The organism is Plastoroseomonas hellenica (assembly GCF_018129085.1).
In the GTDB taxonomy this organism is placed as follows: domain Bacteria; phylum Pseudomonadota; class Alphaproteobacteria; order Acetobacterales; family Acetobacteraceae; genus Plastoroseomonas; species Plastoroseomonas hellenica.
Map to the genome: position 1 here is coordinate 1 of NZ_JAAGBB010000028.1, position 53744 is coordinate 53744.

The 53744-nt window shown below is 68.2% G+C and carries 56 protein-coding genes and 1 tRNA gene (1 of these 57 running past the window's edge); 20 read left to right on the forward strand and 37 right to left on the reverse strand.

Going from position 1 to position 53744, the window contains the following annotated elements; all coding sequences use genetic code 11:
- The 3 genes from GXW71_RS21385 to fsa all read right to left on the reverse strand — a co-directional run.
- Positions 1-305, reverse strand: a 305-nt coding sequence (locus GXW71_RS21385; protein WP_211854714.1) for a site-specific integrase, incomplete at its 3' end; no start/stop codon positions are given.
- Positions 302-943, reverse strand: coding sequence for a DUF484 family protein (locus GXW71_RS21390; RefSeq protein ID WP_211854715.1), 642 nt, complete (start codon positions 941-943; stop codon positions 302-304). The genes GXW71_RS21385 and GXW71_RS21390, both read right to left, overlap by 4 nt.
- Positions 943-1599: a fructose-6-phosphate aldolase gene (fsa, locus tag GXW71_RS21395; protein ID WP_211854716.1), complete on the reverse strand. Its 657-nt coding sequence runs from the start codon at positions 1597-1599 to the stop codon at positions 943-945. The genes GXW71_RS21390 and fsa overlap by 1 nt, the downstream gene beginning before the upstream one ends.
- A 93-nt stretch (positions 1600-1692) precedes the next feature.
- On the opposite strand from fsa, the gene GXW71_RS21400 reads away from it, so the two are divergent.
- Complete coding sequence (locus GXW71_RS21400) at positions 1693-3867, forward strand: primosomal protein N' (RefSeq protein WP_211854717.1); 2175 nt, start codon at positions 1693-1695, stop codon at positions 3865-3867.
- A 14-nt stretch (positions 3868-3881) separates the two neighbouring features.
- Here the strand turns inward: GXW71_RS21400 and GXW71_RS21405 are convergent, their stop codons facing one another.
- The 7 genes from GXW71_RS21405 to rsfS form a co-directional block, all read right to left on the reverse strand.
- Positions 3882-4691 (reverse strand): anti-sigma factor family protein, encoded by an 810-nt coding sequence (locus GXW71_RS21405; protein ID WP_211854718.1) that lies wholly within the window; start codon positions 4689-4691, stop codon positions 3882-3884.
- Positions 4691-5242: an RNA polymerase sigma factor gene (locus GXW71_RS21410; protein WP_211854799.1), complete on the reverse strand. Its 552-nt coding sequence runs from the start codon at positions 5240-5242 to the stop codon at positions 4691-4693. The genes GXW71_RS21405 and GXW71_RS21410 overlap by 1 nt, the downstream gene beginning before the upstream one ends.
- The gene (locus GXW71_RS21415) at positions 5242-5607 is read right to left on the reverse strand and encodes a DUF305 domain-containing protein (RefSeq protein WP_211854800.1); all 366 of its coding nucleotides are present in this window, start codon (positions 5605-5607) and stop codon (positions 5242-5244) included. The genes GXW71_RS21410 and GXW71_RS21415 overlap by 1 nt, the downstream gene beginning before the upstream one ends.
- 2 nt (positions 5608-5609) lie before the next feature.
- On the reverse strand, positions 5610-6998 hold the full coding sequence (locus tag GXW71_RS21420) for a YncE family protein (RefSeq protein ID WP_211854719.1): 1389 nt from the start codon (positions 6996-6998) through the stop codon (positions 5610-5612).
- Positions 6999-7123: 125 nt separating this feature from the next.
- Complete coding sequence (locus tag GXW71_RS21425) at positions 7124-7588, reverse strand: DUF2141 domain-containing protein (RefSeq protein ID WP_211854720.1); 465 nt, start codon at positions 7586-7588, stop codon at positions 7124-7126.
- 81 nt (positions 7589-7669) lie between these two features.
- Complete coding sequence (locus GXW71_RS21430) at positions 7670-8134, reverse strand: 23S rRNA (pseudouridine(1915)-N(3))-methyltransferase RlmH (protein WP_211854721.1); 465 nt, start codon at positions 8132-8134, stop codon at positions 7670-7672.
- 70 nt (positions 8135-8204) lie between these two features.
- Positions 8205-8546, reverse strand: a complete 342-nt coding sequence (rsfS, locus tag GXW71_RS21435) for a ribosome silencing factor (protein ID WP_211854801.1) — start codon at positions 8544-8546, stop codon at positions 8205-8207.
- Here rsfS and GXW71_RS21440 point away from each other — a divergent pair.
- A complete protein-coding gene (locus GXW71_RS21440) occupies positions 8500-8934 on the forward strand; it encodes a hypothetical protein (RefSeq protein WP_211854722.1) in 435 nt (144 codons plus the stop codon). The genes rsfS and GXW71_RS21440 overlap by 47 nt on opposite strands.
- A 171-nt stretch (positions 8935-9105) precedes the next feature.
- Here the strand turns inward: GXW71_RS21440 and GXW71_RS21445 are convergent, their stop codons facing one another.
- The 7 genes from GXW71_RS21445 to rplU all read right to left on the reverse strand — a co-directional run bounded on the left by GXW71_RS21445 (position 9106) and on the right by rplU (position 14852).
- Positions 9106-9735 carry a nicotinate-nucleotide adenylyltransferase gene (locus GXW71_RS21445; protein ID WP_211854723.1) on the reverse strand — a complete coding sequence of 210 codons (630 nt, stop codon included), beginning with the start codon at positions 9733-9735 and terminating at the stop codon, positions 9106-9108.
- Complete coding sequence (locus tag GXW71_RS21450) at positions 9735-10595, reverse strand: 2-keto-4-pentenoate hydratase (protein ID WP_211854724.1); 861 nt, start codon at positions 10593-10595, stop codon at positions 9735-9737. The genes GXW71_RS21445 and GXW71_RS21450 overlap by 1 nt, the downstream gene beginning before the upstream one ends.
- Before the next feature lie 83 nt (positions 10596-10678).
- Positions 10679-11944 (reverse strand): glutamate-5-semialdehyde dehydrogenase, encoded by a 1266-nt coding sequence (locus tag GXW71_RS21455; RefSeq protein WP_367617342.1) that lies wholly within the window; start codon positions 11942-11944, stop codon positions 10679-10681.
- 80 nt (positions 11945-12024) lie between these two features.
- On the reverse strand, positions 12025-13152 hold the full coding sequence (gene proB / locus GXW71_RS21460) for a glutamate 5-kinase (protein WP_211854726.1): 1128 nt from the start codon (positions 13150-13152) through the stop codon (positions 12025-12027).
- Positions 13149-14153 carry a GTPase ObgE gene (gene obgE / locus GXW71_RS21465; RefSeq protein ID WP_211854727.1) on the reverse strand — a complete coding sequence of 335 codons (1005 nt, stop codon included), beginning with the start codon at positions 14151-14153 and terminating at the stop codon, positions 13149-13151. The genes proB and obgE overlap by 4 nt, the downstream gene beginning before the upstream one ends.
- Before the next feature lie 95 nt (positions 14154-14248).
- On the reverse strand, positions 14249-14518 hold the full coding sequence (gene rpmA, locus GXW71_RS21470; protein ID WP_211854728.1) for a 50S ribosomal protein L27: 270 nt from the start codon (positions 14516-14518) through the stop codon (positions 14249-14251).
- Between the two features lie 16 nt (positions 14519-14534).
- Entirely contained in the window at positions 14535-14852 is a 318-nt protein-coding gene (gene rplU, locus GXW71_RS21475) for a 50S ribosomal protein L21 (protein WP_211854729.1), read from the reverse strand.
- Positions 14853-15077: 225 nt separating this feature from the next.
- On the opposite strand from rplU, the gene GXW71_RS21480 reads away from it, so the two are divergent.
- Positions 15078-15164: transfer RNA gene (locus GXW71_RS21480), tRNA-Ser, on the forward strand.
- A gap of 59 nt (positions 15165-15223) precedes the next feature.
- A complete protein-coding gene (locus GXW71_RS35505; protein ID WP_367617343.1) occupies positions 15224-16978 on the forward strand; it encodes a DUF6538 domain-containing protein in 1755 nt (584 codons plus the stop codon).
- On the opposite strand, the gene GXW71_RS21490 is transcribed toward GXW71_RS35505, so the two are convergent.
- On the reverse strand, positions 16975-18291 hold the full coding sequence (locus tag GXW71_RS21490; protein ID WP_211854731.1) for a reverse transcriptase domain-containing protein: 1317 nt from the start codon (positions 18289-18291) through the stop codon (positions 16975-16977). The genes GXW71_RS35505 and GXW71_RS21490 overlap by 4 nt on opposite strands.
- A 503-nt stretch (positions 18292-18794) precedes the next feature.
- Between GXW71_RS21490 and GXW71_RS21495 the strand changes: the two genes are divergently transcribed.
- The 3 genes from GXW71_RS21495 (at position 18795) to GXW71_RS21505 (ending at position 20852) form a co-directional block, all read left to right on the forward strand.
- On the forward strand, positions 18795-19334 hold the full coding sequence (locus tag GXW71_RS21495; protein WP_211854732.1) for a hypothetical protein: 540 nt from the start codon (positions 18795-18797) through the stop codon (positions 19332-19334).
- A gap of 124 nt (positions 19335-19458) precedes the next feature.
- Positions 19459-19950 (forward strand): hypothetical protein, encoded by a 492-nt coding sequence (locus GXW71_RS21500; RefSeq protein WP_211854733.1) that lies wholly within the window; start codon positions 19459-19461, stop codon positions 19948-19950.
- 365 nt (positions 19951-20315) lie between these two features.
- A complete protein-coding gene (locus GXW71_RS21505; RefSeq protein ID WP_211854734.1) occupies positions 20316-20852 on the forward strand; it encodes a hypothetical protein in 537 nt (178 codons plus the stop codon).
- 30 nt (positions 20853-20882) lie between these two features.
- Here the strand turns inward: GXW71_RS21505 and GXW71_RS21510 are convergent, their stop codons facing one another.
- Positions 20883-21293, reverse strand: a complete 411-nt coding sequence (locus GXW71_RS21510; protein WP_211854735.1) for a hypothetical protein — start codon at positions 21291-21293, stop codon at positions 20883-20885.
- A 500-nt stretch (positions 21294-21793) separates the two neighbouring features.
- Here GXW71_RS21510 and GXW71_RS21515 point away from each other — a divergent pair, with 500 nt between their 5' ends.
- Complete coding sequence (locus tag GXW71_RS21515; RefSeq protein ID WP_211854802.1) at positions 21794-22354, forward strand: recombinase family protein; 561 nt, start codon at positions 21794-21796, stop codon at positions 22352-22354.
- Between the two features lie 15 nt (positions 22355-22369).
- Here the strand turns inward: GXW71_RS21515 and GXW71_RS21520 are convergent, their stop codons facing one another.
- The 3 genes from GXW71_RS21520 to GXW71_RS21530 all read right to left on the reverse strand — a co-directional run bounded on the left by GXW71_RS21520 (position 22370) and on the right by GXW71_RS21530 (position 25666).
- The gene (locus GXW71_RS21520) at positions 22370-23254 is read right to left on the reverse strand and encodes a DNA adenine methylase (RefSeq protein WP_211854736.1); all 885 of its coding nucleotides are present in this window, start codon (positions 23252-23254) and stop codon (positions 22370-22372) included.
- 66 nt (positions 23255-23320) lie between these two features.
- The gene (locus GXW71_RS21525; RefSeq protein WP_211854737.1) at positions 23321-24586 is read right to left on the reverse strand and encodes a hypothetical protein; all 1266 of its coding nucleotides are present in this window, start codon (positions 24584-24586) and stop codon (positions 23321-23323) included.
- 756 nt (positions 24587-25342) lie between these two features.
- Positions 25343-25666: a hypothetical protein gene (locus tag GXW71_RS21530; protein ID WP_211854738.1), complete on the reverse strand. Its 324-nt coding sequence runs from the start codon at positions 25664-25666 to the stop codon at positions 25343-25345.
- A gap of 180 nt (positions 25667-25846) precedes the next feature.
- Between GXW71_RS21530 and GXW71_RS21535 the strand changes: the two genes are divergently transcribed.
- From GXW71_RS21535 to GXW71_RS21550, 4 genes are read left to right on the forward strand one after another with little or no spacing between them, the layout of a single operon-like run.
- A complete protein-coding gene (locus GXW71_RS21535) occupies positions 25847-26710 on the forward strand; it encodes a substrate-binding periplasmic protein (protein WP_246526770.1) in 864 nt (287 codons plus the stop codon).
- A complete protein-coding gene (locus GXW71_RS21540) occupies positions 26707-27378 on the forward strand; it encodes an amino acid ABC transporter permease (protein WP_211854740.1) in 672 nt (223 codons plus the stop codon). The genes GXW71_RS21535 and GXW71_RS21540 overlap by 4 nt, the downstream gene beginning before the upstream one ends.
- Entirely contained in the window at positions 27378-28067 is a 690-nt protein-coding gene (locus GXW71_RS21545; RefSeq protein WP_211854741.1) for an ABC transporter permease subunit, read from the forward strand. Before GXW71_RS21540 ends, GXW71_RS21545 begins: the two co-directional genes overlap by 1 nt.
- Positions 28068-28093: 26 nt before the next feature.
- Complete coding sequence (locus GXW71_RS21550; RefSeq protein WP_211854742.1) at positions 28094-28870, forward strand: SDR family NAD(P)-dependent oxidoreductase; 777 nt, start codon at positions 28094-28096, stop codon at positions 28868-28870.
- Between the two features lie 12 nt (positions 28871-28882).
- Here GXW71_RS21550 and GXW71_RS21555 read toward each other — a convergent pair whose 3' ends face one another.
- The 4 genes from GXW71_RS21555 to GXW71_RS21570 all read right to left on the reverse strand — a co-directional run bounded on the left by GXW71_RS21555 (position 28883) and on the right by GXW71_RS21570 (position 32669).
- Positions 28883-29833: a Bug family tripartite tricarboxylate transporter substrate binding protein gene (locus tag GXW71_RS21555; protein WP_211854743.1), complete on the reverse strand. Its 951-nt coding sequence runs from the start codon at positions 29831-29833 to the stop codon at positions 28883-28885.
- Positions 29834-29858: 25 nt separating this feature from the next.
- Complete coding sequence (locus GXW71_RS21560; RefSeq protein WP_211854744.1) at positions 29859-30683, reverse strand: amidohydrolase family protein; 825 nt, start codon at positions 30681-30683, stop codon at positions 29859-29861.
- 10 nt (positions 30684-30693) lie between these two features.
- The gene (locus tag GXW71_RS21565; RefSeq protein ID WP_211854745.1) at positions 30694-31545 is read right to left on the reverse strand and encodes an amidohydrolase family protein; all 852 of its coding nucleotides are present in this window, start codon (positions 31543-31545) and stop codon (positions 30694-30696) included.
- A 110-nt stretch (positions 31546-31655) separates the two neighbouring features.
- Complete coding sequence (locus GXW71_RS21570; RefSeq protein WP_211854746.1) at positions 31656-32669, reverse strand: NAD(P)H-quinone oxidoreductase; 1014 nt, start codon at positions 32667-32669, stop codon at positions 31656-31658.
- Positions 32670-32837: 168 nt separating this feature from the next.
- Between GXW71_RS21570 and GXW71_RS21575 the strand changes: the two genes are divergently transcribed.
- The 3 genes from GXW71_RS21575 to GXW71_RS21585 all read left to right on the forward strand — a co-directional run bounded on the left by GXW71_RS21575 (position 32838) and on the right by GXW71_RS21585 (position 35240).
- Positions 32838-33659, forward strand: a complete 822-nt coding sequence (locus tag GXW71_RS21575; RefSeq protein ID WP_211854747.1) for an amidohydrolase family protein — start codon at positions 32838-32840, stop codon at positions 33657-33659.
- A 134-nt stretch (positions 33660-33793) separates the two neighbouring features.
- A complete protein-coding gene (locus GXW71_RS21580; protein ID WP_211854748.1) occupies positions 33794-34777 on the forward strand; it encodes a Bug family tripartite tricarboxylate transporter substrate binding protein in 984 nt (327 codons plus the stop codon).
- Positions 34778-34802: 25 nt separating this feature from the next.
- Positions 34803-35240, forward strand: coding sequence for a nuclear transport factor 2 family protein (locus tag GXW71_RS21585; protein WP_211854749.1), 438 nt, complete (start codon positions 34803-34805; stop codon positions 35238-35240).
- A gap of 16 nt (positions 35241-35256) precedes the next feature.
- Here GXW71_RS21585 and GXW71_RS21590 read toward each other — a convergent pair whose 3' ends face one another.
- Positions 35257-36030 carry an SDR family NAD(P)-dependent oxidoreductase gene (locus GXW71_RS21590; RefSeq protein WP_211854750.1) on the reverse strand — a complete coding sequence of 258 codons (774 nt, stop codon included), beginning with the start codon at positions 36028-36030 and terminating at the stop codon, positions 35257-35259.
- A 300-nt stretch (positions 36031-36330) separates the two neighbouring features.
- Here GXW71_RS21590 and GXW71_RS21595 point away from each other — a divergent pair, with 300 nt between their 5' ends.
- The gene (locus GXW71_RS21595) at positions 36331-36957 is read left to right on the forward strand and encodes an acetyltransferase (protein ID WP_211854751.1); all 627 of its coding nucleotides are present in this window, start codon (positions 36331-36333) and stop codon (positions 36955-36957) included.
- 24 nt (positions 36958-36981) lie between these two features.
- Here GXW71_RS21595 and GXW71_RS21600 read toward each other — a convergent pair whose 3' ends face one another.
- From GXW71_RS21600 to GXW71_RS21620, 5 genes are all read right to left on the reverse strand, one after another.
- Positions 36982-37911: an NAD-dependent epimerase/dehydratase family protein gene (locus GXW71_RS21600; RefSeq protein WP_211854752.1), complete on the reverse strand. Its 930-nt coding sequence runs from the start codon at positions 37909-37911 to the stop codon at positions 36982-36984.
- A complete protein-coding gene (locus GXW71_RS21605; RefSeq protein ID WP_367617344.1) occupies positions 37899-39143 on the reverse strand; it encodes an HAD-IIIA family hydrolase in 1245 nt (414 codons plus the stop codon). Before GXW71_RS21605 ends, GXW71_RS21600 begins: the two co-directional genes overlap by 13 nt.
- Positions 39140-40294, reverse strand: a complete 1155-nt coding sequence (locus GXW71_RS21610; RefSeq protein ID WP_211854754.1) for a glycosyltransferase — start codon at positions 40292-40294, stop codon at positions 39140-39142. The genes GXW71_RS21605 and GXW71_RS21610 overlap by 4 nt, the downstream gene beginning before the upstream one ends.
- Before the next feature lie 138 nt (positions 40295-40432).
- Complete coding sequence (locus GXW71_RS21615) at positions 40433-41842, reverse strand: DegT/DnrJ/EryC1/StrS family aminotransferase (RefSeq protein ID WP_211854755.1); 1410 nt, start codon at positions 41840-41842, stop codon at positions 40433-40435.
- A gap of 11 nt (positions 41843-41853) precedes the next feature.
- Entirely contained in the window at positions 41854-42891 is a 1038-nt protein-coding gene (locus tag GXW71_RS21620; protein ID WP_211854756.1) for a GHMP family kinase ATP-binding protein, read from the reverse strand.
- A 493-nt stretch (positions 42892-43384) separates the two neighbouring features.
- On the opposite strand from GXW71_RS21620, the gene GXW71_RS21625 reads away from it, so the two are divergent.
- Positions 43385-45025, forward strand: a complete 1641-nt coding sequence (locus tag GXW71_RS21625; protein ID WP_211854757.1) for a flavin-containing monooxygenase — start codon at positions 43385-43387, stop codon at positions 45023-45025.
- Between the two features lie 76 nt (positions 45026-45101).
- Here GXW71_RS21625 and GXW71_RS21630 read toward each other — a convergent pair whose 3' ends face one another.
- A complete protein-coding gene (locus GXW71_RS21630; RefSeq protein ID WP_211854758.1) occupies positions 45102-45842 on the reverse strand; it encodes an IclR family transcriptional regulator in 741 nt (246 codons plus the stop codon).
- Positions 45843-45969: 127 nt separating this feature from the next.
- Here GXW71_RS21630 and GXW71_RS21635 point away from each other — a divergent pair, with 127 nt between their 5' ends.
- On the forward strand, positions 45970-46848 hold the full coding sequence (locus tag GXW71_RS21635) for a TauD/TfdA dioxygenase family protein (RefSeq protein ID WP_211854759.1): 879 nt from the start codon (positions 45970-45972) through the stop codon (positions 46846-46848).
- A gap of 55 nt (positions 46849-46903) precedes the next feature.
- The gene (locus tag GXW71_RS21640) at positions 46904-47884 is read left to right on the forward strand and encodes a Bug family tripartite tricarboxylate transporter substrate binding protein (RefSeq protein ID WP_211854760.1); all 981 of its coding nucleotides are present in this window, start codon (positions 46904-46906) and stop codon (positions 47882-47884) included.
- A gap of 13 nt (positions 47885-47897) precedes the next feature.
- Here the strand turns inward: GXW71_RS21640 and GXW71_RS21645 are convergent, their stop codons facing one another.
- The 3 genes from GXW71_RS21645 to GXW71_RS21655 all read right to left on the reverse strand — a co-directional run bounded on the left by GXW71_RS21645 (position 47898) and on the right by GXW71_RS21655 (position 51463).
- Positions 47898-48911, reverse strand: a complete 1014-nt coding sequence (locus tag GXW71_RS21645; protein WP_211854761.1) for a TauD/TfdA dioxygenase family protein — start codon at positions 48909-48911, stop codon at positions 47898-47900.
- Positions 48912-48973: 62 nt separating this feature from the next.
- Positions 48974-50143, reverse strand: coding sequence for an acyl-CoA dehydrogenase family protein (locus GXW71_RS21650; RefSeq protein ID WP_211854762.1), 1170 nt, complete (start codon positions 50141-50143; stop codon positions 48974-48976).
- Positions 50144-50209: 66 nt separating this feature from the next.
- Positions 50210-51463: an acyl-CoA dehydrogenase family protein gene (locus GXW71_RS21655; RefSeq protein ID WP_211854763.1), complete on the reverse strand. Its 1254-nt coding sequence runs from the start codon at positions 51461-51463 to the stop codon at positions 50210-50212.
- 174 nt (positions 51464-51637) lie between these two features.
- On the opposite strand from GXW71_RS21655, the gene GXW71_RS21660 reads away from it, so the two are divergent.
- The gene (locus tag GXW71_RS21660; RefSeq protein WP_211854764.1) at positions 51638-52993 is read left to right on the forward strand and encodes a class-II fumarase/aspartase family protein; all 1356 of its coding nucleotides are present in this window, start codon (positions 51638-51640) and stop codon (positions 52991-52993) included.
- 27 nt (positions 52994-53020) lie between these two features.
- On the opposite strand, the gene GXW71_RS21665 is transcribed toward GXW71_RS21660, so the two are convergent.
- Positions 53021-53744: the 3' portion of a manganese catalase family protein gene (locus GXW71_RS21665; protein WP_211854765.1), read on the reverse strand. Its footprint extends 200 nt past the window's final position; 724 of the gene's 924 nt are visible here — the last part of the coding sequence; the start codon falls outside the window, past its right edge; it ends in the stop codon at positions 53021-53023.

Below are 53744 nucleotides of genomic sequence, written 5' to 3' on the forward strand. Positions count from 1 at the left end.
AGCGGCAGCGCGGCCATGCCGTGCCGCCGCGTCAGGAAGCGCAGGAAGCCGCGCACCGCCGCGAGCGCCCGCGCGCGGGAGGCGGGTGCCAGCCCGTCATTGGCGCGGCTCGCCAGGAAGCCGCGCAGATCGGCCGGCCGTAGCGCGCCGAGCGCCGCGATGCCCGGCGCCTCGCCGAGGTGCTTCATGAGGAAGGCGAGGAATTCGCCGATGTCGCGGCGATAGGCCTCGATAGTGTGCGGGCTCGCGCGCCGCTCCTCGGCCATCCAGGCGAGGAAGGCGACGAGGGCGGCCTCGCCTGTCATCGCGCCAAGGCGACTGCGACGGCGCGGCCGAGGAAAGCGAGCTGCGGCGCCGCATGGCTTTCCGGCAGCACCGCCGCCTCCCGCGCACCGAGCGCGATCAGCATCGGCGCACCGCCCGCGATCGGCACCCGGGCCAGCGCATCGCGCGCGATCAGCGGCGCCGCCTCGGCATGCAGCAGCGCGACCTCCGCCGGTTCGGCGCGCACCAGCGCTTCCCGCCCCGGCCCGATCAGGCGCTGCACGGTGCCGGCGGGCAGCGTGACGACACCGCGGCGCGGCGGCGCTTCCGCCGCAAGCGTGCAGCTCTCGAGCCCGAGCAGGGCCGGCAGCTCCTGCGTGACCGCCTCGATCGCGTCGCGCGCACCCATCAGCGCCAGCACGGCGCGGGCGATGCGCGCGGCGAAGCCGTCACTGGCGCGGCCATGCGCCAGCACCCGCGCCACTTCGGCTTCCAGACCCGCCATGCGGGCGCGCTCGGCGGCCAGCATCGCGGCCATGTGGTCGGCCAGCACCGGGCCGTGCACGCGGCGCGGCGGCGTCAGCGCGGCGTAGAGCTCCGGCCGCTCGCTCAGGAAATCCGGATGCGCCCGGAGCCAGGCCTCGACCGCAGCGGCGCTGTGTTCGAGGCCATCATCCATCAGAGGATGCTCTGCCCGGTCTTCTTCCAGTCCGCCAGGAAGGCATCCAGGCCCTTGTCGGTCAGCGGATGCTTCATCAGCGACCGGATCACCGCCGGCGGCAGGGTCGCGACGTGAGCGCCGAGCTTGGCCGACTGCACCAGATGCACGGGATGGCGGATCGAGGCGACCAGCACCTCGGTCGTGAGCGCGGGATAGTTGCGGTAGATCTGCACGATGTCCGCGATCAGCAGCATGCCGTCCTGGGCGATGTCATCGAGCCGGCCGACGAAGGGCGAGATGAAGGTCGCCCCCGCCTTGGCCGCCAGCAGCGCCTGCGCCGCCGAGAAGCAGAGCGTCACGTTCACCGGCGTGCCTTCGGCCGACAGCGCCTTGCAGGTCTTCAGACCGGCTTCGGTCAGCGGCACCTTCACGCAGACATTCGCCGCGATCTTCCGGAGGTATCGGCCTTCGGCCAGCATGCCCTCGAAGTCCGTCGCGGTGACCTCGGCCGAGACCGGGCCCGGCGTGATGTCGCAGATCTCCGCGATCACTTCCTTCATGTCGCGACCGGATTTGGCGATCAGGCTCGGGTTGGTGGTCACGCCGTCGAGCAGCCCGGTATCCGCGAGCGAGCGGATCTCGGCTACATCGGCGGTATCGACGAAGAACTTCATGCGCAGAATCCTCGGGGGGCGGCGCGGCACTGTTGCGCCTTTGTTCGCGAAGCAGCATAGCCGATCGCAGATGCCCGGCGGAAGTCGCGAGAGATGAATGCCAGACCACGGGTGCGCGTGCTGCTGCCGCTGCCCCTCGCCGATGCCTATGACTACCGCGTGCCGGCCGGCCTCGAGGTCGTGCCGGGCGATATCGTGCTGGTGCCGCTCGGCAAGCGGGAGGAGCTCGGCGTCGTCTGGGACGGGGCGGCCGATCCGGCCCTGCCGGAGCGCAAGCTGCGCGACATCGTGGGCCGCCTCGACGCCCCCGCAATGACCGGGAGCCTGCGCCGCTTCGTCGATTGGGTGGCGCAATATACGCTGAGCCCGCCGGGCGCCGTGCTGCGTATGGCGCTCAGCAGCCCCTCCGCGCTGGAGCCGCAGCCCCTCCAGCCCGGCTGGACCCTGGCGGAGCCACCTGAAGCCGCCCGGCTGACCGAGTCGCGGCGGCGCGTCCTGGCGTTGCTGGCACCCGGGGCGGTGGTGGCCGGGACCGCGCTGGCGGAAGCCGCCGGCGTCTCCGCCGGCGTGGTGCGCGGCCTCGCCGATGCCGGCTTCCTGCGGCCGGCGCCGCTGCCCCGCGGCCGCGCCTTCGCCTACCCCGCCCCTGATCATCCCGGCCCGGCGCTGGCAGAAGACCAGCGCGCGGCGGCCGAAACGCTCCGCGCCAGCGTCGCGGCGCGGGGCTTCGCGGTAACCTTGCTGACGGGCGTCACCGGCTCCGGCAAGACCGAGGTCTATTTCGAGGCGGTGGCCGAGGCGCTGCGCGCCGGCCGCCAGGCGCTGGTGCTGCTGCCGGAGATCGCGCTCTCCGCGCAATGGCTCGACCGCTTCCGCGCCCGTTTCGGCGTCGCGCCGGCGCTCTGGCATTCCGAGCTCACCTCCCGCACCCGCCGCGTCACCTGGCGTGCCGTGGCGGAAGGGGAAGCGAAGGTGCTGGTGGGCGCGCGCTCCGCGCTGTTCCTGCCCTTTCCGGATCTCGGCCTGATCGTCGTCGACGAGGAGCACGAGACCGCCTTCAAGCAGGAGGAGGGCGTCGTCTACCACGCGCGCGACATGGCCGTGGTGCGCGCCCGCCTGGCAGCGGCGTCCTGCATCCTGGTCTCCGCGACGCCCTCGCTCGAGACGCTGACCAATGCGGAGACCGGGCGTTATGCGCATGTCCATCTGGCGCAACGCCATGGCGGCGCCGCGATGCCTGATGTCGCGGCGCTCGACCTGCGCCGCCACCCGCCGGAGCGCGGCCGCTTCCTCTCGCCGCCCTTGATCGAGGCGGTGGCCGCGACCTTCGCGCGCGGCGAACAGGCGATGCTGTTCCTCAACCGCCGCGGCTATGCGCCGATGACGCTCTGTCGCACCTGCGGCCATCGCATGCAGTGTCCGAACTGTTCCACCTGGCTGGTGGAGCACCGCGCGCAGCGCCGCCTGCAATGCCACCATTGCGGCCACAGCGAAGCGCCGCCGGAGACTTGCCCGAAATGCGACGCGCCGCATTCCCTGGTGCCGATCGGCCCGGGCGTGGAGCGCGTGCTGGAGGAGGCGATCGCGCTTTGGCCCGATGCGCGGCGGCTGGTGATGGCGTCCGACACCATCCCCGGCCCGGCCGCGGCGGCGGAGGCGGCACGCGCGATCTCGGCGCGGGAGGTCGACCTGCTGATCGGCACCCAGATCATGGCCAAGGGCTGGCACTTCCCGCATTTGACGCTGGTCGGCGTGGTCGATGCCGATCTCGGGCTCGCCGGTGGCGACCTGCGCGCCGCCGAGCGCACCATCCAGCTCCTGCACCAGGTCGCCGGGCGGGCGGGGCGGGAGAGTGCCCGCGGCAGCGTGCTGTTGCAGAGCTTCAGCCCCGAGCATCCGGTGATGCAGGCGCTGGTCTCGGGCGACCTCGATGGCTTCATGCGGGCCGAATCCGCGCAGCGCCGGCCCGGGCATTGGCCACCCTTCGGCCGTCTCGCGGCGCTGATCGTGAGCAGCGAGGAGGAACGCGCCGCCGACCGCACCGCGCGCGATCTCGGCGCCGCGGCGCCGCATGGCGATGGCGTGCAGGTGCTGGGCCCCGCACCGGCGCCGCTGGCGCTGCTGCGCGGCCGGCACCGGCGCCGCCTGCTGCTGAAGACGCGGCGCGACATCGCGGTGCAGCCGCTGCTGCGCGAATGGCTGGCGCGCGTCACCGTGCCGAACGCGGTGCGCGTGCAGGTGGACGTGGACCCGGTCGGCTTCCTCTGAACCTGAGCGGGCGTTCAGAGCCCGGGATCGGGGCGCGGTGCGCCAGCCACCTGCCGGTGCACGGCTTCTGCCAGGTGCAGCAGTGCCGCACGATTGAGGCCTTCGGCCGCGACGGCGTAGCCGAAGCCGCGATCGACCCACCAAAAGGCCGTGACGCTGTTCGTCGTGCCCTCCGCATAGCGGAATTCCGCGCCGGCACCGCCGGCGCGGTCGGCGCGGAGATAGAGCGTCAGGCGCGCACCGCGCGGACCTTCGTACATGAGCTGTGCGGCCGGATCTCCGGTGGCGCCGGCCAGCAGCCGCCCGCCCATCAGGCGATAGCCGGCCGGCCCGAGCTCGGGCACCACCAGCGGCCGGCCGAGGCGGTCCGACAGCCAGCGCAGCATCTGCGCCTCCTGCGCCACCGAGATCTCGACCGGACGCCCGGCATCGGCGGCGAAGACGGCATGGGCGGCCAGCGCTTCCGTCACCATCGGCCGCTCGCGCTGCGGCAGCAGGGCATTGCCCGCCCAGCCCAGAACGCCGCCCAGGACCAGCCAGGCCGCCGCCGCGGCGATGCGGCGTTGCCCGCGTCCCTGCGCCTCGCGCCGTGCCGCCAGCAGATTGGCCACGCGCAGCCGCGCCGGCATTGGCGCGTCGTGGTGCGGGCGCAGCGCGTCGCGCAGCATCTCCCGCTGCGCCGCCATGGCGCGGAAGCGTGCCGCCGCCACCGGGTTCGCGGCCAGCCAGGCATCGACCGCCGTCCGCCGTTCCGGGGGCAGGCGTCCATCGACCCAGGCCTGCAGGTCATCCTCGCCGACCGGCATGGCATCGCCCGCGGCCATCACTTCACCCTCCTGAGCATGGCCCTGCCGGCGTCCGCAGCCTCCTCCCCGTCGAGCAGGCGACGCAAGCGTTCCCTGCCGCGAGAAAGACGCGACATCACCGTGCCGATCGGCACGTCCAACAGCCGTGCCGCGGCTTCATAGGAGAAATCCTCGACGCCGATCAGCAGCAGCACCACACGCTGCTCTTCTGACAAGGAATCGAGTGCGGCCAATGCGTCGCGCCAGATCAGGCGCTGCTCGGCCGCATCCGCCGCCGCCGGATCGGCGACGGCATCCGCGAGCCCGCGCTCATCCAGCGACAGCATGGCGCCACGGCGGGCCGCGCTGCGGCGCCCGCTGCGATGGAGGTTGTGCAGGATCGCGAACAGCCAGGGCTTCGCATCCCGCTCCGGCCGGCGCAGATGCCAGCGCGAGATCGCCCGCTCCAGACAATCCTGCACCAGGTCATCGGCCGCGGCGGTGTCGCGCAGCAGCGCCCAGGCGAAGCGGCGGAGCGCCGGGATATGCGGCTCGATCAGTGCCGCCAGCGCGCGCTCCCGCCCGCGCATCACGGCGGCGCCGCTCCGCGTGTGCCGCCGAGCATTGGATATTCCTCTGCCCCGGTGCTGAGCGCCGCGAGCCGCGCCTGCATCGCCTGCACCTCGATCGTCTGGCCGGCGATGATCTCCTCCGCCAATTGTCGCGTCAGCGGGTCGCGGCCGTGCAGCAGCAGCAGGCGCGCCATCTCGATCGCACCCTGATGGTGCGGCGCCATCATGGCGAGGAAATCCTTGTCCGGATCGCCGCTCGGCGGCGCCCCATGCATGGCGGCCATCATCCGTGCCATCGCTTCCGCCATGGCGCGCGCGAAGGGATCGCCGCTTGCCGTCCAGGCAGCGACGCTGGTCTCCGCGTCGTGATGGGCATGATCCATCGTCACGCAGTGACGCTCCGCGCACCAGGGCGGATGAAGACCAGGTTGATCCCCTTCTTGTTGCGGAGCCCGCCGGAGGGCAGCGCCAGATCGCCGAAGGCGATGCGGTCGATGAAGCGCGGCCGGAAAGGGTCCGCCACGTCGAGCACGGTGCAGAGCGTCTGCCCGGCATCCGGCGTCCCCGGCAGCTCGTCCTGCTCATGCGCGACGAAGAGGCGCGTCCCGGCCGGATCGACCCAGAGCCCATGCGCCTCCCGCCCGCCGGTCGCGACTTCGGCGACGACGCGGCGCTGCCCGGGCGGCGCCGCACGGTCGATGATCGCGAGCTTCGACGACGCGACGCCGCCCGGACCGGCGCCGTCATCGACGCGCGCCAGACTGACATAGGCGGCGCGGCCCTGCGCGTTCTCCACGAATTCGACATGGTTCGGCCGCGCCTGCTGCCCGAGTGCGATCGTCTCCGTGATCGCCTGGCCCTCGGCCGGCAGCACAGAGACCGCATCGGCGAGCTTGTGGCTGATCCAGAACTCCCGCCCGTCGGGCGTCAGCTTCAGAAAGGGGCTGAAGCCGAAGCGATCCTGGGCGCGGATGTCGAGGCGCGCGACGCGGCGCGCGGTGCTGAAACCGTCTGCGTCATAGGCGACGTCGAAGAGGTCGATCAGCGGCGCTTTCTGGCTGATCACCGCGGCGCGGCGCCCATCGGCGGAAAACCAGGCATGCGCCGGGCCCGGCAATGTATCGACGAAGCCACGAATGGCATGGCCCGGCCGGGCGCCGGCGGCTTCCTCCCCGGCCTTGCCCAGATCGAGGACGGCGATGCGGTCCTCGCCGCGCACCGTCACCCAGAGCTCGCGTCCGTTGCGGGTGAAGGTCGGCTCATGCGGCTCCCGGCCGAGGAAGATGCCGCTGGTCAGCCGTTCCGCGCTGGTCTGGTCCGAGGCCTGCGGGTTCGGCCGATTGCCGACCACGCGGCGGGTCGCGGTGTCCACCAGGTAGAGGTTGCTGGTGCCGCGCCCCGTGGTCGCGACCAGGGTCGAATCCGGGCTTGGGACCGCACCGTGGATGGAGATGGCACCATGATAGAGCGGCTTCTGCACCATGGCGCCATGCGTCGGCACGATGCCGCCGGTGACGAAGCGGAAGGGCGGGCGCGGATCCTCGTCGAAGGAGGTCAGGTTGACGGTGGTCGCGACCGTGAGCCGGGCCGGATCGACGACCACCAGCGTGTTGCTGTCCTCGCAGCAGATCCAGACGCCGTCGCCGAGGCCCGGCCCGCTGGCCGTCGCCGGCGCTTGCGCTGCGGCCGGCCGGACCGCGAGGTTCGCGCCGGCGGCGGCTGCCAGGCCGAGCAGGTCGCGCCGCGACGGTGAAGGAATGGGGCCTTGGGTCATCAGCGCTCCTGCCGGGCATCGCCCGGCCGGGAATTGCCGGGCAAGGAGTAAGATGCCGGCAGCGCCGATTTATTCCGGGAGGCCGAAAAAAAGCCGCGCGTCGCTGCGTCCGCGCGTGCGGCGGCTCAGAAGTACCGCAGCCTGATGGCGATCCCGCCTCCGCTCGGAGGGACGGCGACGCGTGCGGCACGGAAGGATGGCGGGCCCAGCCGCACCGGCGCGTCGTTGGAGAAGCCGAAGCCCTCCTCAGGCAGCCCGAGCAAAGTGCGGTTGAGGATGTGGTCGTTGTTCTCGTCGTGAAACACCGAGACCGCATAGTCTCCCGGCGTCGAGAGCGCGAAGCAGACCTGCGCCGCATTGCCCTGGATCGGTACCTCCGCGAGCGCGATGCGCTGTTCCAGGAAGGCTCGCGGGTCGGCGCCGTAGAGCGTGACAACGACCTCGCCCATGGCATTGCGCGCATTGGTGATGGTGATCGCGAGCCGAGGGCCGGCCGGGGCATCCGCGGCCGAGCAGAGCGTCGCGCGCTGCTCGACGGTGGCCGCCGGCTGCGCGCCGGTCGGCATCGCGGCCGCCAGCAAAAATGTCATCGCGACAGCCAGGCAGTGGGGGCGGATCATCCGGACGACAGTGTCTGCACGCGGCAAGTTCGGATCTTTCTTCTTTCTGCGTCACGGCCGCCAGGCGCGGTGGTAGGGATGGCCATCCCGAATCGCCTGGGCGCGGTAGAGCTGCTCGGCCAGCATGCCGCGCACCAGGAAATGCGGCCAGGTCATCGGGCCGAGCGCCAGCTTCGCCTCGGCGCTGGCCAGCACGGCGGGGTCCAGCCCCTCGGCGCCGCCGATGAGGAAGGCCAGCGGGCGCCCGCTCTCCTGCCAGCGGGTCAGCAGCCGGGCGAAGCCTTCGCTGTCCGGCGCCGCGCCGCCGAGATCGAGCGCCACCGCCAGCGTGGCTTCGGGCAGCGCGGCGAGGATCGCCTCGCCCTCTCGCCGGCGGACTTCCGCGGCGCTGCCGCGGGCCTCGGGGATCTCGGTGACCGCGAGCGGCGGCCGCAGCCGGGCATTGTACTGGGCGAAGAGCTCGGCTTCGGGTCCGGCACGCAGCCGGCCGACCGCGATCAGGCGGGCCGGTTTCATGCGAGCGGGCCACCGGATGTCCGGCGAACCAACCGGCCGGAGGCCGCGCCCGGCGCCTGAGGGCGCTCGATCAGCTTCCCGCTTCGGGCGAGGGGCTGTCCGGGCCCCACATCCGCTCCAGCCCATAGAGGGCCCGCGCCTCCGGCTTGAACAGGTGGATCACGAGGTCGAGCGCGTCGATCAGCACCCAGTCGGGCGAGGCCTGAACGGCGTCGCGGCGCAGCGGCAGCCCGGCCAATTCCAGCGCCTCGACCACATGGGTCGCCATGGCCTGGATCTGGCGGTCGACGAGGCCGGTCGCGATAATCAGCCGGTCCGCGTAGTCGGCGCGGCCGGTGACGTCGAGGACCAGGACATCCTCAGCCTTGTCGTCCTCCAGGCTCTTGCGGGCGGCTTCGACCAGTTGCGCCAGCCGGTCCGGCGTGACCTTGGGTGGGCGGGTGCGGCGGGTCGGGCGCGGCGCTGCCGGGGCCTTGGCGGCGGCAGGGGCCTTCGCGGCAGCCGTCTTCCCGGCCGGGGCCTTCGCCGCCGCGGTGCCGCGCGTCTTCGGCGTCGCGGTGACCCGCGTCGAGGGCCGCGGCGCCGCTGACTTCTTCTCGGCCGCGGTCGGCGCCTTGGGCGTTGCAGCCTTGCGCGTCGCGGCGGGCTTCGCGGCTTTGGCCGTTGCCGGCTTCTTCGTCGCCGCTTCCGCCTTCGGGGCGCGCTTCGGCGCCGGCTTCGGGCGCGGGATCTCCGCGTCGCCGGTCGTGGGCGGGCTGGCCTTGGGCGTGCGGGCTATGGAAGCCTCCTGTCGATCATGACGGTCTATTCGAGAATGGGGTGGCGGAAGGCTGGCGAGGAGGTGTTCGTCCCCGGCGTGGCGGCCGATGTAGCCGATGCTGGCCGCATCGGCGAGGAGGCCGGCGCGGCAGGGGCGGAAAAGACCCGAGAGGCCGACCCGCGGCCTCGCTCAAACAGGCTCTCAAGGCTTCTCATGCCGCAGCGCGCGGCAGGATGCCACCCCCAAGACCCGATTGCCGGATCGCGGTGGCGCTCAGCGCCATCTCGCGGGCCGGAATCAGGCACCAGGGGGCATGGCCCTTGGCGCCCCCGGCCAGCAGGGCGCGCGGATGCCGCCGGTGCCGCGCCAGCACCGCCGCCGCCTGCCCGTGCAGCGCCTTGCGGGTGAAGCCCGGGCGCGGCAGCACCGCGATCGGGGTGTCCTGCGCGATCTGCCGCCAGCGCCCCCAGCGCGGGAACTGCACCAGGTTGTCGGCGCCGAGGATCAGCACGAATTCCGCGCGCGGGAAGCGCCGGTGCAGCGCTTCCAGGGTGTCGGCGGTGTAGCGGGTGCCGAGCGGCCGCTCGATGTCGGTCGCGACCAGCCGCGCCCCGCACGCGATGGCGCGGGCGGAGGCCAGCCGGTCGGCCAGCGGCGCCATGCCGGTGCGCGGCTTCAACGGGTTCCCCGGCGAGACCATCAGCCAGACCTGGTCCAGCCCGAGCGCCGCCAGCGCCCGCCCCGCCACATGCGCGTGCCCGGCATGAGCCGGGTTGAAGCTGCCGCCAAGCAGGCCGATCCGCGCCCGCCGGCGGTCGCCCCAGGCCCCGGGTCTCCCCATCAGCGCAGCCGCACCGTGACCGCGGGCGCCGCGCCGTCCAGCAGCCCGTGATAGGCAAGCTGCCATTCCTGCCCAGCCCGCGCCGGCTGCGGCGCCGAGAGGCTGCCGAGGGAGATATACTCCCCGGCGCGCAGCGGCCGCCCCTCCCGCGCCAGGTCGCGTGCCAGCCAGGCGACGGCATTCAAGGGATGCCCCAGGATCGCGCTGCCCGGCGCCCGCGACACCTCCCGCCCGCCTTCGCTCAGCGCCACCTGCATGGCGCCGAGCCGGGCGGCGAAGCCGGGGCTCGCCTCGACCGGGATCGGCTGGCCCACGACGCCGAGCCGGGCGCCGACATTGATCGCGAGCAGGTCGCCGATGCTCGGCCGGTGATCGGGCGCATAAACCAGGTCCGCCAGCTCGATGAAGGGGATCACCTGGTCGATGTGACGCAGGATCGCGACATGGTCGTCGCCCGCGCTCTCCACCCCTTCGCGGCCGATGCGGACCACGAGGTCGGCTTCCACCACCGGCACGGCGCCGAAGCCGGCATCGATCTCGCTGCCGGACGGGGCGCGCAAGGTGCCGAAGAAGATCGCGCCGCGCAGCGGCCGGTCGATGCCGAAGCGCTGCTGGATGGCGGGGCTGGTGAGCCCGAGCTTCCAGCCGACCACATCGCCCATCGGCTGCGCGAAGGTCGCGACGAGCTGCTGCTGCACGCAGGCGCCGTCCTCCGGCGTCAGGTTGGCGAAGGGCGGCGGCGAGCGACGTTCCAGGATCGCCTGGGCGAAGCGGGCGATGGCGGCGAGATCCGGACAGGCGGCGTGCGCCGGCGCCGTCGCCAGCGCCGCCAGCATCGCCAAGATCACGATCCGCCGCATGGTCCTGGACCTTTTCCCAGAGCAGATCGCCACAGGGCGGAGGCCCGGAGGCGTGAATCTGCTCGCTCACAAACTGCCAGCTGTCAGGGCCTGATCTGGCCGGTGCCGATCACCTGGTAGCGATAGGTGCAGAGCTGCTCCAGCCCGACCGGGCCACGCGCATGCATGCGGCCGGTGGCGATGCCGATCTCCGCGCCGAAGCCGAACTCGCCGCCATCGCAGAACTGCGTCGACGCGTTCCAGAGCCCGACCGCGGAGGAGAGGCCGTTCAGGAAGCGCGCCGCGGCCTCCGCATCCTCGGTCACGATCGCCTCGGTATGCTCGGAGCCGTGGCGACGGGTATGGGCCAGCGCGGCATCGACGCCGTCGACGACGGCGATCGAGAGCACGGAATCCAGCCACTCCGTCGAGAAATCCTCGTCATTCGCGGCCGGCAGCTCGGGCCGGATCGCGCGTGCGCGGGCATCGGCACGGAAGCGGCAGCCGAGGGCAGTGAGGTCGTCGACCAGCGCCGGCAGCAGCGTGGGCGCGATCGCGGCATCGATCAGCAGCGTCTCCGTCGCGCCGCAGACGCCGGTGCGGCGCATCTTGGCATTGGCCAGGATTGCGCGCGCCATCGCGTGGTCGGCGGCGGCGTGGATGTAGGTGTGGCAAAGCCCTTCGGCGTGGGCCAGCACCGGCACGCGGGATTCATCCTGCACCCGAGTCACCAGCGATTTGCCGCCGCGCGGGATGATCAGGTCGATCAGCCCTGCCGCGCGCAGCATGGCGCCGACGAAGGCGCGGTCGGAAGTCGGCGCGATCTGCACCGCGGCCTCCGACAGGCCGGCCTCGCGGAGGCCGGCGACCATGGCGGCGTTGATGGCGGCCGAGCTGCGCGCGCTGTCGGAGCCGCCGCGCAGGATCACCGCATTGCCGGATTTCAGGCAGAGCCCCGCGGCATCGGCGCCGACATTGGGGCGGCTTTCGAACACCATGCCGATGACGCCGATCGGCTGCGCGACGCGGCGGATCACGAGGCCGTTCGGCCGCGTCCATTCGGCGAGCGTGCGGCCGACCGGATCGGGCAGGGCCGCGATCTCCTCCAGCCCCTGGGCCATTGCCTCGACGCGGGCGGGCGTCAGGGTCAGCCGGTCCTGGAAGGCGGCGGAGAGGCCGGTCGCGGCGGCAAGGTCCTCGCCATTCGCGGCCAGGATATCGGGGGCAGAAGCGCGCAGCGCGGCGGCGGCGGCGAGGAGGGCGCGGTCCTTCAGGGGGCGCGGGGCGGCGGCGAGCTGGGCGGATGCCGCGCGCGCATCCCGCGCGGCAACATTCAAGCTGGCGGCGACATCCCCATCGACGATCGTCACGGCACTTCTCCTGCGCCCCATATGGCCCTTCGAGGCGGCCTATCCACTACTCCGGCGGGACCCACGCCGGAAGGCCGGGCTCAGCCCGGGCGCACCACCAGATCGTCACGGTGCACCATCTCGTCGCGGCCGCGCCAGCCGAGGATCGCTTCCAGCGCCTCGCTGCGGTGCCCGGCGATGCGGGCGGCATCGGCCGCATCATAGGCGACCAGGCCGCGCGCCAGCTCCGCCCCCGTCTCGTCTCGGATCGAGACCGGGTCCCCGCGGTGGAAGGCGCCGTCCACGCGCCGGACGCCGGCCGGCAGCAGGGAGGATCCGCGTGCCAGCGCCCGCGCGGCGCCGGCATCGACCACCAGCACGCCGAGCGGCGCCATGCTGCCGCCGATCCAGCGCTTGCGGGCGGAACGGCCTTCCTCGGCGCCCAGGAACCAGGTGCAGCGCGCGCCCTGTTCCAACGCCTGCAGCGGCCGCTCGGGCTTGCCGAGCGCGATCGCCATCGCGCAGCCGGCCGCCGTCGCGACCTCGGCCGCGATCAGCTTGGTGCGCATGCCGCCGGAGGAATAGCCGGGCGGCGGTTCGCCACCCATGGCCGTGATCTCGGGCGTCAGCCGCTCCACCACCGGCAGATGGCGGGCCTCCGGATCGCGGCGGGGATCGGCGGTGTAGAGGCCGTCAATGTCGGACAGCAGCACCAGCGCATCGGCCGAGATCATGGCAGCGACCCGCGCCGCCAGCCGGTCATTGTCGCCGAAGCGGATCTCGGTCGTCGCGACCGTGTCGTTCTCGTTGATCACGGGGATGCAGCCGAGCGCGAGCAAGGTGCCGATCGTCTCCCGCGCATTCAGGTAGCGGCGGCGATCCTCGCTGTCCTCCAAGGTGAGCAAAAGCTGCGCGGCGTTGAGGCCATGGGCGGCCAGCGCCTCCGCCCAGGCGCCGGCGAGGCGGATCTGCCCGACCGCCGCGGCGGCCTGCTTCTCCTCGAGCTTCAGCTTCTGGCGCGTGAGGCCGAGCACCCGGCGGGCAAGCGCGATGGCGCCGGAGGAGACCAGCACCACCTCCACCCCGCGGGCGCGGAGTGCCGCGACATCCGCCGCGACGCCGGCGAGCCAGGCGGCGCGGGGCGCGGCGGTCGCTTCGTCCACCAGCAGCGCGGAACCGATCTTGATGACGATGCGCCGGGCGGTGGCGAGCGAGGGCAGGGTGGTCATGCGGCCGCCCTCGCGGCGGCCACCTTGTCGGCCAGGGCGCGCAACGCGGCCGGTACGCCCTCGCCGGTCACGCCGCTGATCAGCAGCACCGGGCCGCCGACCGCGCGTTCCAGCGCCTTCACCCGCGACGCCTTGGCCTGCGGCGTCATGGCGTCGAGCTTGTTCAACGCCACGATCTCGGGCTTGTCGGACAGGCCGCCGCCATAGGCCTCCAGCTCCTCCCGCACCGTGCGGTAGGCATCGGCGGGGTCGGCTGCGGTGCCGTCGATCAGGTGCAGCAGCACCGCGCAACGCTCGACATGGCCGAGGAAGCGGGTGCCGAGGCCGGCACCCTCCGCCGCACCCTCGATCAGGCCGGGGATGTCGGCGAGGACGAATTCCTCCGCATGGCTCAGGCGCACGACGCCGAGCTGCGGATGCAGCGTGGTGAAGGGGTAGTCGGCGATCTTCGGGCGCGCGGCGGAGGCGGCGGCGAGGAAGGTCGATTTGCCGGCATTGGGCAGGCCGACCAGGCCGGCATCGGCGATCAGCTTCAGCCGCAGCCAGATCCAGCGTTCCTCGCCCGGCCAGCCCTTGTCCGCGCGGCGGGGCGCGCGATTGGTGCTGGTCTTGAAATGGGCGTTGCCATGGCCGCCGTCGCCGCCGGTCACGATCACCGTGCGCTTGCCGGGGGCGTCGAGGTCGGCCAGCAGCGTCTCCTTGTCCTCGCCCAGGATCTGGGTGCCGACGGGAACCTTGAGGATGACGTCATCGGACGCCGCGCCGGTACGGTCCGACCCCGCGCCATTGCCGCCCTTGCGGGCCTTGAAATGCTGGGCGTAGCGGTAGTCGATGAGGGTGTTGAGGCCTTCGACCGCTTCGATGATGACATCGCCGCCGCGGCCGCCATTGCCGCCATCCGGCCCGCCGAACTCGATGTATTTCTCGCGCCGGAAGGCGACGACGCCGTCGCCGCCGTCACCGGCTTTCACAAAGACCTTGGCTTCGTCGAGAAACTTCATCGGGGTGGGTTCCACGCCGCGCGGAAGGTGGGGCGGCGAAATGCAAACGGGGGCCGAAAGGCCCCCGTGCGAAAGCTCGGTCCGGGGGCGCGCGCTTACTCGGCGGCCTGCGGCACCGGCTCCACCGTCACGTGCACGCGGCCTTCGGCGCGGCGGATGAACTTCACCCTTCCGTCGACGGAGGCGTGCAGGCTGTGCTGGCGGCCGGCATAGACGTTGGTGCCCGGGATCATCTTGGTGCCGCGTTGGGTCACGATGATGTTGCCGGCCTTCACGACCTGGCCGCCGAACAGCTTCACGCCAAGGCGCTTGCCTTCGGAGTCGCGGCCGTTGCGGGACGAACCGCCTGCCTTCTTGTGTGCCATGGCTGCGCTCCTTGCCTCAGGCCGCGGTGATGGCGGCGATCTTCAGCACCGTCTGGTGCTGGCGATGGCCGTTCTTGCGCCGGCTGTTCTGGCGGCGGCGCTTCTTGAAGATGATCACCTTGTCGCCGCGGTCGTGCTCGACGACGGTCGCGGTGACGGTGGCACCCGGCACGGTCGGCGCGCCGATGGTCAGCCCGGCCTCGCCGCCGATGGCGAGGACGTCGTGGAAGGTGATGGTGCTGCCGGGCTCAGCCTCCAGACGTTCCACGATGAACGTGGCGTCGGGGGTGACGCGGTACTGCTTCCCGCCGGTGCGGATCACTGCGTAGGTCATGCGGCCCTTCGTCGGACTGTGCTGGGCTCCGGCTCGCGCCGGGTGGTCTTGGAATCGGGTTCCGGGGAGCATCGTGCGCACGGCGGCCATGAACGGCCGCCGGCGACGCCGAGGCGCCGCCGGGAGGAGGGGCGTATAGCGGCGTCCGGCCGCCTGCGTCAATATCCGGCCTGCGGGTGGTTGCACGGGCCGCGCGGCTTGCCTATACGGCGGCTCCCACGCTGCGGAGAGGTGGCAGAGTGGTCGATCGCGTCGGTCTCGAAAACCGAAGTAGGTGCAAGCCTACCGTGGGTTCGAATCCCACCCTCTCCGTGCCCCACTTGGCAACCACCTGAGTGGACTAGAAAAGCAGGAAAATCAGAGCCTTTCAGATGCCGCCGCCCCGTAGGACTGCTACACAACGGGGGCCGGAAGCAGTGGCTAAAGTGCCATGCCTTACGAAGGGCAAGGATCGGAACTGGGGGCTTCGACGGAGGGTCCCGGACGACCTCCGGCCGGTGATCGGCAAGCGCGAAATCTGGATCAGCTACGGACCTGTCAGCTACGCCAAGGCCAAGGCGATGCACCCTGCCGAGATGGCCAAAATCGAGCGCCTGTTTGCGACTGCCCGGAAGCGGATCGCGAGCGCAACTTTGCGACCGGTCGCAACGCTGACCCCTGCCACCCTGGAAGATGCCCGCGCCTGCGTCCTGCGCTGGTTCCATGGCCAGGAGGCGGAGCGTCTTGCCCGCCCCACTCCAGATGATCCCATAGAACTAGACGACGCTCTCGGCCACCTGAACGGGGATGTCGCCGATCTAGCTGGCGAGGAAGGTCGGAGGATCGCGGAGCGCCTGTTGCCCGGCATCCTGGAGACCTACGGCTTCGCTGTGCCGCAGGGTGACGTGAGGCGGGTTTCCGTGGCCCTGGCACAGCGCGCGCTGGTCGAGGGCGCGGAGCGCCAGCGGGACCGGCTCTCCGGACGTCCAGAGCGGGTGCACGACGCGGCCCTGCCCGTGACCATCGGCAATCCGCCCCCAGCGCCGCAGGCGCCCGGCCTGACCCTCGGGGCGCTGTTCCAAGCCTACATGGGCGCCCCTGAGCGCGCCGGCATGGCACCTAAGACCAAGCTGAAATACGACGGATTCATACGGGTCCTGATGCAAGTTCTAGGCGAGGACACCCCCGCCGCCAGGGTCACCCGGCAAGACAGCCGCAAGGCGCAGGCCGTTCTCCAGGCGCTTCCACCCAATGCAGGGAAGCGGTGGCCCAAGCTGAAGGCGCCAGAGGCAGCCGAGAAGGCGAAGCGCGAGGGCATTGCGCCGATGCATCCCAACAGCGTGATCAATCATCTGGAGTTTCTGTCCAGTGCCTTCGCATACGGGGTTCGCGAGCAACTGGTGCCCACCAATCCTGCCAGCGGCTTGAACGGTGTCACGACGAAGGGGGTGGCGGCATCTCCGGGTGTGGAGCGTCGTCGCCGTCCTTTCACCGAGGATGAATTGCGCCTGATCTTCTCCGCGCCGCTCTACGCGGGCTGCCAGGACGACGGGAATGGCTACGCCAACCCGGGGCCGAACCATCCTCGACGGGGCCGCTTTTGGGCGCCGTTGCTGGCGCTATTTGGTGGGCTCCGCCTAGGCGAGGCGTGTCAGCTTGCCGTTGCCGACGTAGTGACCGATGGGGTTCCGCGCCTGCTGATCCAGGCCGACGCCGAAGGCTCCCGGCTGAAGACGGTTACGTCGCAGCGTGTCGTGCCGGTCCACAGTTCCCTGGTAGACCTCGGCTTCCTTGCGCACGTCGAGAAGATGCGCGCGGCGGGAGAGCAGAAGCTGTTCCCTGAACTGCCAGTCTCCGCGTCGGGCAACTACGCGGATGTCTTCAGCAAGTGGTTCGGGCGTTTCCTGACGAAGGCCAGCGTGACGTCGCCCAGGGCCGTGTTCCACTCGTTCCGACACGGATGGCGCGACCGGCTGCGGGAGGCGGGGGTGCCGCGTGAAGTTGTCGATGCCCTCGGTGGCTGGGCTACACCTGGACAGAGCGCGGACTATGGCTCCGGCTTCAGCGTCGCGACACTCGCTCGGCACCTCAACAAGATCAGCTATCCCGGGCTGGACCTGGATCACCTTCGCCCGCAAGCTGACTAGCTGCGGCTGCCGGCATGTTGCTCCGTGCCTGCCGCTCTGGTCGCACACGCCATGATGTCCCGAAGTCGGTCGACCGCTGCCCGGCCGAGCAGCATCGCTCCACGGAACAGCGCGCCTCGGATGTTCTCGACCACACGCGACCACATGGAGAACGCGGCGGCCCAACCCCGGCAGAATGATCGGAGACGCCGAAGGGCGCGCGGCTTTCCTCGAACCACATCGCGCATGCGCTTCATGATCGTCTTGGCGCAGTCCTCCATGGCTGCGCGGGACGGTTCCACATGAGCCTTGCCCCGGTAGCTGTGTATGCGATGCCCAAGATAGTCGAAGCCCCAATCCACCCGGCGCACCTTCCCCCGCTTCAACGCAAACCGGCCGGCCGAGCCCCGCAAAGCGGCAGAGCCCAGGGTATCCGCTAGCCGCTCCAGTTCTCGCCGCGTCGGCGCCATCAGCAGGACGTTGTCGGCATACACGACCACCTGGTCGGTGATCTGTAGCGCGGACAAGATGTCGCTGATGGCGATTTCCGCGATGAGACTGGAGCAGGCCGCGCCCTGTGGCACACCCGACCGAGCTTGTGAGCGTAAGGTCAATGGTCCTGGTAGAGAGAGATAACGATCACTCCATAGCCAATCCGAACTCGTAGGCGTCCGGACGTAGTTATCATCAGGGAACGCAGTCGCCCTGGTGACCTGTTCCGGCACACCCAGACCGCGCAGGCGGTTGACCGCCCATTCCCGGTCTATGGTGCCGAAGCAGTTGGTGAAATCAACCTCCACCGCCCAACGGGCATTGTGGTGGTTGATTTGATCTTTCGCCGCCGCGATGGCCGCAGGCACGCCACCCTGTAGGGCGAACTGGCGCGGGTCCAGTTGGACTCTCGGCTGGATCATCCATCCAAGGATGATCTGGCGGGCATGGTTCTGGACGCCGTAGACGTGGATCGGGCGCCACCCGCCCTTGTCCTTCGGTTGCGCGTAGAGGCGCACCGGTTCGTCCGGCACCTGACGCATGTCCAAGCTGAACGCGGCCTCGACCACGTCGCGCGGCTTCATCTTCTCCGGCAGTCGGTGGCACTGCTTCTTGGCCGCTTCGTCCGTCGCCGCGATTTTCACGCCGAACGAGAATCCGAGGATGCGCTGATAAGTGCGGGCGGCTCGTCGCTGCCCCGCCGAGACGGCGTCCTGGTATTTCCGCTGAAGCTCGTCCGCATCTTGCGCGCCCCACCGCTGCGCCCGGCGAGGCGCCATCAGGGCACGATCCCCGCCGGTCAGCGGAGGCTTCTCGGCCGGCATGTCGGCGGCGATTGTCACGGGAGGGCAGCCCCTGGGGTGATGCAGGCGCAAGCAGCCGATTTGCCGCCGGCAAGGATAATCCTGGAGGATATGTAGCATCATGGGTGGCAGATGGCTAGATCGACGAGACGGACTTCTTGCAACCTGTTGCAAACTCCCGCCCTGATCTCCTCTCACTGATTCTTTGTCAAATAATTCTAGGCCTTATATCGTCGTTGATACTGCATAAAAATATTCTTATACTAATGGGGAACGCACACCAAAGGAGCCATCCCATGGCCGAGCATGTCCAACTCGCAGTTATCGTCCCGGCTGCGGCCCGGGCGGAACTCGTTGCCCTCTCCCACCGCCGGAGCCTTGAGGAGGGCCGGACGATTTCGGTCGGGCATCTGGTCCGCGAGGCCCTTGCGGCACACACCGGGGTGCAGATCCCGCCGACGCCGCGTCGGGGCCGTCCTGCCCCGCAGGGCTACCGCCACCGCCACCGCCACCGTCCCGCTGCCGTGCTGGAGGGTTGAACGATGCCTCGCACCACGAACGGCGCGACCTCCTTCACCGCCGGCATTGTCGCCGCTGAGGCCGACGCGCGGCAGAAGAACGAGACCACCGACGCCCAGCGGCTCGCGTCGCTGAAGCCGCAGGTTCAGGGCTGGTCCGGGCGCCTCGCGCTTGGTGACCTCGAAGCCATGAACGTCATCGCCCGGCGGTATGAATCGGAGGCGCTGGTCCCGGTGCAGATGACGAGCGGCGAAATCGCGGCGTCTCTTAGGATCGCCAAGCAGGACGCTGATGGGCGCCTCTCCCGTCTGATCACGGCGGGCGCGGTCGAGGAGGTGCATCCGCTGGGAGCGCCGACGCGTCTTCGTCCGACTGCCCGGGCCGCCGCCCAGGCTGACCGGGTGGCAAAGGCTGCTGAGATGGGCCGCCGCATCGGGCAGGCCGTCACGCGCCTGCCGGCCGAGAGGCCTGCTGATGCACCGATCACCAAGAGTGATGAAGCGGGCGCTCTGCCGATCGAACTCGCGCGAGGCCTGTTTGGTCTTCGCGGTCGCATCGCCTGAACGAGATGCGCGAGCCGGGGTCACCGACCCGGCACGCGTGCGGCGTCCAGGAAAGGTTAGCCTCCTTCCCCGTGGACGCCGCCGCCCGTCCCACCCCCGGCATCATCACCAGAGGAAGGCCGTCATGCTCTCCACCCCAGCACCCCAGATTGACCCTGTCGCCGTCAATCCATTCGGCGAAGACGCTCTCGCCATGGCCGTGCTGGTCGCGCGCCGGGCCGCAGGCGAGACCTACGAGACCATCGCCGACACCATCGGGATCACGCCGGAAGGCGCAGAGGCGATGGTCGCGGTCTTCGCGCGCATGTTGCGCGACGCGCTCGAAGCCGAAGGGCGATTTGATCGGGCCGAAGCCGAAGAACTCGCTGCGGGTTCCCCCGTGGCAGGCGGTGATCCGGAGTTCTTCATGGCCGTCATCGAGGCATGGCTGACTGGCAAGTCCTACACGGAACTCGATGCCGGTATGGGCTGGGAGCCCGGCACGTTCGCTGGGCGGATGGCCTACTTCGTCGTGACCATTGAACGCGATCTTCGCGCCCACGGCTGCCCAGTCAACCCGGAAGCGGCGCTGTCGCGCGCATACGCCGCCGAGCAGCAGCGTCAGCGCCCGAACTAAGTTCCCCGCCACTCGATCACCTGCCGGCGCCCTGCATGGGCTCGCGCGGTGGTCGAGTGGCACCGTTTGTCACCTCCCAGGAACACATCTCCATGTCAGCCGCCCAGGACCGTCCCAGCCCCTCCGCGCAGCGCCGTAGGAGCCGCCCGGCCGGTGACCGCACTGCCAACCCCCGCATTGCGGCACTGGCGGCTTCCGCGCCTCCGCGTGACGACTTGGACGTCGAGATCAATCGAGCGGTGGCGGAGAGGCGGCCTCTCGATCTGGCCGTCGCCTTTCCGGCTCCTCCTCCACCTCCTGATGGCCCCGCCAGAGAGCCAGTCCCCACGACCGCAGCCGAGGCCGCCAAGGAGCATCGGCTGACCATGCTGCATCGACTCATGTTGCGCGGCCTGAGCGTCGAGCAGTGCGCCGATGCCATGGGCCTGTCGGGCCGAACCGTCATCCGCATGCGGGGGGAACTCGCTGCCAGGATGCGCGCAGCGGGGAAGTTCTCCGACCCGCTTTTGCTTCGCGGGAAGACCGACGAGTTTTTCGACCGGTTGATCGAGGAAGCGCTGGGGCCGACGCTAGGCGCACACATCCCGTTCAGGGAGCGTCTAGACGCCCTGAAGACTGCGCTTGCAATCGAGGAGTCGAGGCAGCGATTCCTGAGCGCGGCTGGCGTCTATCGTGCGTACCCCACCGAGATTGATCCGGCGGCTGTTCGCAGCATGAACCCTGATGCCCAGCGCCAGGTGAACGAGGGCATGGGCCGGCTCTCGCACTTCCTCGACCTGATCGTCCGGGGCAGTCCTGAGTTGGACGCCGAGATCGCGGCCGACATCGAGTGCGGGAAGGCTATGTCCTCGAAGGACATGCTGGAGGCGGAGGGGGAGCGCTCCTCCACCCAGGACGGATAGCACCAGTGATGTTCTAGCGATGCGGCGCGATCAGTTCTGGGGAGCCGACGTGCCCGGCTGATCGGTGGCAAGACGCTCCAGGAGAAGCCTGAGGTGTTCCGCCGGTAGGCTAATCGTCACCTCCAACGTCTGGCCAAAGACCTTGAAGTCGAGCCCTCTGCCCTCCGCACCGCGTCTGATGGCAGCCTCGTCGAGCGCTACTCGCACCGACTCCAGGTAGGTGCACCGCCGGCCGCCAGAACAATTCACGTCGTTGAAAATCCGGGCCAGCGGGAGGATTTGTGCTGCCGCGTCGCGGGCCTCAGTGAAGTTTGCCCATATCAGCGAAGAATGGGTGACGATGACGAAGGAGGAGTATTGGACCTCACCCGACGCTCTCGTTCGGGTGGCGCCGATACTGGCTGACGAGAACGGGCTACGGCCCGCCACGGCATCGTCCATCGTGCCGATGTCGGCAGAAGGCCTCACCGCGTAGGACACGGTCGGGCGGAATGGGTCATCCGTTACCCGTACCGACGGGCTCTCAATCGGAGGACTGCTTTGCGGCGGCGCCGGCTGAGCAGGCGCACCGCGCCGGGCAGCAGGGGGGCGCTGTGGTGACGCTGACTGGGCCAATGCGTCATGTGGTCCCAAGTGCACGGCTGGGCCGACGACCAGCGAGATCGCGCCCGCGATCAAGGGTAGCCTTCTCTGGGCCAACGCTTCGCTCCGCTCTCGATGTCGTGAGCCTGCCAAGCGCCGCCCTACGTGTCCAGAGATACGCGACCCCCGAATGGTCGCGGGCAGAGGTTCGCCACGAGGGCTGTCTCATTGGACCTTGCCCTAGTGAGTCACCCTTGGACCCCAATCAAAACGTCTCACATAAATAGGGTATTGTCTTTTGGGTCATTCGCCTCTCATACTTAAAGAGTCTAATGAGACAAATGGGGGCTCGGATGGGCATGCAGATCGGGTACGCGCGGACTTCCACGGTCGAGCAAGAGGCCGGGCTGGAGGCGCAGGAACGAGACCTTCGGGCCGCCGGCTGCACCAAGACCTTCGCCGAGCGCGTCTCCTCGGTCGCCAAGCGGGCGCAGCTTGAGGCGGCCCTGGACTACGTCCGGGAGGGTGACACCCTGGTTGTGACGAAGCCCGATCGGCTGGCCCGCAGCGTCGCGGACCTCCTGTCCATCGTGGCCCGCCTGGAGGCCAAGGACGTGGCCCTCCGCGTCATCTCGATGGGCGGCCAGGAAGTCGATACACGGACCCCGACCGGGAAGCTCATGCTGACCATGCTGGGGGCAGTGGCCGAGTTTGAACGCGGCCTCATGCTGGAGCGCCAGCGGGAAGGGGTCGCGAAGGCGAAGGCGGAGGGGAAGTATCAGGGCCGCGCCCCTACGGCTCGGCGGCAGGCGGCGGACGTCCTGAAGCTCAAGGCCGAGGGTGTCCGGCCGACTGACATTGCCAAGCGCCTCGGCATCGGGCGCGCTTCCGTCTATCGCATCCTCGAAGGAACGGAGTAGGCGCGCGCCTGCGGCCTAAGCCGCCGCCCGGTACTGCGGCTTCTGAACGAGGCGCTGTCTCAGGCTCTCCGGCACCTTCATGCCTTTGGAGGCGATGAACAACTCGGTTCCAACTCGCTTCTCTTGAACGGAGTAGCTGATGTCGAAGCTGTATTGTCGATAGCCGCGATAAATCGAACGAATTTCCGGGATATCATCATAAGTTACGACCCAAGGGAGTTCCAGACCGGTAATGGAGCTTGCTACCTTCTCGTGGTCCTGCGCTTTGTAGAAGCTTGTGTAGAGAGCTGCGCCTTTGTGAAAATAGGGAGGGTCAGCAAACAGCAACGATTTTTCTGGTAGGGTCTTTTGGCAGCGACTCAGGAATTTGCGGGCATCCAACCCCGTAAGGTGAATTCGATCCGAATAAGATTCTATCCGCTTCAGCCTGCGTGCGAGGTCTTCTCGGTTGAAGCGGCAATCGATCTTATAGGGACCATCCTGTTCCAGGCCTCCTATAACGCCACCGCTCTTAACCACGCCGGATCGATTTGTCCGATTGAGGAAGAATGTCGAAAAACCAAGCGTGAGGGTATTTGACATGTCGGCGGCGCGATTTATCTCGCGCTGTTTTCGCCATTCCTCAATGGTGACGGGCGTGTTCGAAACTAATTCCCGAAACTCTTTTCCGTTATTGAGGACGCTGTGCCAGAACGACCAGATTGCAGGGTCCACGTCGTTGATGTGGATGTCGGTAACATGGCCGCCGAACAGGAGTGATAGGGCAAGGCCAGCGCCTCCTGCGTAAGGCTCGGCATAGTGACCCTGCTCCAGCCTGTTGAGCCGGATTAGCTCGACCGTAAGTTCAAGCAGGCAGGATTTGCCGCCAGGGTAGCGCAATGGTGAGTTCGTCCTGGCCATGCGTTCTTCCGGTAAGCCTATGATTCCGCTCGCTTGTTAACACGTGACGGCTCGCCCGCCCAGCGCCTAGGTCGCCCCCTTCACGGCCTCCGCAATGCACGCGAGAATCACTTCCCGAAGCACTTCCATGTCGTTGATAAGTTGCTCTCCATTGAACGAGGCTGCTAGGTGGTGGTGTTTGGTGCTATTACCGTGCTCATTTATGCGCCGCAGCGCAGCCAACGGCGACTTTGTGTCTGAAATCCCAAGTTGGCTGAGCTTGCCCTTGCTCAAGAAAGCGTCAAAACTTATGGTATTACTTCGGCCGGCACAGGCAGTTAATGTCTCGAAGAAAGACCACGCTCCCACAGAAATCAGTAAAGTGTGATCATCCAGATCGATTGTGCAGATAGAGTGATACAGCTTTTCCAGTTTATAGTTTCCGTAACCCTGTAGCGCCTTGTATATATCATTATCGAACGCGACGTGAGTGCGCTTCTGTGGCCTGCGGGGCTTTGGATCTTTAGCCTTCCTTTCCTTCTTCTGAGAATTTTCTACGGCCAAGGGTTCGGCGCTGATTCTTGTCGCAGTTACACCTCCGAGGTCGCTAAGTGGCCGCGCGTACTCTATAATTTCAGTCTTGTTCATCCGGGAACTCACGGCGCGTTCAGATACCGGTTTCTCAGAGGTGAGGTCCGCAATGTACCGTCGAAGCATAATGTCGAAATCTGGCTTAGGTCGGGTCCTAAGCAACTCATCAGGCGAGGCTTGAATGCCTAAGGTTTCTCGGAAAGTATCGTTGTTAAGAAAGCGCTGAACAGTCGTTATTTTTCCGTGTCGTTGCTCAGCAGTTAACATGCCGGCGCTCTCGGCATAGTCCAAGAGTGCTTGAGCGAACTTATTCTTGTTATCGCCGTCAAACCTAGCTTTCTGTTCTGCGTCCCAGCGGCGCCTACCTATTCCATTCATCTCCCCGGCGTGGATACGATCCAGCCAAATTCGAACCTCGTCCGAATTCTGAAAGACGACGGCGTTCACGGTTTTGATGGGGGACCAATCCTGGCTTAGCTTCTCAAATGTCTTTCGCAGTTCGGCAGGCGCAAGCTCTGGATCGAGAAGCAGCTTCAGGGCACACACCCTTCTGTTCCCCTCCTCGACACGGTAGTTGCGCGCCGTGCCACGTGCTGCCTTTTGCTCGATCGGCACTAAGCCAATCCGGTCGAGTGGGTTTAAGCCGTTCTTCACGATGTCCCTGGCCAGGGCGACGATGCTCTCCTTTTTGCAGAGATATTCGATAGCCTTGGCTTCGCTGTCATATTCAGCGTGCCTAGGATTATCCAGAGCCAGGAACATTCTGCTGACCGGTACGGGCTCGGAGACGGGTCCCTTTGTAGCCATGAGACTATGGGCAAAGGCGAGCGGATCGCCTCCAGATGCCCCCTCCCTATCGATTCGCTGAAAGAATAGCGCGGCAGTAGAACTTCCCCAAGCTTGCAATCGAAACGTTAGCGAATGCCGAATCCGACCCGGTTCCACCATCGCCGCTGGCTCGCGGAGTGCCCAGGGCTCCCTTAGACTTCGAGATGCAAGCTAGGAGCTATCCGATGATCGAGGTTCGACACGAATTCGAAATCGTGGTCAGCCGTGTCAACGAAGGGCCGCATGACCACTCGGAAGAACGTTACATGGCACAGAGCATCAGCGTCAGCCCGGACGGGCGCCTCATGATCAACTGGAAGGACGGGGCGCGAAGCTTGGACGGAGGAGGCTGGGATAGGTTGGAGGTCCGACGTATTACGACGGTGCATCCCGGAATGGCCGCATAGCACCGCCGGCTTTCCGGTTGCCGACTGCTACACAATCTGCCTACGATTCGGATGGAGCGGCGGCCATAAGGCGCTGATTGTTCTGTCTTTCCGGAGTGGATGGGCGTGTCCCACCCTCTCCGTTCCCGCTTCCTGAGCCTCGGACAGGAAGGGCAGGAAAATCAAGGGCTTCCAGGTGCCGCGGCTCCGTTGAACCGCCATATGGCGGGAATGGAGCCGGCCTGGCTCCGGCTCCGCCTCGCCTCCATAATGACGGGGAGGGTTGCCCCTCCCCGCACCACGGTCATTTCACGTCGATCGAAAGGGTACCCTGCGGCGGGTACACCGGCTGCGGCTGGACCGTCATCGCCGGCGGCGCCTGATACACAGGCGGGGCCTGGTACTGGTACTGATAGGTCACCTGGGGCGGCGGCGGGGCCGGCGCGGGTGTCGGCTCGACCCGGTAGGTATAGGTGGTCTGCGGCGGGTAATTGTAGGTCACGCTCGGCGGATCCGGCACGTCCCAGCACACGAATGGACGGTATGGATCGCAGTAGCGTGCGGCCTGGGCGGCGCCGCCTCCCACTATCAGGGCGGCAGCAGCCGTAGCGGCGAACATCAAGCGCATCGGGGCCTCCTTCTGCGTCACGTACGGGGCAACGCTCCGGCAGCGCCCGGGATGCGCCCCTGCAGTCACGAGGGGGCGAGCGCGCGGCGCTCAGATCTCCGTCGTGATCTTGGGCGCGGCTTGACAGGTGCGGGAGGCGGAGCAGAGCCTGCAGCACCTTTCCGCCCGGAGAATAGCGTGATGCCGCCCGTCCTGCGCCGCCTGCTGCCTGCCTTGGGGCTCGCCATCTGCATGGCCGGCGCGGCCTTCGCGCAGGATGCCGATCACCCCGCCGACCGGCCGATGGTGGTGGGCTCCGATTTCGGGGTCGCGCCCTGGATGGTGCGCGGGCCCAACGGGCCCGAGGGCTTCGGCGTGGACCTGATGCACGAGATCGCGCGCCGGCTGGGGCGGCCGGGCGTCGAGATCGTCGACGTCAATTTCTCCGGCCTATTCGCCGCGCTCTTCGCCAAGCGTTTCGAATTCACGGCGAACCCGCTCAACATCACGGAGGAGCGGGCGCAGCGGATGCTCTACACCGAACCCTTCTTCGCCACCGGCAACGGCTTCATCACCCGCCGCGGCGTGACGATGGAGGGCCTCCAGGCGCTGCGTGGCCAAGCGGTGGCGGTCAACCGCGGCACCATCAGCGACACCTGGGCAACCGCCAATGCCGAGCGCCATGGCTTCGAGGTGCAGCGCTACGACACCTTTCCCGACAGCGTGCAGGCGGTGCTGACCCGGCGCGCCTTCGCCGCCATCAACGAGATCCCGACCACGATCTACGCGGCCAGCCAGAACCGCAACATCACGGTCGCCTTCCGCGACTATACCGGCCGCAATTTCGGCATCGCCTTCCGCCCCGACGACCGCGCCTACCGCAACCGGGTGGAGGAAGTGCTGGAATGCATGAAGCAGGACGGCTTCCTGGCCCGGCTGCATGAGCGCTGGTATGGCAGCCCGCCGCAGCCCGGCACCTCCATGACCGAGGTCTATCCGGGCTACGGCCCGCCCGGCCTGCCGGGCTTCGAGGACACGCCGCATACGCCGCGCTGCGGTGGATGAGCGGCTTCGCCGAGCACTACCTCAACCTCGAGGTTCTCGCGCAATACGGGCCCGGCATCCTGGGCGGGCTGTGGGTGACGATCGGCGTCGCCGCCACGACCGTGGTGTTGGGCATCGGCTTCGGCCTGCTGCTGGCGGTGCTGGTGGCGGCGCGCATCCGGCTCCTGCGCTGGCCGATCCTCGCCTGGATCGAGACCTTCCGCACCCTGCCGCAGCTCGCGGTCATCATCTTCGTTTATTTCGGCCTGCCCTATGCGGGGCTGACCATCTCGCCTTTCTGGGCGACCGCCGGCGCGCTGGGGGCGGTGCTGTCTGCCTTCGCGGCGGAGATCTTCCGCAGCGCGATCCAGGCGCTGCCCTCGGGACAATGGGATGCGGCGGCAGCGCTGGGTCTCCGGTTCCGGACCACCTTCTTCCTGGTGATCCTGCCGCAGGCGGTACGGCTCGCGATCCCGCTGCTGACCAATCGCGCGATCGCCATCATCAAGGGCACGGCGCTGGGCACGGCGGTGTCACTGCCTGAGATCCTGGGCCGCGCGCAGAGCGCGATGGCGATCGCGGCCAATCCTTCGCCGCTGACGCTGGCCGCGGCGCTCTACCTCGTCCTGTTCCTGCCGCTGGTGATCGCAAGCCGCTGGCTGGAGGCGAGCCGGGTGGTGCCGCGCTGATGCCGGAAGGGCTGCAGATCCTCATCGAGAATTTCTTCGACTGGGAGAGCGCGCTGCGCGCCTGGCCGCTGCTGGTGCAGGGGCTGGCGCTGACGGCAGCACTCGCCGCGACGGCGCTGCCGCTGGGCCTGCTGCTCGGCCTGCTCATCGGGCTGGGCTGCGCACTCGGGGGGCGGCTCGCGCGAGTGGCGCTGATCGTCTGGATCGATCTGTTCCGCGCCTTCCCCGTGCTGGTGTTGCTGATCCTGATCTATTACGGCCTGCCCTTCCTCGGCCTCAGCCTGCCTGCCTTCGCCGCGGCGGTGCTGGCCTTGGTGCTGAACAATTCCGGCTACTACGGCGAGATCTTCCGCGCGGGCCTTGCCAGCGTGCCGCACGGGCAGCGCGAGGCGGCGGCGGCGCTCGGGCTGACGCCGCTGCGCGCCGCCTGGCTGGTGGTGCTGCCACAGGCGCTGCGCGCCGTGGCGGCGCCGCTCGCCTCCAACTCGCTGGAGCTCGTCAAGGCGACCTCGGTCGCCGCGCTGGCGGCGCTGCCGGAGCTGCTGCGCAGCGCGCGCGTCGCGCAGGAGCAGACCTACAACCCGACGCCGCTGATGATGGCGGCGCTGCTCTACTTCGTGCTGCTCTGGCCTTTCGCGCATCTGGTGGCGCGGCTGGAGCGGCGGATGCTCGCGCGGGAGGCGCGGTAAACTATGATGCGGGAGGCGCGGTGAGGATGGCAGGACGGCTGGCGGGCAAGGTGGCGCTGGTGACCGGCGGTGCTTCGGGCATCGGGCGTGCCATCGCGCTGCGCTTCGCGCGGGAGGGCGCGGTGGTGCTGATCGCCGATGTCACCACGGATGTGCTGGAAGGCGGCGTGCCGACCCAGGATCTGCTGACGGCCGAGGGGCTGCGCGGCGAGGCGCTGCATTGCGACGTCTCGCGGGAAGAGGATTGCGAGGCCGCGGTGGCGCACGCCGTCGCCGCGCACGGCCGGCTCGATGTGCTGGTCAACAATGCCGCGGTGCGTCTGGGCAAGCCGCTGCTGGACTGCACGCGGGAGGAATGGGACCGGCTGATGGCGGTGAACCTGACCGGCGTGTTCCTGATGGCGCGCGCTGCGGTGCGCGCCATGCGTGCGCAACCGCCGCAGGGCGAGGTGCGCGGGCGCATCGTCAACATCTCCTCCCAGCACGGCATGGTCGCCTCGCCGGAGGACATCGCCTACGGCACGTCCAAAGCGGGGGTCGTGTACATGACGCGGCAGATCGCCGTGGATTACGCGCGCGACGGCATCGTCTGCAACGCGGTGGCGCCGGGCAAGATCCTGACCGGCAAGGGCGGCCGCGCGGTAGAGCCGCGCTGGCTCGACTACAGCCATGCCCGCACGCCCTGGCCGCGGCTGGGGCGGCCCGAGGATGTGGCGGGGGCTGCGCTGTTCCTCGCATCCGAGGATGCGAGCTACGTCACCGGGCACAATCTGCTGGTGGATGGCGGCTGGATGGCGTTCTGAGGGCGCGCCGGCTCAGCGCAGGTCCAGCTCGCGCAGCAGCCGCGCCGTCGCCGCGTCCTCCGCGGCCAGGAAGGCAGCGAAGCGATCGCGGTCCAGCAGCTCCACTTCGTTGAAGGCGCGCCGCATCGCCGCGCCATAGTCCGGGTCGGCACCGCCTTCCAGCACCAGGCGCTCCCAGCGGTCGAGCACCCCTGCCTCCGTGCCTTTCGGTGCGAAGAAGCCGAAGCGGGTGACGAGTTCCACATCCAGGCCGGCCTCGCGGAGCGTCGGCAGATCCGGCAGCGCCGCCATGCGCCGCGCCCCGGTCTGTGCCAGGGGCACCACGCCGCGCTCGACCAGCGGCATGATGTTGCCGGGCGCGCCCATCACCAGATCGATGTCGCCGGCGAGCAGCGCCACCGCGGCGGTCGCGATTCCGGAATAAGGCACATGCAGCAGCCTGATGCCGGCCGCCCTGGCCATGGCCTCCGCCACCAGGTGCGGCGTGCTGCCGACGCCGGGCGTGCCGTAGCTCAGCCCTTCGGGCCGCGACCGCGCCCCGCGCAGGAAGCCGGCGAAGTCGGCGAAATCAGCGTTGCGCCGCCCCGCCAGCAGATAGGGGATGGCAATGAGGCTGGCGATCGGCGCGAAGTCGGCGATAGCGTAGGGCAGGTTCTGCAGCCGCGGCACGGCCGTCAGCGCGCCGGTGCCGGCGAAGAGCAGCGTATGGCCGTCCGGCGCCGCGCTGCGCACGCGGCTCGCGCCGACCGCACCGCCACCGCCGGCGACGGCGTCGATGACCATGGCCTGGCCGAGCGCCTGGCCGATGCGGCTCTGCAGCGGGCGGATGTATTGATCGGCGCCGCCCGCGGCATAGGGGACGATCACGCGGATCGCGCGGTTCGGATAGGGCTGCGCCCGGGCGGTCAGCGGCGCCAGTATTAGGCCCGTGCCCGCAAGGGCACTGCGCCGCGTGATCCGCATCGCCTTCCCCTCCCTGCCCATCCGGTCACGCATGCATGCGGAAGAGCCGCGCGGGATTGGCCCAGAGCACCTTCTCGCGCTCCGCCGAATCGGGGATCACGCGATGCAGCGCCGCCAGCAGCGGGCCGTAATCCGTCCGTGCCTTCGCGCGCAGGAACGGCCAGTCGGAGCCCCAGATGCAGCGGTCGATGCCGAAGGCGCCGATCAGCGCGGCGAGATAGGGGTCCGTGTCCTCATAGGGTGAACCCGTCTGGCTGAAGCGGAAGACGCCGGAGAGCTTGATGACGGCATCGCTGCTGCGGCCGAGCTCCAGCAGGGCCTGGAAGCCCTTCTGCTGCAACCCGCCTTCCAGTTCCGGCCGCCCTGCATGATCGATGATGATCGGCAGCTTCGCCGCACGCAGCGCGGGCAGCGCCTGGATGACGGATGCGCCGTGGTGATAGTGGATCTGCGCGAACCATCCGACCTCCCGGGCACGGGCCAGCGCGCGCTCACCGACGGGGCCGAGCAGCGGCGGGCTGGTCGGGAAGTCCAGGTTGAAACGGATGCCGACGATGCCGCCTTCGACCATGCGGCGGATCTCGGCTTCCGGCGTCCCGTCCGGCAGCAGGGCGACGCCCTTCAGCCGGCCGCCCGCGTCCCTGATTGCCTCCAGCATATAGGTGTTGTCGGCGCCGTAGCCGCCGAGCGGGTTGATCAGCACCCCATGGGTGAAGCCGTGGCAGGCGAGCACATGCAGGAACTGCCGTGCGGTGCCGAGCTCGTTCGGCTGGATGTCGAAGCCGCGGTCGCCGCCCCAGCCCTGCCGCGTGAGGTCGAAGGCATGCGCATGGGAATCGACGGCGGGCATCGGTGTCCTTTCAGAAACCGTAGAGCGCGGCGGGGTTGTCGACGAGCAGGTGCTGCCGGTCCTCGGGCTCCGGCGCGAAGGCGGGGATGAGGTTCAGCAGCTCCATCTCGTCGACCGGCGTCGCGAGGTTGGGGTGAGGGAAGTCGGTGCCCCAGAGGACACGCCGCGGTGCGGCCTGCAGCAGGGCGCGCGCGAAGGGCAGTGCCGCGTCGAAGGGGCTCTGCGTCATGCGCTCCGCGCCGCTCAGCTTCACCCAGATCCGTTCGTCGCGCAGCAGGTCGAGCAGCGTGCGGAAGGCAGGACCATCCACGCCCAGCGACGGTTCGACGCGGCCCATATGGTCGATCACCACGGGCATGTTCAGCCCGCGGATCACGGCTTCCATCTCCCGCACGCCGTCGCCTTGCAGATGGAGCACCATGTGCCAGCCGAGCGGCCGCACGCGGTCCGCGGCGCGGTGCAGGACGGCCATCTCCGGCCCGCCGCCGAGCGCCTTGATGAAGTTGAAGCGGATGCCGCGCACTCCGGCTTCATGCATCTCCCGCAGCGCCGCATCAGGCGTCGCGTCGTCGATCATCGCGACGCCGCGGCGACGCGCGGGATCGGAGCGCAGCGCATCGACCATGGCGCGGTTGTCCGTGCCATGGCAGCTCGCCTGAACGATCACCGCGCGCCCGAGGCCGAGGCGTCGGTGGAGCGCGGCCAGCACTTCCTTCGGCCGGTCCTCCGGCGTGTAGCTGCGGCCGGGCGCGTAGGGAAAGCGCGCCGCCGGACCGAAGACATGGCAATGGGCATCGCAGGACAGCGCCGGCACCGCGAAACGCGCCGTGCGCGGCGCCGCATCCTGGCCTTCGGCCTGCATGTCGCTTCCTCACCCTCTCGCCGGCAGGCTAGTGGGGCAGCGGGGTGCGCCAGAAGGACGATCTGACTCCATTCCGCGATCCGGAATGCGCAGCCGTGACCTCCACCGCGTCAGGTCCTTGGCTCCGGCACCGTCTCCGCCAGGTCGGAGACGATCAGGACCAGCTTGCCGATCTGCGCATTGGCATCCAGCACCGCCTGCGCGGCCGCGGCGTCCTCCAGCCTGTGGATGCCGCAGATATGGCTGCGGATGCGGCCATCCTCGAGCAGCGGCCAGACCTGCTGCACCAGTTCACGGGCGATGCGGCCCTTGTACTCGGCAGGTCGGGACCGCAGGGTGGACCCGGTCAAGGTCAACCGGCGGATGTAGATGTCGCGCGTGCTGATCTCCGCCTTCGGTGCGCGGTGGCTGGCGATCAGCACGAGCCTTCCGTCCATCGCCAGCAGGCTCATGTGCAGCGGCGTGTAGTCGCCGCCTTGCCCGTCGAGGATGACATCCACGCCGTCGGCCGCCAGGGCGCGCACCTGCTCCGGCCAGTCGGTCTCACGGTAGTCCACCGCGTGATGCGCGCCATACTCCAGGCAGACGGCGCGCTTCTCCGCCGAGCTGGCGGTGGCGATGACCGTGGCGCCGCGCAGCGCCCGCGCCATCTGGATGGCGGCGAGGCCGACGCCACTGGTGCCACCCTGCACTAGGAGCGTCTCGCCTTCCGCGATGCGGCCGAGCCAGAAGACGTTGTTCCAGGCCGTGAAGAAGACTTCCGGCAGGGTCGCCGCCTCAGTGAAGCTGAAGCCGCGCGGGATCGGCATGCATTGCGCCGCCGGCACCGCGCAGAATTCGGCATAGCCGCCGCCCGAGACGAGCGCGCAGACCGCGTCGCCCGGCCGCGGCCAGGCGATGTCCGGCGCCGCGGCCTCGACGATGCCGGCGATGTCGAGGCCAGGAATATCGGTGACGCCAGGCGGTGGGGGATAGAGGCCCTTGCGCTGCTGCACGTCGGGTCGATTGACGCCGGCGGCGGCCACGCGGACCAGCACCTCGCCCGCGCCGCAGGCCGGCACCGGCCGGTCAGCCAGCGCCAGCACCTCCGGGCCGCCCTTGCCCCTGATCTCGATCGCCCGCATCGCGCCGCTTCCTCCGCTTGCTGTCCACCTAACATCGCATTGCCGGACCGATGAGTGGTGCAGCGCGCCGTTCCGCACCACGGAATGTTGCGACGGAGCGCTGGAGGGACCTGCCCGGACCGCTAGGCTCCACCGCAATGGCGTGTCCATACGCCGTGGAGGAAATGCATGCCGCCCGTCTCAGCGCCGGCTGACGCGCCGCTCGTGGATGCGCATTTCCATGTCTACACCACGGACATGCCGATCATGCCCTGGGCGTGGCACCGCCCGCCGCAGGATGCCTCGGCGGAGCAGTTCGTCGCGCTGATGGACCGGCACGGCGTCGGCTATGGCGTGATCGCCGCCGCGAGCTTGCATGGTCAGTACAACGACTACGTCATCCGCGCGCTCCGGCGATATCCGCGGCTCAGGGGCACGGCCTTCGTGCGGCCCGAGACGGACATGTACACGCTGGAGCGCATGAAGGCCGACGGCATCGTCGGCATCCGGCTGTTCTTCCGGCGCGTGCCCGATCCGCCGGACCTTTCCTCTCCGGAATACCGGCTGTTGCTGCGCCGCGTGCGCGACCTGGACTGGCATGTGCATACGCTGGTCGGCGGCCCGGCCCTGGCGGATGTGATCGGGGCCGTCGAGGCCGCCGGCGTGAAACTGGTGATCGACCATTTCGGCAGGCCCGATGAGCGGCTCGGCACGGACTGTCCCGGCTTCCGCGCGCTGCTGGCGGCGGTGGAGCGTGGCCGCACCTGGGTGAAGCTGTCCGGCGGCTTCCGCATGGCCTCGCGCGAGGCGGCGCGCCTCTACGCGCGGGCGCTGCTCAGCGTCTCCGGCGGCGAGCGGCTGCTGTGGGGCAGCGACTGGCCCTTCGCCGCCTTCGAGGAGCAGGTCACCTACGGGCAGACGATCGCGGATTTGCATGACTGGGTACCGGATGCGGCGACGCGCCGGCTGATCACCGGCGACACGCCGATGCGCCTCTATTTCGGCGCCTAGAGCATGATCCGTTCGCAAGCGCTCACGGACCACGCTCTAGCCCTTTGCTTGATCGCGCGATTCAGACTTTTCGGCCGAGGAGGCCTCAAGTCATCACGCTCTGACGGCAACCGGACACGCAGGGGAGGGAAGCCATGTCCAGCATGACCCGACGGCAGCTCGGCGGCCTCGCGCTCGGTGCCGGCTTCGCCGCCGCGTCGCCTTCGGCATCGGCGCAGGCCTGGCCCGCACGTCCCGTCGCCGTCGTCGTGCCCTGGCCCGCCGGCGGCGCTGCCGACGCGCTGGCACGCTCCGTCGCGCAGGACTTCACCGGGCGCTTCGGCCAGTCCTTCGTGGTGGACAACCGCTCCGGCGCCAACGGCAATATCGGCGCGGCGGCTGTCGCACGCGCGGCGCCGGACGGCCATACGCTGATGATCACCACCAACGGGCCGATCACCAACAACACGCTGCTCTACAGGTCGATGCCGTTCAACCCGGTGACCGATCTGACGCCGATCGTCCTTCTGGCTGAGCTGCCGCTCGTCATCGCTGCGCGCAGCCAGATGCCCTACCGCAGCCTGCAGGCGCTGATCGTCCATGCGCAGGCGAATCCGGGCCGGGTGAATTGCGGCACGCCGCCGCCGGGCTCGGCGGCGCATCTGGCGGTGGAACTGCTGATGCATCGTGCGGGCATCCGGCTCAATCTGATTCCCTATCGCGGCTCCGCGCCACTGACCAATGACCTGCTGGCGGGGGCGGTCGACATGGCGATCGACCTGGTGACGACCCACTTGCCGCATATCCAGGCCGGCACGCTGCGCGCGCTTGGCGTCACCTCGACCGCGCCGATCGCGCAACTGCCGGGGGTATTGCCGGTGCAGGCGCAGGGCGTGCCGAATTACCAGGCGACCGGCTGGATCTCGTTGCTCGGCCCCGCGCGCATGCCGGAGGAGGTGATCGGTCGGTTGAACGCTGCGGGCAATGCCTATCTCGCCATCGACGGGACCGAGGCGCTGTTGCCCCGGCTCGGCCTTACGCCGCTGGGCGGGACGCCGACCGACCTGACGCGCCGGATGGCTGCCGAGGTCGCGCAGTGGCGGCCGATTATCCAGGCGGCGAACATCTCCATTGATTAGCTCTCCAAACGAAGGAAGCGACACCATGGCCATCGACGAGCTGCGCATCCGGCAGGAGCTGGAGGTCCTGAACATCGCCTTCTGGCGCGATGTCGATTCCAATTGGGGCCGCAACGCGCATGACTTCTTCACCGCGGACGGCGTCTACACCACCAGCCACAAGGCCCGGAAAGGGCGCGATGCGATCCGCGGCTTCTACGCGGAGCGGCAATCGCGCGGGGAGCGCGTGTCGCGGCATCTGATCCACAACTTCCACGTCACCGTGCAGGACGAGATGCATGCGACGGCGGAGTGGACCATGTGCCTCTATGCCGATGACGGTGTCGCGCCGTTGCTGTCGGAGCCGCCGATCCTGATCGGGGCGGTGACGGACGAATGCGTGCGCGGCTCCGATGGCCGCTGGCGCTATGCCTCTCGCACCACCAGGCCGCTGTTCAAGGGCAGCCGGCCGACATCGGGCTGAGCCCCGCCGGCAGGGCTCAGAGGTGCCGCCCGGCATCCACCAGCAGCGTCGATCCGGTGGTCAGGCGCAGATGCGTGACCGCCGCGGCCACCGCCAGCGCCACGTCATCGGCCTGGCAGACAGTCTGCAGCGGCGACAGCGCCGCCTGCTTCAACAGCGCGTCCCGGCTGCGGCCGGGAACGAAGCCGGTATCCACGCCCGCGGGCGCGACGCCGACGATGCGGATCTCCGGTCCGAGCACCCGCGCCAGCGCCATGGCCATGGTGTCCAGCCCCGCTTTCGCCGCGCAATAGGCGATGCTGCTGCCGAGGCCGGTCTGGGCGGCGAGGGAGGAGATGTTCACCACCACGGCGTCGCCGCTCCGCCGCAGCAGCGGCAGGAAGGCACGGATGACGGAGAAGGGGCCGCGGAGATTGGTGACGAGGATGCGGTCGAAGGTCTCGTCGTCCATGGCCTCCAGATCGGCATGCGGAACCGCGCGCGTGGTGCCGGCGGAGTTCACCAGCACGTCGGCGCGGCCGAAGCTGGCTTCCACCTCGGCCGCCGCCGCACGGATCACCGCGCTGTCCGTCAGCGGCAGATGGATCGGTCTATGGCCACTGCCCGGCAGTTGCGCGGCCAGTGCCTCCGCCCGGTCGCGCCCGCTGTTGTAGCCGATGGCGATCCGTGCGCCGAGCTCGGCGAGCCGCTGCGCGGATGCGGCGCCGATGCCGCTGCTGCCGCCCGTCACGACAGCCACACGGCCCTCCAGAGCGTAGGGCCCCAGATTGCCGTTTCTCAGCTCGCTCATGGCGTCCTTGCTCCTTCCCCCGCCGGCCGTATCAGGCATGCGCATCCTGCCGCAGGTGGTACGGCGACCGGTGGCGAGTTTGCGAGGATTCCGCATCGCGGAACGGAAGGGCAGCAGCCGCGAACCCCTGCTCAGGACCGCTGGCGAAGCTTGTCAGGCATGTTCATCTCCAGCACGGTGTGGGCGAATGGCGGTATCGGCGAATGCATGCCAGCGCTCGGCAGCGCCGCCGGTGCCTCGCAGGCCCGCTCCGCGCCGGGACGGATCGCGACCGCAGGTGATTGGCCGGGAAGAATGTCCATGCGAGCGATCATCGTCGGCGCAGGCGGCCACTCGAAAGTGGTGCTCGAAGTGATCAGGGCAATGGGCGGCCACGAGGTGCTTGGCTTCGTGGCGCCGGCTGCACCAGGCGCCTCGGTGCTCGGCCTGCCCGTTCTCGGCGGCGACGAGATCCTGCCACGCCTGCTCGCCGAGGGCGTGCAGACCGCCTTCGTGGCCATGGGGAACAATCAGTTGCGCCAGGAGGTGGCTGGGAAGCTGAGGAAGATGGGATACAGCCTGCCGGCGGCCATCCATCCCTCGGCTCTCGTGTCGCCATCAGCCTGCATCGGACAGGGCGTCGTCGTCATGGCGCGCGCGGCCCTCGGCACAGAAGCACTGCTGCAGGACTTCGCCATTATCAACACCGGGGCTGTCATCGACCATGACAACCATATCGGCGCGGCGGCGCATGTCGCCCCCGGCTGTGCTTTGGCCGGCAATGTGACCGTCGGTGAGCGTGCGCTGATCGGCGTCGGTGCCGCCGTGCGGCCGGGGATCCGAATCGGGGCGGACGCGGTGATCGGTGCCGGCTCGGCCGTCGTGCGGGATGTCGCGGCTGGGGCGATCGTCGGCGGCGCGCCGGCCAGGCCGCTCCGTCGCTCCTGAGGCGCCGACTTCAACAAGCGACGATTACACGTTGGCGTAGCGGGAGTTCCGGAGTGTTCGGTATCCACGGATCAGCTCGGCAATGCCGCGCTCGATGCTCCAATCCGGTGCCCAGCCGGTGCGTTCGAGCTTTTCGTTGGAGACGATATAGTTGCGCTTGTCGGGGTCCTCACCGATCGGCGCCTCCAGGTAAGTGAAGCCAGGCACCTGCTCGGCAATCTTCGCGCAGAGTTCCAGCTTCGACAGGTTGGCCGAGGAAAGGCCGAGGTTGAAGGCGTTCGCCCGCATCGTCTCGTAATTCGTCAACGCGTGCTCAAATCCTTTCACCACGTCGCGGACATGGATGTAGTTCCGCTTGAAGTGGCCTTCAAAAATCACCACGGCACGATCGGTCACCGCGCGCCAGGTAAAGTCGTTCACCAGCAGGTCGAGGCGCATTCGGGGCGACATGCCGAATACGGTGGCGAGCCGCAGGGATATGCCGCCGCGTTCGAGCACCGCGTTCTCGGCGGCCATCTTGGTGGTGCCGTAGAGCGAAATCGGATTGAGCGGGGTCTCCTCCGTGCAAGCGATACCTTCCGCGCCGACGCCATACCCGGAGTTGGTGGTCGGGTAGAGGATCCGCTGTGCCGGAGACAGACGCTCCACAGCGGCGATGACGGCATCCTGGTTGAGGCTGATTGCCGCGATCGGATCTTCCTTGCAGAGGGGGGCGCCGACCAAAGCCGCCAGCGGGATCACGACATCCGCCTTCGGCACGAGCGCATCGAGCAGCCGAGTGTCACGGGCATCACCGCGTACGGGCTCGAAGGTCTCCCACTGGCAGCATGCGGCGAGCTCCGTCGTCCCGCGCGCGAAGGTGTCCAGCACCGTCACCGCGTGACCACGCTCCAGCAGGGCCGGTACCAGCACGGAGCCGATGTAGCCGGCGCCGCCGGTGATCAGGATGCGCATGTCAGTTCCCCTCCCAGCTTCGGCCTTGGCCCCGCGCATGCGGCCCAGGCCTGGTTGACAGTCATCCGCAAGGAGCCGCCGCGGTACAGATAGCCAGGCAGTCCCGCCCGCGAGGCGGCTTCGATGTCAGTGTCGCGATCGCCGATCAGGAAGCTCCCCGCCGGCCGCACCGGCCAATCCCGTAGGGCGCGCAGGATCATGCCGGGATTGGGCTTGCGATCGGCATGCGCCGGCGTCTTGAGCCGCGCGACGCTGGCCTCAGGGTGGTACGGGCAATGGTAGAAGGCATCAACGTGCGCGCCCACATCGGCAAGCTGCCTGGCCATCTCCGCGTGAAAGTCATCCATGGCCGCTTCGGTGTAGAAGCCGTGCGCGATACCGGCCTGATTGGTGACGACGAAGACGAAGTAGCCGGCGTCGTTCAGGTCCCGTACCGCCTCTCTCGCCTCCGGTATCCAGGTGAGATCCTCAGGACGATGCGTATAGCCATGATCGACGTTGAGAATACCGTCGCGGTCCAGGAACGCGGCGGGGCGCGTCATGAGCTGGGGCAGGCAGCGCCTCGCCTGGTCGAGTGATTCCGGCAGGCCGATGTCGATGAAATAGCCGGACTGTTCGATGCCCAGCAGCAGCCCCTCTCGCGCGAGCGACGGGAAGACCTGACCCTCCAGCGATCCGATCGCAGGAAGTCGATCCTGGATCTCCCGGCTGAGGCAATAGAGCCCGCCGTTGATCAGCCCTGGTCCCCGCTCGCCGCGCTTCTCGCTGAAATCGACGATTCTGTCTCCCTCGAGGGTGACGCCACCGAACCGCGAGGTGTCTTGCACGTGCCTCAGCGCGAGACAGCCGAGCGCGGAGCCTCTCGGGACCGAAGCCAGACGTCGCAGGTTGATGTCGAAGAAGCTGTCGCCATTCGCGAGCAGGAACCAGGGATCGAGCTCGGCCGATACGCGCCGGAGGGCGCCGGCCGTCCCCGCGGGCTCCTCCTCGCGCAGCACGCGCAGCCGCGAATCGCGAACACGGCGCCCGTGATAGCGTTGCTCCACCTGCCCACCGAGATACCCGGACAGGAGCAGGATATCGGTGAAGCCGTGACGGGCGGCTTCGTCGATCAGCAAGTCAAGAAAGGCTGTCCCTGGTGCGAGCTCGAGCAGGGGCTTCGGCGTCGACCGCGTGATGCTGCCGAGCCGCGTCCCGGCCCCACCGACCAGGAAGATCGCCTGCTTGATCACGCGGCCGGTTCCACCATGCCGATGTGCTCCTCGGGGTCGGAAGCGGCCCAGCCATCGGTGCCCTCGAAGGCGTCGTTGCGTCGCAGCACCTTGTGCCATCCGGCGATGAAGCGCGCGTAGGACAGCACCCGGCCGCGATGCGCGGCTCGGCGGAGAAGCTCCTCCCGCTCGGGCTGCGCCATGTCGACGACGCGCAGCATGCCCTGCATGATGCTGTCCACGGATGTCGGATCGACCAGAACACCGGCGCCGCCGATCGCCTCCTCCTGCGCGCCGCCCGCGCTCACCACGGGCACCAGGCCGCGCTGCGCTGCTTCGATCGGCGGCAGGCCAAAGCCCTCCAGCAGGCTTGGAAGCACGAAGCCGCAGCCATTCTCATAGAGCCAGCGCAATTGCGGCTCGGTGACGTAGCCGAGCGCCTTTGCTCCGGGCGTGCGCGCTGCCTTTTCCAGGATGGCCTCGGCGCCGAGATGGCGAGAGCCGCAGAAGACGTAGCTGACGCCGCGGCCATGAAGGCCGGACTGCGCATAGGCTTCGAGCACGCGAAGATGATTCTTGCGGGTCTCGAGGGCGCCGACCGTCAGCAGGAAGGGCGGCTTCACCCCGGGGACCGGTTCGGTGCTGCCCGTCAGCACGCCGGGGCGGACATATTGCGCGACGGTCTGCATGAAGCGGAATCCGTCGCCATAGCGATCCCGGAAGGCGCGCTGGGAGGCATCGCTGACGAAGACCATGCCGGGGCCGATGCGGCGGATTTTCTCATAGGCCTCTTCGTAGAGGCTGCGGCCGCCGAAGAGCTCGGGGTGTGAGACCGGTCCGATATCATGGCACTGCACGATATCGTCGGGGTCCAGACGTGAGCGCAGCACATAGAGCGGATCCAGGATCAATCGGCGTCGGTTCGGCACCCTTCGGCCGTCTGGCCACATGAGCAAACTCCGGTTCTTCAGGAGCGAAAGCTCATGGAGCATCAGTCGCCCGGCGATCCGCCGAAACAGGCCCGCTGGCGGCTCTCGACGGATGAGCCGCCAGTACCGCACCTCCGGGAAGTACTCCGGCATCTCGCGCAGGATATCGCGGCAGATGATGTAGGCCCCTGTCCGGTTGATCAGACCCAGCGAGAAGTCCATCAGGTACTGCTGCCGTTTCATCCAGACCACTCCGCCTTGTTGAGGGAGATCGGCTTCCGCGTTCGCTTCCCCCGATGGAAAGGTCGCCGGACGTGTCCCGGGAAGGGCTTTGGTGGTTCGGTACGGCTCCAAGGCCGTTTCCGGAGCGTCAGCACACCGCTATGCCAGAACCGAGCGGAAGGCCGCTTCCATGCTGGCAAGCAGACGCGCGTCGGGCATCCGGGACGTCGGCAGGTGCAAGCCAGTCCTCGATACGTGACCGCTGATCGGGCATTTCCGCGCGAACCGCCGATAGGCCGGCATCGACGACAGGCTGTTGACGAACGGGCGGAGATCGATCCGTCGTTCGGCGCAAGCTTTGATGATGGCGGGCCGCGCCTCGCTTGGGACGGTCACGCAGGAAAACCAGATGACGGGCTCCGACCGGGTATCCATCGCCGGGGGGAAGCCGACGCCTGGAATATTCTGCAGGATTGCGACATAGCGCTGGTGGATCTCACGCCTTTCCCCGATCAGCGCGTCCATGCGATCGAGTTGCGCGCAGCCGATGGATGCTTGCAAGTTCGTCATCCGGTAATTGAAGCCGGCTTCCTCGAACCAATACCGCCGCTCCGGCCGCATGCCGTGGTCGCGCAGCATCCGCAGACGTTGCGCCATATCGGGATCGTTGGTGACGCAGATTCCGCCTTCACCCGTCGTGATGATCTTGTTGGCGAAGAAGGAGCAACTGGCGATATCGGAGAAGGCGCCGATCGGCCTGCCGTCGTAGCGGGCACCGGGCGCTTCCGCGCAATCCTCTATGAGGAAAAGGCCATGAGCATCCGCGAGCGCGCGGATCTCGGTCATGGGCGCTGGCCTGCCAAACAGGTGGACAGGCATGATGGCGCGCGTGCGCGGCGTGATGGCCCGCTCGACCGTGTCGGGGGACAGGCACCAGGTCACGGGGTCGATATCCACCAGGACCGGCCGCGCGCCCAATTGCATGACGGTGTTCGCGCAGGCAGCAAAGGTGAGGTCAGGGACGATCACTTCATCCCCTTCTCCGATTCCGAGGGTCGCCATCGCAAGATGCAGCGAGACAGTGCCGTTGCTGGTGGCGACGCCATATGCGGCGCCGCAGCGATTGGCGAAGCGTTCTTCGAAGCTGCGCAGATACTCCCCGCCCGAGGAGATCCAGGTGGACAGAAAGGCATCGAGCAGATTGCGGAACTCCGAATGCGAGAGATTTGGCTCAGCGATGGCCAGCCCGCGACGATCACCCCGCTCGACCACGCCGGTCAGTCGGCCTGATGGATCGAGCACCGGCTCGAGCGACGACACAGTGTCGGTCGATGCCGCGAGTTCGCCGAGTGTGATCGCATGCAGATGAGCCCCTTTCTGAATGGCGGCCCGCATGGCATCGAGCGTGACCTGTCCGAGCAGAATGCCGGCATCATCGGTGATGAAGAGTATGCCGGTCCGGTTGTCGAGCGCGCGTTCCAATCCTGCCCAGAGCGAGTCCTTCGCCGTGGCGTGAAAGGGCAGATGGCTGACGACGTCGCGTTCGGGCGTGTGCAGATCGTCGGGCATGATCGCCTCCCTCAGCACACGCGCGCTTCGGCGGCGAGGTAGTTGGAAGCGAGCTCCGGATTGTAGAGCACGACGGAAGCCCCCTCGCGCTCCATGCGGAACGGGACATGAGTAAGCGAGCGTAGCGCCTCCTTGACGGCTGCCTGACGCTCCGGCGGTACGAGCATCATGAGGAAGCCGCCGCCTCCTGCGCCGAGGAGTTTCCCGCCGCGCGCGCCGTAGGCGCGGGCTGTGTCGTAGGCTTCGTCGATGACGCTGTTGGAAACCGAAGGATCGATCGACCGCTTGGCCATCCAGGCTTCGTGCAACAGGTCTCCGAACTCGGAAATCTCGCGCCTGGGGTCGGAGAGGATACGCTCTCCTTCACCAACCATCGCATGCATTGTCCGAAGATTCTGAACCCGCTCCTCATAGCGAGCGACCTTCATTTTCTCGATTTCGGGTGCCGAACGAGCAAATCCGGTGAAGAACAACATCAGGCTGTTCTGCAGCTCGTTTCGGCGCTCTGCTGGAACGTGCAGAGTGGATACTGTGAAATCGCCGCCAGGCAGGAAGTCGATTCGGTTCAAGCCGCCATAGGCGGCAGCCACCTGATCCTGCGAACCCACCGTCTCCTTCAGAAGGTCCTGTTCGAGGAAGATGGCCTGTTGCGCGAGGAAACGCTTGGAGCACAGGCGCTCGTGATTCCCGAACCACGCGTTCAGCAGCGCCACGGTAAAGGCGGAGCTGGACCCGAGCCCGGTTCTGGACGGCAGGTCGGCATTATAGATTATCTCGTATCCGGATTCACCATCCTGATCGTAATATTCCAGGAGGGCGCGAACGACAGGATGCTTTATTTCTCGTACGGTCTTTACCTCCTCAAGCATGCCCCATGCAATTCTGTAATTGAAATCGAAAACTGCAGGAAGTCGACGCAACTGTACATAGACGTATTTGTTGATCGTAGTGGAAAGGACTGCCGCTCGCTCCGGGCGATTGAACCACGCGGGAAGATCCGTTCCGCCGCCAAAGAAGGAGACCCGAAGCGGCGCGCGCACGATAATCATGTTCTCTCCCCGAAAACGCCACGTGTCGCGCGAGTGGCCATGCCTCATCCATTGACCGGTTTTTTCTTTGCGAGCTTGCTGGGGCGCCATCTGTGGAGGCGGTCTCCACTTCCTGCGCGTGTCAGCGGGACTCGATTAAACTTCCGTAAGGTTGAGAATGTCATATCCGCAACAGAAGTAAATGGCCAGAGACAAATGTGGCGATATTCGGTTCGTGAAGTCGAATGTCCCCTCATCAACCGCCAATTGAGCTGCGAATTATACTCGCATTGGTTGCATGCTTGCGGGCACTACAATCATTCAGAAGCTGATGGGACCGGGGGGTCGCAAGCCTCGCGCCGCCGCGGTGATCAGCGTCGGTCAGCAGGACTGCAAGCGCGGTCGGCGCCGGATGCAGGAACATCGAGCCCTGGCGCGAGCCATGCTCCCGACCTGTGCCAGGGGTTGACCGTCCCTTGGCCCGCACCCGACCATGGCCAGGAGAAGGATCGCGATGACCCCCGCCACCCTGCAGACCTCACCTGTCACCGGAGCGGCCTCCGCTACCTGGGATGCCATCATCATCGGCGCCGGCATGTCGGGCCTGTACCAGCAGATCCGGCTGCGCGAGCTCGGTATGAAGGTGCGGGTGTTCGAGGCCGGTACTGGCGTCGGCGGCACCTGGTACTGGAACCGATATCCCGGCTGCCGCTTCGATTCCGAGAGTTATTCCTATGGCTTCTCCTTCGACAAGGAGCTGCTGCAGGAATGGAGCTGGAGCGAGCATTTCGCCCCGCAGCCGGAGACCGAGCGCTACCTGAACCTGGTCGCCGACAAATACGACCTCCGGCGGGACATCCAGTTCAGCGCCCGGGTGAAAGCCGCCCGCTGGGACGAGGTGGACCGCCTTTGGACCGTCACGCTAGACAGCGGCAGTCGCCACCGGTCCCGCTTCCTCATCACCGCCATCGGCGCGCTGTCGGCACCCACCATGCCGGATTTTCCCGGCATGGATGCGTTCGAGGGTGAGGCCTACCACACCGGCCTCTGGCCGAAGGCGCCGGTGGATTTCACCGGCAAGCGCGTCGCCGTCATCGGCACCGGCGCCTCCGGCGTGCAGACCATCCAGGAGGTCGCGAAGACCGCCGCCCAGCTCACCGTCTTTCAGCGCACGCCCAACTGGTGCGCGCCGCTGCACAACGGCAGGATCCCGCCCGAGGAGATGGCGGCGATCCGCGCCCGGTATGACGAGATCTTCCGGCGCTGCGACGAGACCTTCTCCTGCTTCCTGCACACACCGGACCCGCGCAACACCTTCGACGTCTCGGCCGAAGAGCGGGAGGCTTTCCTGGAGAAGCTGTACTCGGAGCGAGGCTTCGGCATCTGGGTCGGGAACTTCAAGGACATCCTGACCAACCGCGCCGCGAATGAGGAGATCTCCCGTTTCGTCGCCGACAAGATCCGCCAGCGCGTGAAGGATCCGAAGGTGGCGGAGCTGCTGATCCCGAAGAACCACGGCTTCGGCACCCGCCGCGTGCCGCTCGAGACCCGCTATTACGAATGCTACAACCAGCCGAACGTGGCGCTGGTCGACACCAGGGCGACGCCGATCGAGCGGATCACGCCGACCGGCATCAGGACCTCGGACGCCGAATACGGTTTCGACATCATCGTCTACGCCACCGGCTTCGATGCGCTGCGCGGCGCCTTCGACCGCATCGACTTCACCGGCAGGGAGGGGGCGACGCTGAAGGAGAAGTGGCAGGACGGCGCCACCTCCCTGGTCGGCATGCTGCAGGACGGCTTCCCCAACATGTTCATGCTGCTCGGCCCGCACACCGCCCTCGGCAATATCCCGCGCTCGATCGAGTTCAACGTGGACTGGGTGACCCGGCTGCTGCGCCATCTCCAGGAGAACAGCCTCACCTATGTCGAGGCACGGCCCGAGGCGGTCGCCCGATGGATGGACCACGTCATGGAAGTGGCCCAGGGCCTGCTTTCCATGGAGGTGGATAGCTGGATGACCGGGGTGAACCGCAACGTTGCCGGCCGGCAGACCCGCGTCGTCGCCCGCTACACCGGCAGCGCGCCGACCTACCGCGCCTGGGCGAACGGCATTGCCGACCGCGGCTACGCGGAACTGGTGCTGGCCTGAGCGTCCGATGATCGGAGGGCTGGAGGGCCCGGAGGTCTGAATCGGACGCGCCACTGACAAGATCAGCGCGTCCGGCTCAGAGCCGCAACCCCTCGAGCTTGGTCGCGAGCAGCCGGAGAATGCCGCGGCGGTTCCGCCGCATCCGGGTGAGCGGCCCGCTGACCGCGAGGGCCAGCGGCCGATGGCCGCCCGGCACCGGCAAGGCCATGGCGATCATCGCCGTATCCGGCACGACGGACGCCTCGCTCATGGCGTAGCCTTGTTGGCGGATCCGGGCGAGCTCCGCGAGGAAAGCGCGTATCGGAACGGGGCCGCTCTCGGGCCGGCTGGCATTCACGCGGCGGAGCATCGCCGAGACCTCCGCATCGCTCTGCTGCGCGAGCAGGACCTTCCCGGCAGCAGGGCGCCAGATCGGCCGCCGGGAACCGGGCTTGATGTGGAAGCGCACCGGCGCGATGGATTGCAGGATGCGGATGTAGTCCACATGCAGCCCGTGCTGCATGGCGAGCACGATGGTCTCCTCGGTCTCGGCCTGCAGCTCGTCCATCAGGCGCGGTATCGGCGCCTCGTCCGAGAACAGGCGATCGAAGATCCAGGTGCCGAGCACCGCGAAGCGGATGGTCGGCTGGTATTCCCGGGACCGCGGATTGTGCTCGAGATAGCCGAGCGACAGCAGCGACTTCAGCAGGACCGAGGTCGAGGAGAGGGGGAATTCCAGCGCCGCCGCCACCTCCGACACGGTAGCGGGCGCGTGCCGATGGGCGAAGAACTCGAAGATCTCCAGTACCCGCCCGGCCGATTTGACAACCTTCTCCATTGGGGAAGGATATCGCGCTGCTCCACATATGTGAAACTGCTTCGGATCTGTGGCATCAGGGATTGACCCTCGGCGAGGCGCGCGCGTTTCATCCTGCCAACAGGCGAAAGCGGGCCAGGAGGAAGCGATGCGGATCACGCGGAACAATGAAGGCCTGGGTGCGCGCGTGCTCGGCATCGACCTCGCGCAGCCGCTCGCGGAGGACAGCTTCCGCACCATCCTGCGGGCGCTCGGCGAGCACGGCGTGCTGTGCTTCCCGGATCAGTCGCTGGAGCCGTTCGAGCTCTCCGCCTTTGGCTCCCGCTTCGGCGAGCTGGAGATCAACGTGGCCAATGCCTTCCATGCCGAGGGGCATCCCGAGGTGATGGTCCTCTCCAACATCCGCCGGGACGGGAAGCCGATCGGGCTGAACGATGCCGGGCAGGGCTGGCACACGGACATGAGCTACAGCCACGACGTCGCGCTGGCCAATGTGCTGCATGCCAAGCAGGTGCCGATGCGGGACGGGCGGCCGCTCGGCGACACCCAGTTCCGCAACATGCACGCCGCCTATGACGACCTGCCGCGCGAGGTGAAGGAACGGCTCGAGGGCCGCACCGCTATCCACGACTTCGAGAAGTTCTGGGAGGTGATGCGCGCCCGGCCGGGATCGGGCCGCAAGCCCCTGACCGAGGAGCAGCGTCGCAAGAAGCCGCCGGTGTCGCAGCCGATCTTCCGGGTTCATCCCATCACCGGCCGCCGGGTGCTCTACTGCAACCCCGGCTATGCCGTGCGCATCGAAGGCATGGCGCCGGAGGAGAGCGATGCGATGCTCGACTACCTCTTCAAGCACCAGTCGCAGCCGCAATATCTCTATTCCCACCGCTGGACGCCCGGCGACGTGCTGATGTGGGACAATATCGGCACCACCCACAACGCCGTCTCCGACTACACCACGGACGAGCCGCGGTTGATCCACCGGGTCCAGGTGATGGCGACGCTCGACTATGCGCGGCTCGCCGCCTGATGCGGCATCGCCTGGCCGCGGGAAGGAAGGGGGACCGTCGATGCAAGACAGGCCCATGAAGCGCCGGACCGCCCTTGCCGCGTCGATCGGGCTGGCGTCGCCCTGGCATGCCCTGCCGGCGGCGGCGCAGGGCGCCTATCCGAACCGCTCGATCCGGCTGGTGGTCGGCTTCGCCGCGGGCGGGCCGACGGATGTGATCGCGCGCATCATCGCGCAGGACATGTCCGGCAGCCTGGGCCGGCCCGTCGTGGTGGAGAACCGCACCGGCGCGAATGCGCTGATCGCGACCCAGTTCGTGGCGCGCGAGGCGCCGGATGGCTACACCATCCTGCTCGCGACGCTCTCGCACAGCGTCAACGCGATCCTGATGCCGGACAACAGCTACAAGCCATTGGAGGACTTCACGCCGATCGGTCTGGTGGCGCTGCTGCCGCTGATCGCGGTGACCGGGTCGGGCACACCCTACAATACCCTGCCGGAGCTGGTGGCGGCCGCGGCGGCCTCACCCGACGGCATCACCTATGGCTCGGCGGGGAATGGCGGCTCCGCGCATCTCGCGGCCGCATTGCTGGCCACGCGATCGGGCACGCGGATGACGCATGTGCCCTTCCGCGGCAATGGGCCAGCGCTCAGCGAGGTGATCGCCGGCCGCGTCTCCTTCATGTTCTATCCGATGATCGGCATCCAGGAGTATGTGGCGCGGGGCCAGCTCCGCCCGCTCGCCGTCTCGACCGCGGAGCGCAGCCCTGATTATCCCGGCGTGCCCACGATGCGGGAGATCGGCTATCCCGGCTTCGAGGATTACATCCAGGGCCTCGGCCTCGTCGGCCCCGCGCATATGCCGCAGGCGATCGTGGCGAAGCTGAATGATGCGCTGCGCGCTTCACTGGCGCGGCCGGAAACGATGGAGCGCATCCGCGGGCTCGGCGGCAGCGTCTCCGCCTCCTCGCCCACCGATTATGCTGGCTTCCTGCGCCAGGATCTGGAGCGCTGGCGGCGGGTGATCGAAGCCGCTGAGATCACCGCGCGGGACTGACCGGGGCCACGGCTCAGGCGGTCAGCAGCCAGCTCTTCGCCTCGCCGGCATAGGCGGCGCCGGGATTGCCGCTGACCGTGGTGCGCCACATCACCCGCGCCTCCTTCGCTGCGTCGAACCAGGTCGCGGCATGGACGAGGCAGCGATTGTCCCAGATCACCAGGTCGCCCTGCGTCCATTCATGCACATAGACGAAGTGCTGCTGCGTGAGATGGCTCATCAGCGCATCCAGCAACCGCGCACCCTCACCATCGGCACCAGGCTCCAGACCGAGGATCGGGCCTTCCAGCCAGTCCATCTGGCCATGCTCGCAGAGATAGAGGGCGCGGCGCCCGGTCACCGGGTGGATGCGGACGAGCGGCTGGGGTTGCGGCCTCTCCCACGCCGCCAGCGGCCGCGGCGGCGTGCCGGCGCGCACCGCCTCCCGCCGGCGGCCGGCGCCGGAGCCGACATGCAGCCCGTCCAGCCCTTCGATGCGATGCTTCAGATCCTGGGGCAGCGCGTCATAGGCGGCGATGCCATCGGCGAAGAGGGTCTGGCCTTGGCCTTGCGGCACCGGCAGCACCGCGAGGAACAGCGAGATGTCGGGCGGCGGGCGGCGAAAGCTCTGGTCGGTGTGCCAGCCATGGCGGTGCGGGTACTGCACCGGCAGCCTACCATCCGCGGTCAGCGGCGGGTCGGGGAGGGCGGGCGGGGCGCGGCCGACGGGCGGCGTATTCGAGACGACGAAGATCTCCGGCACGGTCGGGTGCACCATGTTCGGGGGCATGCCGGTCTCGCGGTAATTCTCCACCTCGGGGCCGAAGATGCGGCTCAGCCGCAGCAGCAATTCCGGCTGCCCGGCCATCGCCTCCATGCCCGTGATGAGCAGCAGGCCGTGGCTGTCGTCCAGCAGGCGGGGGAGGGTAGCGGGCTCTCTCTCCGCGGCCTCGACCAGGGCGGCGCCGCCGCCGCCGCCCCGAAGGCTGACCTGCCCCCCGAAGCTTGCGCCTTCCAACGGGCCAATGACGTCGAAGCTGCCGGTCATGCCGCTGCTCATCCCGATGTCGTCGATGAAAGCTTAGGGCATTCCCTGCCCGCCGAGCCAGGTCAGGCGGGCAGCGGGCGGCCGAGGATGACTTGGCCAGGGTGATCGATCAGCGCCGCCGCGACCCGGGCGCGATGCTCGTGGGTGGTGCCGAGGCGCATGCTCCAGGCGGCGACGCGCCGATACCAGAGGTGCAGGTCGAGATCCATCATGAAGCCGATGCCGCCATGGATGATCTGCGCGTTGCGCACCGCCGCCAGGCACTTCTCGTTGCAGAAGGCCTTGGCCTGCGACACCTCGACCTGAAAGGGCAGGCCCTCGTCCATCTTCCAGAGCGCTTCGAAGGTGAGCAGGTCGCCGCCGTCGATCCCGATGATCATGTCGGCGCACATGTGCTGGATGGACTGGAAGGCGCCGATCGGCTGCCCGAAGGCTTCGCGCATCTTCGAGTATTCGACCGCCATCTCCACGTCGCGGCGGGCGGCGCCGAGCATTTGCGCTGAGAGCAGGATGCAGCCGCGGTCGAGCATGCGCTCGGCGATCGGCCAGCCCTGGTGCAGCGGGCCAAGGAGGGAGGAGGCCGGGATGCGCACGTCGCGGAAGGCGACTTCGCTCTGCCGGTCCTTGGCCGTCGTCACCAGCGGCGTTTCCGTGATGCCGGCGGCGGCCGTGTCCACCAGAAACAGGGAGAGGCCGGTGGTCGCGGCGCTGGCAGGAGCGGTGCGGCAGACGACGAGGCAGAACTGCGCGGCCCGGAAATTGTCGACGAACATCTTGGTGCCGTCGAGCACGAAGCTGTCGCCTTCGGCACGGGCCGTCATGCGGATCGCTGCCGGATCCTGGCGCGCATCGGCTTCGGCGAAGGCCCAGGTCAGGATCGTCCGGCCGGCGACGACATCCGGCAGCAGGGCTTGCCGCTGCGCCGCGCTGCCGGCTTCGGCCAAGGTCAGCGCGGCCGTGACGGTGCTGTGCAGCGGCAGCGGTGCCAGGGCGCGGCCGGCCTCCTGCAGGATGAGGCCGAGATAGACGAGCGGCAGGCCGGAGCCGCCATAGGCTTCGGGCAGGGAGATGCCCGGCCAGCCGAGCTCGGCCGCCTTGGCCCAGAGGCCGGGATCATAGCCGAGCGGGTCGGCTTCCATGCGCCGGACGAGGGCGGGCGTGCATTCGGCACCGAGGAAGCTGCGTGCGGAATCCCGCACCATTTCCTGTTCTTCGGTCAGCAGGACATCCATTGCGACAGTCCGTCCCTGGAAGATTTCTGGTTTCGTCTTGCGTGTCTGGTCTGGGTCGCGTCGCGATCAGCCGTTCGCAGGCCGTCGGGGCGAACGCGGCGCCGGCATGCCAAGGCCGCGGCGCGCGACCTGGTCGCGCATGATGGTGACGCCGCCATGGTTGATGCCGGATTGGAAGGCGCCGAGGACATTATGCGCGAAGACGCCATCCTCGACCGCGTGCGGGGAGCCGCGCAGGAGCTGCGCATAGGGGCCGAGCATCTGCGTCACCGCCTCGGTGACGCGGACGCCGTGATCCGGCGCCCAGATCTTCTCGGCGGAACCTTCGTAGGTGAAGCTGCCGCCGCGCTGGACGATCGACATACTGCGCATGGTCATCAGGCGGCAGACCTGCGCTTCGATCCACATCTCCGCGATCTTGTCGCGGAGCGCGGCATTGTCGGCCAGATGCTCGGTGCCGGGCCGGCGCGCCTTCACGAAATTGACGATGTCCTCATCGCGGCGCACCGAGATCAGATAGCGGCCGGCGCCCACGCGGTCGAGGTTCAGGCCGGCGGCGGCGACGCCCCAGCCCTTGTTCTCCTCACCGAGCAGCGTTGATTTGTGGACCCGCACATTGTCGAAGAAGGTCTCGTTGGTGCGCGCTTCGCCATAGGTGGTGCCGTGCGGCGCGCGCGGGTTGTTCTGGATGGTCCAGAGCGGCCGCACCGTGATGCCGGGCGTGTCCATCGGGATCAGGAAGATGGAGATGCCTTCGCGCTTCGGCGCGTCGGGGTTGGTGCGCGCCATCAGATAGATGTGGGTCGAGAGATGCCCTGATGTCGTGTACATCTTCTGGCCGTTGATGACGTAGTGATCCCCGTCGCGGGTGGCGCGGCAACGGAGATTGGCCAGGTCGGCGCCGGCATGCGGCTCGGTGAAGCCGAGGCAGAACGACACCTCCCGCCGGATCAGCCGCGGGATGAAGTACTGCTTCTGCTCCTCGGTGCCGGCCGCCATGATCGCCGGCGCGCCGCTGCCGTTCAGCGCGATGTTGATGCCGGCGCGGGTGAATTCCTCTTCGACGATATACTGGCTGAGCCGGTCGCCGCCCTGGCCGCCATACTCCTTGGGATAGGCGATGCCGAGCCAGCCGCGCTCGTGGATCTTCTTGTAGAGCGCGATCATCTCCGGCCCGTACCACCCGTAGGTGCCTGGGGCGGGCAGGATGTCGTCCTGGGTCTCGCGCTCCGCCAGCACCGCTTCGGTCACGTGTTCGGCGATGAAGGCGAGCACATCCTGGCGGAGCGCTTCCTGCTGCTCGGTGTATCCGAAGTGCATGGCGTTTCCTGTCAGTCCAAAGGGCTGCGACAGCTCTATTTATTTGCTGTGCAGATTATTGATTTGCACTGGACGCTAGCAATGCACGCCAAGGCGCGTCAAGGGCAGGGGAGCGCTTGCGGGCGACGGGCCGAAGGAGTTCGCTGGCCGCGGCGGGGAGAGGAAGCAGGCTGCATGAGCGACGACCGATCGACTGCGGCCCGCATGCGCGACCCCGGCATCCGCGCCCTCTATAAGCTGGAGAACCGCTGGCAGGCCTGGCTCGACGTGGAGGTGGCACTGGCTCGCGCCCAGGCTGATCTCGGCATGATCCCGCGCGAGGCGGTGGCGCCGATCGCGCGCAGTGCCAGGCTCGAATTGCTCGACCGCGCCCGCATCGACGAAGCCGCCGCCCGCACCGCCCACACCCTGGTGCCGCTGGTCTGGGAGCTGGCGCGGGTGGTGGGCGACCCCGCGGGCGGCTGGGTGCATTGGGGTGCCACGACGCAGAACATCACCCAGACCGGCGACCTCCTGGTGCTGCGCCAGGCGCACCGGATCTTCCTCCGCCAGCTCGGCACCGTGCTTGATGCGATGGCGGGCCTCGCGGAGCGCGGGGCGGAGATGGTGATCGCGGCGCGCACCCATGGCCAGCACGCGGTGCCGGCGACCTTCGGCTTCAAGGTCGCGGTCTGGATCGATGAGCTGCTGCGGCACCTGGAGCGGCTGCGCGCGGCGGAGCCGCGCGTCTTCGTCGCCATGCTCGGCGGCGCCGCCGGCACCTTCGCCTCGCTCGGCGATCTCGGGCCCGCGGTGCAGGAGGGGGTCGCGAAACACCTCGGCATGACGCCGATGAACGTCCCCGGCCGCGCCATCGGTGACCATCTCACGGAATACGTCGTGCTGCTCGGCATGCTGGGTGCGACCTGCGGCAAGATCGGGCGCGAGGTCTACACCCTGATGAAGACCGAGTTCGGCGAAGTGGAGGAGCCGGTGCCGGAAGGCTCGGTCGGCAGCTCCACCATGCCGCAGAAGCGCAACCCGCATTACTGCCAGGATGTCGTGGCCGCCGCAGCGGAACTCCGCTCCATCGTGCCGCTGGCGCTGGAGGCGATGCAGGCCGAGCATGAGGCCGACCGCACCACAGCGTTGATGATCCGCGAAGCGACGGCGCGCGCCTGCATCCTGACCGGCGACATGCTGCTGCGCCTCGGCATGATCATGGAGGGCATGACCCTGAAGCCGGAGCGGATGCGGCGGAACCTCGATCTCGGCGGCGGGCTGATCATGGCGGAAGCGGTGATGTTGCAACTGGGCGGCGCCATCGGCCGGCAGCATGCGCATGACGTGGTCCACGACGCGGCGCAGGCCGCCGCCGTGGGGGGACAATCCTTCGCCGATCTGCTGGGTGCGGACGCGCGCGTGACGGCGCATTTGGACCGCGCCGCGATCGACGCCCTGCTGGAGCCGACGCGCTATACCGGCCTCTGCGCGCAGATGGCGCGGGACGCTGCCGGCCGCGCGCGGGAGGCGGCGACTGCGCTGGCATGACCTGGCGCAGCCGCCGCTTGTCTTCCTCTATCGCGACTTGGCGTAGAGCTTCTGCGCGATCTCGAACATCTCCTCGGGCGCGTAATCGGGGCTGAAGGCCGAGGGAACGCCGGTGAGCTGATGGATCTTGCCGCCGGTCGGCATGCCGTCCACGAGCTCCAGCTCGCCCGGCGGGTCACCCGGCAGGGCCTGCTCGCCCTGGCCCCAGATGCTGGCCATCTCCGCATAGTCGTTCGGGCTGAAGCGGTAGAGCCGGCGATGAGACCCCTCCTCGAGATATTTCTGGGATTCGGGGATCTTGCTGAGCGGGATATTGGGGGTTGGCAGCATCTTCTCGATCTCGACCCCGGTCAGCTTCTTCAGCGCCAGCGCATAGGCATGCGCATGCACCGAACCGCGGACCAGGAGGTAGCCGCAGACCTCGCGCCCTGTCGGGTCGCTCAGCGTCTCGTAGACCCGCAGCTTGTGCAGCCGTGCGCCGCATTCCAGGTGGAAATTGTGCAGCAGGTCGAAGATCACATTCCCGGTCGTGGTCACGAAATCCATGTTCCAGGACGCGCCATTGCTGTTCATCGGCATGGCGCCGCCACCATTCGACAGGAAGCTGGCGGCCAGGCGGATATCCTGCATCGCCTCGAAGGGCGCGCCGGTGATGTCGCCGCCGTCGCTCTCATCGAGGTCGCTGTCCGGCCCGTTGTTCAGCATGGCGACGCCATTGCTGACCAGCTCGACATGACCGAGCTCCTCGGCG

What these genes read in the sequence shown, in the direction of transcription:
- GXW71_RS21390 (WP_211854715.1), bottom strand. Translation starts at nt 943, where the DNA reads ATGGATGATGGCCTCGAACACAGCGCCGCTGCGGTCGAGGCCTGGCTC.
- fsa (WP_211854716.1), bottom strand. Translation starts at nt 1,599, where the DNA reads ATGAAGTTCTTCGTCGATACCGCCGATGTAGCCGAGATCCGCTCGCTC.
- GXW71_RS21400 (WP_211854717.1), top strand. Translation starts at nt 1,693, where the DNA reads ATGAATGCCAGACCACGGGTGCGCGTGCTGCTGCCGCTGCCCCTCGCC.
- GXW71_RS21405 (WP_211854718.1), bottom strand. Translation starts at nt 4,691, where the DNA reads ATGGCCGCGGGCGATGCCATGCCGGTCGGCGAGGATGACCTGCAGGCC.
- GXW71_RS21410 (WP_211854799.1), bottom strand. Translation starts at nt 5,242, where the DNA reads ATGCGCGGGCGGGAGCGCGCGCTGGCGGCACTGATCGAGCCGCATATC.
- GXW71_RS21415 (WP_211854800.1), bottom strand. Translation starts at nt 5,607, where the DNA reads ATGGATCATGCCCATCACGACGCGGAGACCAGCGTCGCTGCCTGGACG.
- GXW71_RS21420 (WP_211854719.1), bottom strand. Translation starts at nt 6,998, where the DNA reads ATGACCCAAGGCCCCATTCCTTCACCGTCGCGGCGCGACCTGCTCGGC.
- GXW71_RS21425 (WP_211854720.1), bottom strand. Translation starts at nt 7,588, where the DNA reads ATGACATTTTTGCTGGCGGCCGCGATGCCGACCGGCGCGCAGCCGGCG.
- GXW71_RS21430 (WP_211854721.1), bottom strand. Translation starts at nt 8,134, where the DNA reads ATGAAACCGGCCCGCCTGATCGCGGTCGGCCGGCTGCGTGCCGGACCC.
- GXW71_RS21445 (WP_211854723.1), bottom strand. Translation starts at nt 9,735, where the DNA reads ATGGGGAGACCCGGGGCCTGGGGCGACCGCCGGCGGGCGCGGATCGGC.
- GXW71_RS21450 (WP_211854724.1), bottom strand. Translation starts at nt 10,595, where the DNA reads ATGCGGCGGATCGTGATCTTGGCGATGCTGGCGGCGCTGGCGACGGCG.
- proB (WP_211854726.1), bottom strand. Translation starts at nt 13,152, where the DNA reads ATGACCACCCTGCCCTCGCTCGCCACCGCCCGGCGCATCGTCATCAAG.
- obgE (WP_211854727.1), bottom strand. Translation starts at nt 14,153, where the DNA reads ATGAAGTTTCTCGACGAAGCCAAGGTCTTTGTGAAAGCCGGTGACGGC.
- rpmA (WP_211854728.1), bottom strand. Translation starts at nt 14,518, where the DNA reads ATGGCACACAAGAAGGCAGGCGGTTCGTCCCGCAACGGCCGCGACTCC.
- rplU (WP_211854729.1), bottom strand. Translation starts at nt 14,852, where the DNA reads ATGACCTACGCAGTGATCCGCACCGGCGGGAAGCAGTACCGCGTCACC.
- GXW71_RS35505 (WP_367617343.1), top strand. Translation starts at nt 15,224, where the DNA reads ATGCCGCCGCCCCGTAGGACTGCTACACAACGGGGGCCGGAAGCAGTG.
- GXW71_RS21495 (WP_211854732.1), top strand. Translation starts at nt 18,795, where the DNA reads ATGCCTCGCACCACGAACGGCGCGACCTCCTTCACCGCCGGCATTGTC.
- GXW71_RS21500 (WP_211854733.1), top strand. Translation starts at nt 19,459, where the DNA reads ATGCTCTCCACCCCAGCACCCCAGATTGACCCTGTCGCCGTCAATCCA.
- GXW71_RS21505 (WP_211854734.1), top strand. Translation starts at nt 20,316, where the DNA reads ATGCTGCATCGACTCATGTTGCGCGGCCTGAGCGTCGAGCAGTGCGCC.
- GXW71_RS21510 (WP_211854735.1), bottom strand. Translation starts at nt 21,293, where the DNA reads ATGGACGATGCCGTGGCGGGCCGTAGCCCGTTCTCGTCAGCCAGTATC.
- GXW71_RS21515 (WP_211854802.1), top strand. Translation starts at nt 21,794, where the DNA reads ATGCAGATCGGGTACGCGCGGACTTCCACGGTCGAGCAAGAGGCCGGG.
- GXW71_RS21520 (WP_211854736.1), bottom strand. Translation starts at nt 23,254, where the DNA reads ATGGCCAGGACGAACTCACCATTGCGCTACCCTGGCGGCAAATCCTGC.
- GXW71_RS21525 (WP_211854737.1), bottom strand. Translation starts at nt 24,586, where the DNA reads ATGTTCCTGGCTCTGGATAATCCTAGGCACGCTGAATATGACAGCGAA.
- GXW71_RS21530 (WP_211854738.1), bottom strand. Translation starts at nt 25,666, where the DNA reads ATGCGCTTGATGTTCGCCGCTACGGCTGCTGCCGCCCTGATAGTGGGA.
- GXW71_RS21535 (WP_246526770.1), top strand. Translation starts at nt 25,847, where the DNA reads ATGCCGCCCGTCCTGCGCCGCCTGCTGCCTGCCTTGGGGCTCGCCATC.
- GXW71_RS21540 (WP_211854740.1), top strand. Translation starts at nt 26,707, where the DNA reads ATGAGCGGCTTCGCCGAGCACTACCTCAACCTCGAGGTTCTCGCGCAA.
- GXW71_RS21545 (WP_211854741.1), top strand. Translation starts at nt 27,378, where the DNA reads ATGCCGGAAGGGCTGCAGATCCTCATCGAGAATTTCTTCGACTGGGAG.
- GXW71_RS21550 (WP_211854742.1), top strand. Translation starts at nt 28,094, where the DNA reads ATGGCAGGACGGCTGGCGGGCAAGGTGGCGCTGGTGACCGGCGGTGCT.
- GXW71_RS21555 (WP_211854743.1), bottom strand. Translation starts at nt 29,833, where the DNA reads ATGCGGATCACGCGGCGCAGTGCCCTTGCGGGCACGGGCCTAATACTG.
- GXW71_RS21560 (WP_211854744.1), bottom strand. Translation starts at nt 30,683, where the DNA reads ATGCCCGCCGTCGATTCCCATGCGCATGCCTTCGACCTCACGCGGCAG.
- GXW71_RS21565 (WP_211854745.1), bottom strand. Translation starts at nt 31,545, where the DNA reads ATGCAGGCCGAAGGCCAGGATGCGGCGCCGCGCACGGCGCGTTTCGCG.
- GXW71_RS21570 (WP_211854746.1), bottom strand. Translation starts at nt 32,669, where the DNA reads ATGCGGGCGATCGAGATCAGGGGCAAGGGCGGCCCGGAGGTGCTGGCG.
- GXW71_RS21575 (WP_211854747.1), top strand. Translation starts at nt 32,838, where the DNA reads ATGCCGCCCGTCTCAGCGCCGGCTGACGCGCCGCTCGTGGATGCGCAT.
- GXW71_RS21580 (WP_211854748.1), top strand. Translation starts at nt 33,794, where the DNA reads ATGTCCAGCATGACCCGACGGCAGCTCGGCGGCCTCGCGCTCGGTGCC.
- GXW71_RS21585 (WP_211854749.1), top strand. Translation starts at nt 34,803, where the DNA reads ATGGCCATCGACGAGCTGCGCATCCGGCAGGAGCTGGAGGTCCTGAAC.
- GXW71_RS21590 (WP_211854750.1), bottom strand. Translation starts at nt 36,030, where the DNA reads ATGAGCGAGCTGAGAAACGGCAATCTGGGGCCCTACGCTCTGGAGGGC.
- GXW71_RS21595 (WP_211854751.1), top strand. Translation starts at nt 36,331, where the DNA reads ATGCGAGCGATCATCGTCGGCGCAGGCGGCCACTCGAAAGTGGTGCTC.
- GXW71_RS21600 (WP_211854752.1), bottom strand. Translation starts at nt 37,911, where the DNA reads ATGCGCATCCTGATCACCGGCGGCGCCGGCTACATCGGCTCCGTGCTG.
- GXW71_RS21610 (WP_211854754.1), bottom strand. Translation starts at nt 40,294, where the DNA reads ATGAAACGGCAGCAGTACCTGATGGACTTCTCGCTGGGTCTGATCAAC.
- GXW71_RS21615 (WP_211854755.1), bottom strand. Translation starts at nt 41,842, where the DNA reads ATGCCCGACGATCTGCACACGCCCGAACGCGACGTCGTCAGCCATCTG.
- GXW71_RS21620 (WP_211854756.1), bottom strand. Translation starts at nt 42,891, where the DNA reads ATGATTATCGTGCGCGCGCCGCTTCGGGTCTCCTTCTTTGGCGGCGGA.
- GXW71_RS21625 (WP_211854757.1), top strand. Translation starts at nt 43,385, where the DNA reads ATGACCCCCGCCACCCTGCAGACCTCACCTGTCACCGGAGCGGCCTCC.
- GXW71_RS21630 (WP_211854758.1), bottom strand. Translation starts at nt 45,842, where the DNA reads ATGGAGAAGGTTGTCAAATCGGCCGGGCGGGTACTGGAGATCTTCGAG.
- GXW71_RS21635 (WP_211854759.1), top strand. Translation starts at nt 45,970, where the DNA reads ATGCGGATCACGCGGAACAATGAAGGCCTGGGTGCGCGCGTGCTCGGC.
- GXW71_RS21640 (WP_211854760.1), top strand. Translation starts at nt 46,904, where the DNA reads ATGAAGCGCCGGACCGCCCTTGCCGCGTCGATCGGGCTGGCGTCGCCC.
- GXW71_RS21645 (WP_211854761.1), bottom strand. Translation starts at nt 48,911, where the DNA reads ATGACCGGCAGCTTCGACGTCATTGGCCCGTTGGAAGGCGCAAGCTTC.
- GXW71_RS21650 (WP_211854762.1), bottom strand. Translation starts at nt 50,143, where the DNA reads ATGGATGTCCTGCTGACCGAAGAACAGGAAATGGTGCGGGATTCCGCA.
- GXW71_RS21655 (WP_211854763.1), bottom strand. Translation starts at nt 51,463, where the DNA reads ATGCACTTCGGATACACCGAGCAGCAGGAAGCGCTCCGCCAGGATGTG.
- GXW71_RS21660 (WP_211854764.1), top strand. Translation starts at nt 51,638, where the DNA reads ATGAGCGACGACCGATCGACTGCGGCCCGCATGCGCGACCCCGGCATC.